The following is a 56614-nucleotide window of genomic DNA, read 5'->3' as shown; positions in this document are numbered from 1 at the left end:
GACTACGACAACGGGGCGTCCGAGATGACGCTCCAGGAGCGCGCCGCCGCCCGCAAGGCCGCCCGCGAGGCGGACCCGGAGCAGCCGGACCTCGGCTGACCGTTCAGCGATGTGAAGTGATGTGAAGCGATGTGAAGGGGGTGGTGCGGGCTTCGGCCCGTACCACCCCCTTCGTCGTGCGCGCCGCCCCGGTGTGGGACGATGCTGGCTCACCCGCACCACTGGACACCACTGGAGGGGACGCCTGGTGGAGACCGCGGTCAAGGCGCAGGCCGGACAGCAGACACCGCGGGGCCGTACGGGCCCCGGGCACCCGCGAACTTCCGCCTGGCACTGGGCCCTTGCCCTCGCCGGCTGCGGCGCGGTGGTCGCCACCGCCCTCGCCGCCTCCCCGGCGACCGGCACCCCGGTGCCGCTGCGCTCCACCCCCTCGGCGCTGCCCCCGGCCGCCGCCCCCGACCCGAGCGGGGCACAACTGCCGCTCGACTGCGGCCCGTTCCCGGTGAAGGCCGCGCTCAGCGTGCCCGCCGTCCTCGCCGACGGCAAACCGGCCACCGTCGTCGCCGCGCACTGCGACGCCGAGAACGGCACCCCGCCGGACGCCGTCTACCTGCTGGGCTTCGGCGCCGACCGCACCCCCACCGTGCTCGCCACCCTGCTCTCCGAGCGGGAGAACCTCACCGTCGGCCGGCTCGCGCTGCGCTCGGACGGGGCCATCACCGGCCACGCGCAGGGGTATTCGAGCGACGACGTGCCGCGCTACGCCCCCGACCTCTCGCTCGACCTGACCTGGACGCGCAGGGGCGGCGGCTGGGAACGCTCCCAGACCGCCGCCCCGGTCAGCCGTACGTAGGGCCCGCAGGGCCCGCCGCTACTCGGCGTCAGGCCCGTACACCTCGACCCGGTCCGAGACCCGGCGCACGTGGATGCAGTCGCCGGGGCACTCCTTCGCCGAGTCCACCACGTCCTGAAGGATCGTCAGCGGCACCGGGGCGGTCTCCCCGGGTTGCTGGCGCAACTCCTCGTCAGGGCCCTTCACATAGGCCAGCCCGTCGATGTCCAGCTCGAAGACCTCGGGGGCGTACTGCGCGCAGATGCCGTCGCCGGTGCACAGATCCTGGTCGATCCACACCTCCAGTTGCTCGGCCTGCGTCGCCGTCTGCTCGGTCACCGACATGTCCCCTGCCGTTTCTGTCCCGGGTCGACCCCGTTTCCGGGGTAATCCCGCCATTCGTACAACGATCGGACCCTGAGTACCGGTCGCGATCGGATATCACTTCGCTCGACGATACATCTGGCCTGCTTTGGGCGGTGCGCGGTGGGTATCCCCTTAGCAGAGGGGAAGCACGCTGGGGCGAAGATCGGACACGCCCGTTCCATCTTTCTTGATCTAGGGGTTTACGGACCCCTGGTCCCAGGTAGGGTCTGGAAGCGTCCAGCTCCCCGGAGGAGGTGAGGACCGTGGCAGCCCACGATGACGACTACAACCGCAGCACCGGCAGGCCCGCTCGTGGTTCCGACGAGGCCGCTCAGGTCTCGTTCCTTGAGCAGGAAATCGCCGTGCTGCGCCGCAAGCTCGCCGACTCGCCGCGCAATTCGAGAATCCTCGAAGAGCGGATCGTCGAGCTCCAGACCAACCTGGCCGGCGTGACCGCCCAGAACGAACGGCTCGCCTCCACCCTGCGTGAGGCCCGCGACCAGATCGTGGCCCTCAAGGAGGAAGTGGACCGGCTGGCACAGCCCCCGGCGGGCTTCGGCACCTTCCTCGAAGCCAACGAGGACGGCACCGCGGACATCTTCACCGGGGGGCGCAAGCTCCGCGTCAACGTCAGCCCCACCGTCGCCCTCGACGAACTGCGGCGCGGCCAGGAGGTGATGCTCAACGAGGCCCTCAACATCGTGGACGCGATGGCCTTCGAGCGCATCGGCGAGATCGTCACCCTCAAGGAGATCCTCGAGGACGGCGAACGCGCCCTGGTCATCGGCCACACCGACGACGAGCGGGTGGTGCGCCTCGCGGAACCGCTGCGGGGGATCACCATCCGGGCGGGGGACGCACTGCTGCTGGAACCGCGTTCCGGCTACGTGTACGAGGTCGTGCCGAAGTCCGAGGTCGAGGAGCTGGTCCTCGAGGAGGTCCCGGACATCGACTACCGCCAGATCGGCGGCCTCGGCAACCAGATCGAGCAGATCCGCGACGCGGTCGAGCTGCCGTACCTGCACGCCGACCTCTTCAAGGAGTACGAGCTGCGCCCGCCCAAGGGCGTCCTGCTCTACGGCCCGCCCGGCTGCGGCAAGACGCTCATCGCCAAGGCGGTCGCCAACTCGCTGGCCAAGAAGGTCGCCGAGGTCACCGGCCGCCCGCAGGGGAAGAGCTACTTCCTCAACATCAAGGGCCCCGAGCTGCTCAACAAGTACGTGGGCGAGACCGAGCGGCAGATCCGCCTGGTCTTCCAGCGGGCCCGGGAGAAGGCGAGCGAGGGCACGCCCGTCATCGTCTTCTTCGACGAGATGGAGTCGCTCTTCCGCACCCGCGGCTCGGGTGTCAGCTCGGACGTGGAGAACACCATCGTCCCGCAGCTGCTCGCCGAGATCGACGGCGTGGAGGGCCTGGAGAACGTCATCGTCATCGGCGCCTCGAACCGCGAGGACATGATCGACCCGGCGATCCTGCGGCCCGGCCGCCTGGACGTCAAGATCAAGATCGAGCGCCCCGACGCCGAGGCCGCGAAGGACATCTTCTCCAAGTACCTCAAGGACTCGCTGCCGTTCCACCCGGACGACCTCAAGGAGCACGACGGCTCCCTCGGGGCCACGGTGGCCGCGATGATCCAGTCCGTGGTGGAGCGGATGTACTCCGAGACGGAGGAGAACCGCTTCCTGGAGGTCACCTACGCCAACGGTGACAAGGAGGTCCTGTACTTCAAGGACTTCAACTCCGGCGCGATGATCCAGAACATCGTCGACCGCGCGAAGAAGATGGCCATCAAGGACTTCCTCGACCACGGTCAGCGCGGCCTTCGCGTCTCCCACCTGCTCGCCGCCTGCGTGGACGAGTTCAAGGAGAACGAGGACCTGCCCAACACCACCAACCCGGACGACTGGGCCCGCATCTCCGGCAAGAAGGGCGAGCGGATCGTCTTCATCCGCACCCTCGTCACCGGGAAGCAGGGCGCCGAGTCCGGCCGCTCCATCGACACCGTCGCCAACACGGGGCAGTACCTGTAAGCACCTGCACACCGTCCGGCTGTGGCGCCTCGCGGCCCCGCAGCCGGACGGCGCGTCTCGGGGCCCGCCTCTCAGCGCCGGGTTCTAGGCTCGACCCACCGTCCGCGGGCACAACGCCGGCGTCGGTGTTGTTCAGCGGTACGTCAGTGTGTTCCGCCCGTCCGGGGCGGGCCACGGGGCAAGGAGGGCCGCATGACCGTACGGCGCGTGATGGGGATCGAGACCGAGTACGGGATCTCCGTACCCGGGCACCCCAACGCCAACGCCATGCTCACCTCGTCCCAGATCGTCAACGCGTACGCGGCGGCGATGCACCGGGCCCGGCGGGCCCGCTGGGACTTCGAGGAGGAGAACCCGCTGCGCGACGCGCGGGGCTTCGACCTCGCGCGCGAGGTGGCGGACGCCAGCCAGCTGACCGACGAGGACATCGGCCTCGCCAACGTGATCCTCACCAACGGGGCCCGGTTCTACGTGGACCACGCGCACCCGGAGTACAGCTCGCCCGAGGTGACCAACCCGCGCGACGCCGTGCTCTGGGACAAGGCCGGCGAGCGGATCATGGCCGCCGCCGCCCGGCGCGCGCTGGAGCTGCCCAACGGGCAGAACATCCTCCTGTACAAGAACAACACCGACAACAAGGGCGCCTCCTACGGCACCCACGAGAACTACCTGATGAAGCGGGCGACGCCGTTCGCCGACATCGTCCGCCACCTCACGCCGTTCTTCGTCTCCCGCCAGGTCGTGACCGGCGCCGGCCGGGTGGGCCTGGGCCAGGACGGCTCGGCGCACGGCTTCCAGATCAGCCAGCGCGCCGACTACTTCGAGGTCGAGGTCGGCCTGGAGACCACCCTCAAGCGGCCGATCATCAACACCCGCGACGAACCGCACGCCGACGCCGAGAAGTACCGCCGGCTGCACGTGATCATCGGGGACGCCAACCTCTCCGAGATCTCCACCTACCTCAAGCTGGGCACCACCTCGCTGGTCCTGTCGATGATCGAGGACTCCTTCATCGCCTCCGACCTCGCCGTCGACCAGCCGGTGCGCACCCTGCACCGGGTCTCCCACGACCCGAACCTCAAGCACCTCATCACCCTGCGCAACGGGCGCAAGCTCACCGCCGTCCAGCTCCAGCTGGAGTACTTCGAGCTGGCCCGCAAGTACGTCGAGGACCGCTTCGGCACGGACGCCGACGAGCAGACCGTGGACGTGCTGGCCCGCTGGGAGGACGTCCTGGCCCGCCTGGAGAACGACCCGATGTCGCTCTCCAAGCAACTGGACTGGATCGCCAAGCGGGAGATCCTGGAGGGCTACCGCAGCCGGGACGCGCTGGAGTGGGACAACTCCCGGCTCCACCTCGTGGACCTCCAGTACAGCGACGTGCGGCCCGAGAAGGGCCTCTACAACCGTCTGGTGGCCCGCGGCCGCTTCGAGCGGCTGGTGACCGAGGAGGAGGTCGAGCGGGCCGTCACCCAGCCCCCGGAGGACACCAGGGCCTACTTCCGCGGGCGCTGCCTCGACCAGTACGCCGAGCACGTCGCGGCGGCCTCCTGGGACTCGGTGATCTTCGACCTGCCGGGGCGGGACTCGTTGCAGAGGGTGCCCACCCTGGAGCCGCTGCGGGGCACCCGCAACCACGTCAAGGAACTGCTGGACCGCTGCCGCACGGCGGAGGACCTCCTCCGCGTCCTGGCCGGCGGGTAACTTTTCGATCACCACGGGTGAACGTCCGCCGAATGGGAATCATCCGGGGTGGCAGCGGGTGTTGGACAGGAAGCGCCACCGGCAAACCGGGAGCGGCAGTCGCACCTTGTGTATAGGGTCGGTGCAACCAGCACCGACCCACCGACCAAACCGTGCCAGACGAATCGAGCGGGGTGAGGGAAATGGCGAGCAAGGACACCGGCGGCGGCCAGCAGCGGGCGAACCGCTCTTCCGAGGAGGTCGAGGAGCAGGCGGCGGAAACCCAGAATTCCGACGACCTCAAGGAGCGCCAGGAAAAGCTGAGCGACGACGTCGACGCGGTTCTCGACGAAATCGACGAGGTACTCGAGTCGAACGCCGAGGATTTCGTGCGCGGATTCGTGCAGAAGGGCGGGCAATAGCCCCCGCCCCCGGTATTCGGGAATTCACGGTCGCGACCGTCGAAACGCGGCCGGGCGGCCCGGCCGTCCGGCACCGGCCCTCCACCCGCTGACGATGATCGTCGGGCGGGTAGGGTGCGGGCAGCGCGCGCTTCAAGCTACCTGGAAGGAATCGTGTGGAACCCAACACTCGTGGCACCGGGCGTCTACCGGCTGCCTTCCTGACTCCGGGGTCGTCCTCGTTCCTGGACTTCCTCGCCGAGCACAAGCCGGAGATGCTGCCCGGCCACCGCGGGCTCCCCGAGGGGGCCGTGGTCGAGGCGCCGCACGGCACGACGATCGTCGCCGCGATCTTCGCCGGCGGCGTGGTGATCGCCGGTGACCGGCGGGCGACGATGGGCAACGTGATCGCCCAGCGCGACATCGAGAAGGTCTTCCCGGCCGACGAGTACAGCGCGGTCGGCATCGCCGGTACCGCGGGCCTCGCGGTCGAGATGGTCCGGCTGTTCCAGCTGGAACTGGAGCACTACGAGAAGATCGAGGGCACCACGCTCTCCCTGGAGGGCAAGGCCAACCGGCTGACCACCATGATCCGGGGCAACCTGGGCATGGCGATGCAGGGCCTGGCCGTCGTCCCGCTGTTCGCCGGCTACGACTTCGACCTCGGGCGCGGCCGGATCTTCAACTACGACGTCACCGGCGGGCGTTCGGAGGAGCGCGGGTTCGCCGCTACCGGCTCCGGCTCGGTGTTCGCGCGGGGCTCGCTCAAGAAGCTCTACCGCGAGGACCTGACGGCCGAGCAGGCCGCCACCCTGGTCATCCAGGCGCTCTACGACGCGGCCGACGACGACTCCGCCACCGGTGGCCCGGACCTCGCCCGCAAGATCTACCCCATCGTCTCGCTGATCACGGAGGACGGCTTCCGCCGGCTCACCGAGTCGGAGGTCGCCGAGATCGCCGTCGCGATCACCGACGAGCGCCTGACCCGTCCCAACGGCCCGCAGGCCCCGCTGATCTAGCCGCCACCTCACAGGAAAGGGACGACCGCCGGTGTCGACACCGTTCTACGTCTCACCCCAGCAGGCCATGGCGGACCGCGCGGAGTACGCCCGCAAGGGCATCGCGCGCGGTCGCAGCGTGGTCGTGCTCACCTACGCCGACGGCATCGTCTTCGTCGCGGAGAACACCTCGCGGGCGCTGCACAAGGTCTCCGAGATCTACGACAAGATCGCCTTCGCGGCGGTCGGCCGCTACAACGAGTTCGAGAACCTGCGCATCGGCGGCGTCCGCTACGCCGACCTGCGCGGCTACTCCTACGACCGGGCCGACGTGACCGCCCGGGGCCTGGCCAACGTCTACGCCCAGACGCTGGGCACCATCTTCTCCTCCGTCGGCGACAAGCCGTACGAGGTCGAGCTGATCGTGGCCGAGGTCGGCCGCGACGTCGACCAGGACCAGATCTACCGGCTCACGCCGGACGGCTCGGTCGTCGACGAGAAGAACTACGTGGTGGTCGGCGGCAACGCCGACTCCATCGGCAACTACCTGGGCCAGCGCCACCGCGCCGGGCTGAGCCTGACCGAGGCCGTCAGGGTCGCGGTCGACTCGCTGGCCCGCGACCCCAACGGGGGCAGCCCGCGCACCCTGACCCCGGAGCAGCTGGAGGTGGCCGTCCTCGACCGCCAGCGGTTCCAGCAACGCAAGTTCAAGCGCATCCTCGGCAACCAGCTCGGCCGGCTGCTCGAGGGCGACCAGTCCGCCGAGTCGGACGACGAGGACAGGCCGGCGGCCACCCCGCCGTCGGACGAGTAGTGCCAGAGGAGTCCCGTGCGGCGGCCCGACCGCCGTACGGGGCTCCGGTGCCCCTGCGGCGGCCCAGCCGCCGTGGAGGCGGTTTCGGACAGCTCCGACAGACAAGGGAGTGCTCATGGACCGCCGGATTTTCGGGCTGGAGAACGAGTACGGCGTGACCTGTACGTTCCGCGGGCAGCGGCGGCTGTCGCCGGACGAAGTGGCGCGGTACCTGTTCCGCCGGGTCGTCTCCTGGGGCCGCAGCAGCAACGTGTTCCTGCGCAACGGCGCCCGCCTCTACCTCGACGTCGGCTCCCACCCCGAGTACGCCACCCCCGAGTGCGACAACGTCGTCGAGCTGGTGACGCACGACAAGGCGGGCGAGCGCATCCTCGAAGGGCTCCTGGTGGACGCCGAGCGGCGGCTGCACGAGGAGGGCATCGCGGGGGACGTCTACCTCTTCAAGAACAACACCGACTCGGCCGGCAACTCCTACGGCTGCCACGAGAACTACTGCGTGACCCGGCACGGGGAGTTCTCCCGCCTCGCGGACGTGCTCATCCCGTTCCTGGTCACCCGGCAGCTGATCTGCGGGGCCGGCAAGGTGCTGCAGACCCCGCGCGGCGCGGTCTACTGCGTCAGCCAGCGGGCCGAGCACATCTGGGAGGGCGTGAGCTCCGCGACCACCCGCTCCCGTCCGATCATCAACACCAGGGACGAGCCGCACGCGGACGCCGAGCGCTACCGCCGGCTGCACGTGATCGTCGGCGACTCCAACATGTCGGAGACCACGACGCTGCTCAAGGTCGGCTCCACCGACCTGGTGCTGCGGCTGATCGAGGCCGGCGTGGTGATGCGCGACCTCACGCTGGAGAACCCGATCCGGGCGATCCGCGAGGTCAGCCACGACCTCACCGGCACCCACCAGGTGCGCCTGGCCAACGGCCGGGAGGCCAGTGCGCTGGACATCCAGGAGGAGTACTACACCAAGGCCCTGGAGTTCGCCGACCGCAAGGGCATCAACACCGGCACCGTCGCCCAGGTCCTCGACCTGTGGGGCCGCACCCTGGAGGCCGTGCGCAGCGAGAACCTCGACGAGGTGGCCACCGAGATCGACTGGATCATGAAGTACAAGCTCATCGAGCGCTACCGCGAGAAGCACCAGATGAGCATGTCCAACCCCCGGGTGGCGCAGATCGACCTCGCGTACCACGACATCCACCGCCGGCGCGGGCTGTTCTACCTGCTCCAGGGCAAGGGGCAGGCGAAGCGGGTGACCACCGACCTGAAGACCTTCGAGGCCAAGTCGGTGCCGCCGCAGACCACCCGGGCCCGGCTGCGCGGGGACTTCATCCGGCGGGCGCAGGAGCAGCGGCGGGACTTCACGGTGGACTGGGTGCACCTGAAGCTGAACGACCAGGCGCAGCGCACCGTCCTGTGCAAGGACCCGTTCCGGTCGGTGGACGAGCGGGTGGAGAAGCTGATCGCGGGGATGTGACGTTCCCGCGGGTCAGGTGATTCGGGCGGTTCCGGCCCCGGTGGTGTCTACCGGGGCCGGAGGCGTGCCGGGCATACGCTGTGGGTCGAGTTGGGGATGGCCGACTTCGACCGACAGTTAGGACCACCGTGCGCCGCACCGCCGGTTTGCTTCTCACGCTGCCGCTGCTGCTCGCCGTCGGGTGCAGCAGCTCGCCCAAGGCGGCATCCCCGGCGACGCCGTCCACGGCCAGTGCGCCCCCGACCGTGCCCGCTCCGGTCAGCGAGGCGTCGCCGATGCCGGTCCTGTCCGGCGGCGGTTTCGGCAGCAAGGCGACCATCACCATCCCCGAGGGCGCCCGGCCCGGCGGGCAGTTCGTGGTGAACACGGTGAGCGAGGGCGAGCGGTCGGCCGTCAACAAGGGCGACTGGGTGACGGTCAACTACACGGCGAAGGACTGGACGACGGGCAAGGACCTGCCCAGTTCGTACGATCCGAACGGCAAGCCGCAGCTGTACCAGGCGGGCAGCGGGCAGCTGGTGCCGGCGCTGGACCAGAGCGTGATCGGCAAGAAGGTGGGCACCCGGCTGCTGGTGGTGGCCCCTCCGGCGGCGGCCTTCGGCGACCAGGGGTCGGACCAGCTGGGGGTGGCCAAGGGGGACACGGTGGTGTTCGTCCTGGACGTCGTGGAGGCGCTGCCGCCGGACTCCACGCTGACCGGGGCGATGACGCAGGCCGCCGCGACGCTGCCGCAGGTCAAGGACAACGGCAAGGCGCCGATGACCATCACGGTCCCGCAGGGGCAGGCGGCGCCGACGGACCTCCAGCAGGCGGTGCTGGTCAAGGGCGAGGGCAAGCCGGTCAGGAGCGGGCAGACGCTGGTGGTGCAGTACACCGGGGTGCTGTGGAGCAACGGCCAGCAGTTCGACGCCTCCTGGACGCACGGCGGCGCGCAGGCGGTGCAGATCGGCACCGGCAGCGTGATCGAGGGCTGGGACAAGGGCCTGGTCGGGCAGAACGTCGGCAGCCGGGTGCTGCTGGTGGTGCCGCCGGCGCTCGGCTACCAGGACAAGGCGCAGGGCGCCGTACCGGCGAACTCGACGCTGGTCTTCGTGATCGACATTCTCGAAGCGGTTTAGGGCCCGTCCTGTCGACCGGCCCCGGGAAGATCGGCAGGACGGGCCCTAGGAACTGGCCCCGGGGATTCCGTAGGCTTGGGCGGACGTTCGCAGACGCGCACGTCCGCCCTCATCCTGAGCTGTCATACTGCCCTCGCACTGTGGCAGGCGCCCCCGGCGCCCAGGTCCTGGGCGGGCGGTGCGGCGGGCGGCCCGGCTCTCACCACGCCGGGTGTGGACCTGAAGACCTCGTGGCGAGATGGATGGGGAGTCATGACTGAGAAGACGCCGAGCCCGGGCGGCGACGGCACCGCGGCGAACGGCCCTGCCGGTGACCCGGCCGCCTCGCGTCCCGGCGGGGCGGTTGCGGCGGATCGCGAGTCGATCGTCGTGCCCCCGTCGATCCTCGCGCAGCAGGCAGGCTGGGCGCAGCCGGGCGAGAGCCCGCGTCCGGCCGGTGCGGCGAAGGAGGAGGGCGACGACGCCCCGCAGATCTTCGCCAGCAACGTGCGCCGGGCCGACGTCTCCGAGGCCGGGTACGACGAGAACCCGCCCGGGGTGGGCCGTCTCGGTGTGATCCTCGGCACGGTCCTCGCCGTGCTGCTGGCCGGCAGCGCCGTGACGCTCTACCTGGTGAACAAGGACGGCGGTACCAAGGACGAGCCGTCGGCCGCCAAGCCGGACGCGGCCAAGACCGCGCCGCCCACGCCGACCACCGAGCCGGTGCCGCCGATCAAGGACAGCGCCAAGGTGCTGCCGACGATCACGGGCGACTTCGGCAAGAAGGCCGAGATCCAGGTGCCCGGCGAGAAGTCGGACGGCACCTTCGTGGTCAAGGTCCTCTCCGAGGGCAGCGGCCCCAAGGTGGAGAAGAACAACTGGACCTCGGTGGACTACACCGCCAAGGACTGGAACACGGGCAAGGACATCCCGAGCTCGTACGACAACAGCGGCAAGCCGCAGATCTTCCAGGCCGGCACGGACGCGCTGATCCCGGCGCTGGACCAGGCCGTGGTCGGGAAGAAGGCCGGTTCGCGCGTGCTGGTGGTGGCCCCGCCGGCCGCCGCGTTCGGCGACAAGGGCAAGGCCGACATGTCGATCGGCGCCAAGGACGACCTGATCTTCGTGATCGACATCCGCAACACCAACGCCCCGGACTCGGTGGTCAGCGGCACGGTCACCGCGCCGCCGGCGGACTTCCCGCAGGTCAAGGACAACGGCAAGAAGCCGGCGGAGATCACCCCGGTCGCCGGGGCGAAGGACCCGACCGAGCTCAGGACGCACGTCCTGATCAAGGGCACGGGCCCGGCGGTGGAGAAGGGCGAGAAGGTCGTCGTCCAGTACACCGGCGCGCTGTTCAAGGACGGCAAGGTCTTCGACTCCTCGCTCAGCAAGGGCCAGGCGTTCTCCTTCCCGGTGGGCGGCGGCCAGGTCATCCAGGGCTGGGACCAGGGGCTGGCGGGCCAGACCGTCGGCAGCCGGGTCGAGCTGGTGATCCCGGCGGCGCTGGCCTACGGCGACAAGGGCCAGGGCGACATCCCGCCGGGCTCGACGCTGGTCTTCGTGGTGGACATCCTCGACGCGGGTCAGGGCTGATCCACTTTCGGGTGACAATGGTGGGTGATTGACCTACGGGTCCGGCCGCGTGGCCGTTCCCGGACAGGCGGCGGGCACCCGTACGGTGGTCTGGCAACGGACCACGCGTGCGGATGCCCGCCGCTCGGTCGTGTACGGATTGCGAAAGCGAGAAGAGGGACTGTGAGCGTCAACCTCAACGAGAAGCCCGAGATCGACTTCCCGGGCGGCGAGGCCCCGACCGAGCTGAAGATCCGCGACATCGTCGTGGGCGACGGCGAGGAGGCCAAGCCGGGCCAGAACGTCAAGGTCCGCTACGTGGGCGTGACCTTCGAGACCGGCGAGGAGTTCGACGCGAGCTGGAACCGGAGCCCGAACGAGTTCCGCTTCCCGCTGGGCGGCGGCCGGGTCATCAAGGGCTGGGACCAGGGTGTCGTCGGCATGAAGGTCGGCGGTCGTCGTGAGCTGACCATCCCGTCGCACCTGGCGTACGGCGCGCAGTCGCCGACCTCGGCGATCCCGCCGCACTCGACCCTGATCTTCGTGGTCGACCTGCTGGGCGTCTGAGCCTGACGGGAGCGCGGGCCGGACCCCTTCGGGGGCCCGGCCCGCGGCTGTATCCGGAGGCGGCTTTTGCGGTGCGTACCGCTACCGGTACGGTCGGTCCCGCCGGGTACGGATCGCCCGGTTGGCGCACCCCGCGCGCGGCGCGGCACACCGGAAGGGTCAGCGATGGCGATCGCCAAGGCAGAGCGGCTGATGAATCTCGCCCTGTGCCTGATGAACACCAGACGTCCGCTCTCCAAGAAGGAGCTGCGGGAATCCATCGAGGCGTACCGCGAAGCCTGGCAGAACAGCAGCGAGGACGCCTTCAACCGGATGTTCGAGCGGGACAAGGACGACCTGCGCGAGCTCGGCCTGGTGATCGACGTCGACGAGAACGCGCTGGACGGGGAACTGGGCTACCTGGCCCGCCCCGACCGCAACCGGCTGCCGGAGATCGCGCTGGACGCCGAGGAGGCGGCCGCGCTGACCCTGGCCGCCCGGGTCTGGCAGCAGGCCAGGATGTCCGGCGCGGCCAGCGGAGCCCTGCAGAAGCTGCGGGCGGCCGGGGTGCCCTTCGCCGAGGCCGAGGGCCGTACCGCCCTGGAGCCGCGCATCCCCGGCCGGGAGGCCGCGTTCGAGCCGCTGCTCACCGCCGCCCGGGACCGCCGCCCGGTGACCTTCGAGTACCGCAAGGCCGGCGCGGCCGCCGCGGACCAGCGCACCGTGGAGCCGTGGGCGCTGGAGTGCTGGCGCGGGCACTGGTACCTGGCCGGGTACGACCGGGACCGGGGCGACGCCCGGGTGTTCCGGCTCAGCCGGATCGTCGGCAAGGTGCGCAGCAGGCCCGGCGCCTTCGCGGCGCCGGTGCCCGAGCACGTGGACGTGCGGGCCACCGTCGCCAAGTTCGCCGGGGAGGGCGCCACCGCCACCGCGACCGTACGGGTGCGGCGGGGCGCGGGCTTCCCGCTGCGCACCAAGGCGCTGAGCAGTGCCCGGGTGGACGAGGTCTGGGACGAGCTGGAGATCCCGTACGGCAACGGGCTGGGCGCCGACCTCGCCGAGTTCGGGCCGGACGTGCTGGTGCTCGGGCCGGAGGAGCTGCGGGCGGATGTGGTCGACCGGCTGCGGGCGGTCGCGGGTATCGAGGATGTGCGGGCATGAGCAATGCGATCGACCAGACGCGACGGATGCTGTCGCTGGTCACCTACCTGCGGGAGCGGCCCGGCGCCGAGGTGGCCGAGGTGGCGCGGGCGTTCGGGATCTCCGAGCGGGAGCTGATCGGGGACCTCAACGTGCTGCCGATGTGCGGCACCAGCTTCCGCGGCGGGGACCTGCTCGACATCGACACCGACGGCGAGCGGATCTGGTGGCACAACGTCGACGACGTGGCGCAGCCGCTGCGCCTGGCCGCCGACGAGGCGACCGCGCTGCTGGTGGCCGCCCGCGCGGTGGCCGGGCTGCCCGGGCTGCGGGCCGGGGACCGCGAGGCGCTCACCCGGGCCGTCGCCAAGATCGAGAACGCGGCCGGGGAGAGCGCCGAGGGCAGCGCCCGCGTCGGGGTGACCTTCGAGGCGGAGAGCCACGTCTTCGCGGACATCGACCGGGCGCTCAGCGAGGGCCGGCGGCTGTGGCTGCGGTACTACTCGCACGGGCGCGGCGGGATGACCGAGCGCGAGGTGGACCCGATCCGGCTGCTCACCGAGGGGCACACCTACCTGGAGGCGTGGTGCCGCACCTCGGAGGACCACCGGATGTTCCGGCTGGACCGGGTCGCGGAGATCCGGGTGCTGGACGTCCCGGCGGACCCGCCCCGGCGCGAGCCGCGCGACCTGAGCGGCGGGCTGGTCAACCCGGCGGCGGACGACCCGGAGGTGGTCGTCGAGGTGTCCTCCGGCGGGCGCTGGGTGGCCGAGTACTACACCCACGACACGGCCGAGGAACTGCCCGACGGCGGGCTGCGGATCACCCTGCGCAGCGCCGACCCCTCCCAGCTGCGCCCGCTGGCGCTGCGGCTGGGCCGGGACGGGCGCATCGTCTCCCCGCCGGAGCTGGCGGAGCAGGCGCGTTCGGCCGCGCGGGAGGCGCTGGCCGCCTACGGGGAGGGGCGGGCCTGAGGGGTGGAAGCCGGGACCAGGTTCAAGGTGTACTGCTCGCAGTGCCGGGAGAAGGTGGAGCTCCCGGCGGAGGACTTCCGGCTGACGCTGGGGCGCACCCCCGAGCAGGCGCACTACAGCTTCGGCTGTCCGCGCTGCGGGGCGGCGGTGCGCAAGGCCGCGGGGGCGAAGATCGTCGAGGCGCTCACGGCGGCGGGGGTGCGCACCATGCGGCTCGTGCCGGTGGACGGGTAGCGGCCGTTCGGGCGCGTTTCGGCGTGGGCGCGCGCGTATAGGGTGGGGCGCATGTCCTGGATGCTCGTCGCCGCCGTCCTGCTCGCCACCTCGGGCCTGCTGGTCCTCGGGGTCCTCGCGATCCGGCTCTGGGCGGACGTGCGGGTGCTGGCCAAGGGCGTGGACGCGGCCTCCCGGGCGCTCGCGGAGGCGGCGGAGGACCTCTCCGCCGCCGTCCCCCGACAGCACTGACCACGGGAGCGATAGCACAGGTCGCGGGTTCGGCGGTACCGGGGCTGATGCACGGGCGTGAGGGCGGGTTACGCTCTCAGATGGCTCCTGAAACTCCCGCACCGTCCGTCGGGGGCCGCTGTCCTGTTCGGGCGGTCGTCGTCGGGGCGTCATCCGCAGCGGTTACGATCCGCGCGGACGGCCCGGTGGGCCGCCATGAGTGAAGGTGGTCGCGCATGCGCATCTCGATGACCGCGATCGTGGTGGTCGTGATCTTCGCCATCGTGCTGTTCGGAGCCAAGAGGCTGCCCGGTGTGGCGCGGTCGCTGGGGCAGTCGCTGCGCATCCTCAAGAGCGAGGCCAAGGCGATGAGGACGGACGGGGAGCCGGCGGCGCCGCCCGCCGCTCCGGAGGCGGTGTCCGGCGGTCCGTCGGAGAAGACCGTCCAGTCCGCGCCGGGTGCCTCCTCCACGGCCCGTCCGGTGACCGAGGCCGAGGGCGAAGGGCGGCGCTGAGCCGCCCGTCGTCCAGGCGTGACCTGCGCGACCACTCAGGCCCGTCGACCGGCGGGCCTCTACGCACGATCTTCTGAGGACCGGGGTTGAGCAAGCTTTCCAAGGCGCCGAAGGCGTCCAAGAATCCTGAGGGGCGGATGGCTCTGGCCGACCACCTGCGGGAACTGCGCAACCGGGTGGTGAAGTCGGTCCTGGCGATCGTGGTGATCACGATCGTCGCCCTGATCTACCACAAGCAGATCGAGACCTTCCTGCTCAAGCCGCTGCCGCAGTGCACCACGGACACGGCGAAGGACTACCACGGGAAGTGCGCGCAGGTCTCCAACATCGGGCTGACCTCCGGTTTCACCTGGATGCTCCAGGTGGCGCTGACGGCCGGTGTGGTGGGTGCGGTGCCGGTCTGGCTCTGGCAGGTGTGGGCGTTCGTGGCGCCCGGTCTGCACAAGCACGAGAAGAAGTACAGCGTCATCTTCATGGTGTGCGGGGCGCCGCTGTTCCTGGCGGGCGTGGCCGTGGCCTTCCTGGTGCTGCCGACGACCGTCGAGGTGCTGATCCAGTTCACCCCGGACCAGACCACGCCGATCCTGCCGCCGAACGACTACTTCGACATCGCGACGCGGATGGTGCTGGTCTTCGGGCTGGCCTTCGAGTTCCCCCTGCTGCTCGTGATGATGAACATGATCGGCATGGTCACCGGCAAGCGGCTGCTGGGCTGGTGGCGCGGGATGGTCATGGCGATCACGGTGTTCGCGGCCTTCGCGATGCCGAGCGCGGACCCGGTGAGCATGCTGGCGCTGGCCGCGCCGATCTGGGCGCTGTACTTCATCGCGGTGGGCATCGCGCTGCTGAACGACCGGCGCAGGCGGCGCCGCAACCCGGACGCGGACCTGGACGACGAGGAAGCCTCGCACCTGGACCTGTCGGTGCAGCCGGTCGCGGGCGTCGAGGGCGTGCACGCCTCGGGCGCCCCGGTGGCGAGCGCGGCGCCGGTGCCGGCGGCGCGCCGCGAGCAGATGGACGACATCACCTGATCCTGATCCCGTGATCGTCGAGCGAGGAGCCCCGGCCCGCTGGCCGGGGCTTTTCGCCGTTCCGGAAGCCTTGGCAGGGTGGATGGCATGTGACATATTACTGGCGTGCTGATGACTCGGAGACCTCCCCTGGACGTCGTCGTGGTCGGCGCCGGAGTGGTCGGCGCCGCCTGCGCGTACTACGCCGCCCGCGCCGGGCTCGCCGTGGCCGTCGTCGACCGCGGGCCGGTGGCCGGCGGGACGACCGGCGCCGGCGAGGGCAATCTGCTGGTCTCCGACAAGGAGCCAGGGCCCGAACTCGACCTCGCGCTGCTGAGCACCCGGCTCTGGCGCGAACTCGCCGAGGTGCTCGGCCCGGTCACGGAGTACGAGCCAAAGGGCGGGGTGGTCGTCGCCTCCACCGCCGACGGACAGCGGGCGCTGCGGGAGTTCGCCGCCGAGCAGCGTTCGGTGGGCGTGGAGGCCGAGGAGGTCCCCGCCGAGCGGCTGCACGAGCTGGAGCCGCACCTCGCCCCCGGGCTCGCCGGAGGGTTCCTCTACCCGCAGGACGCCCAGGTCCAGCCCGCCCTCGCCGCCGCCCACCTGCTGCGCGAGGCCCGCCGGATGGGCGCCGAGCTGATCACCGGCGAGAGCGTCACCGCCGTCGACCTGGGCCCGGACGGTGCGGTGCGCGGCGTACGGACCGAGCGGCGCGAGCTGGCCGCGCCCGCCGTCGTCAACGCGGCCGGGACCTGGGGCGGCGAACTGGCGGCCCTGGCCGGGGTGAACCTGCCGGTGATGCCCCGGCGCGGCTTCGTGCTCGTCACCGAGCCGCTGCCCAGGATCGTGCGGCACAAGGTGTACGCCGCCGACTACGTGGCCGACGTGGCCAGCGGATCGGCGGACCTCCAGACCTCCGGCGTCGTCGAGGGCACCCCCGGCGGGCCGGTGCTGATCGGCGCCAGCCGGGAGCGCGTGGGCTTCGACCGCACGCTCTCCCAGGAGGTCCTGCGCCGGCTCGCCGGGCAGGCCGCCGCGCTGTTCCCGGTGCTCGCCGAGGTGACCGTGATGCGGGCCTACCGGGGCTTCCGCCCGTACCTGCCGGACCACCTGCCGGCCATCGGGGCGGACGCCCGGGTGCCCGGGCTGTACCACGCCTGCGGGCACGAGGGGGCCGGCATCGGGCTGGCCCCGGCCACCGGGCTGCTGATCAGCGAGCAGCTGACCGGAAAGCGGCCGGAGCTGGACCTCGCGCCGTTCCGTGCCGACCGGTTCCCCGCCTGATGTCCGAGATTTCTGGATCGTCGCTGGATTGGAGAGGCCGCCGATGAGCCGCCGCCGTACCCCCGCCGGGCTGGTCGGGGCAGAGCCCGGGCCCGCCCACCACATCGAGTTCGACGGCCGGGCCGTGCCCGCGCTGCCCGGGCAGTCGATCGCCGCCGCGCTCTGGGCGGACGGCGTGCTCGCCTGGCGCACCACCCGCGTCGGCGGGCGGCCGCGCGGGGTGTTCTGCGGGATCGGCGCCTGCTTCGACTGCCTGGCCGTCGTCGACGGCCGGCCCAACCAGCGCACCTGCCTGCTGCCCGCCGAGCCGGGCACCGTCGTCACCACCCAGGAGGGCCACGGCCGTGCCGACCTCGCCGTCTGACGCGTTCGACCTGGTGGTGATCGGCGCTGGCCCCGCAGGGCTGGCCGCCGCCGTGACCGCCGCCGACCTGGGGCTGCGCTGCGTCCTGCTGGACGGCTCCGGGGCCACCGGCGGGCAGTACTACCGCCACCCGGCGCCCGGGATGGGCGCCGCCCGGCCGGACCGGCTGCACCACGGGTGGTCCGTCTACACGGGCCTGGCCGGGCGGCTGGCCGCGCAGTCGCGCGCGCAGTTCCGCGGCGGGCACCAGGTGTGGGCGCTGGAGCGCACCGACCGGGGCTGGACCGTGCACGTCACGCGCGGGCCGGACGCCGGGGACCGTACGGCCCTGCGGGCGCGGCACGTGCTGCTCGCCACCGGCGCGTACGAGCGGCAGCTGCCGTTCCCCGGCTGGACGCTGCCCGGGGTCGTCACCGCCGGGGGCGCGCAGGCCATGCTGAAATCCGGCCTGGTGCTGCCCGGGCGGCGGATCGTGGTGGCCGGCAGCGGGCCGCTGCTGCTCGCGGCGGCCTCCTCGCTGGTCACCGCCGGGGCCTCGGTGCCCGCGGTGGTCGAGGCCACCGGATACCTCGGCTACGCCCGGCGGCCCGACGTGCTGGCGGCCGTCCCCGCCAAGCTCGTCGAGGGCGCCGGGCACGGCACGGCGCTGCTGCGCCACCGCGTCCGGCTGCGGCTGCGCAGCGCCGTCGTCGAGGCGCACGGGACGGACCGGGTCACCGGCGTCACCGTCGCCCGGCTGGACGGCGACTGGCGGCCGGTGCCCGGCAGCGAGCGGCGCATCGACTGCGACGCGCTGGCCGTCGGGCACGGGCTGCTGCCGCAGATCGACCTGGCCACCGAGCTGGGCGCCGCCACCCGGACCTGCCCGGACGGCGCGGTGGCCCTGGCCGTGGACGAGCGGATGGCGACCAGCGTGCCGGGCCTGTGGTCCGCGGGGGAGACCAACGGCGTCGGCGGCGCGGACCTCGCGATCGCCGAGGGCACGCTGGCCGCGTACGCCGTGGCCGGGGTGGCCCCGCGGGGCGCGCTGCTGCGCCGGCGGGGGCGGCTGCGGGCCTTCGCCGAGCTGATGGCGGGCGCGCACCGGCCCGGGCCGGGCTGGACGGGCTGGCTGCGGCCGGACACCGACGTCTGCCGGTGCGAGGAGGTGCCGGTCGCGAAGGTGCGCGAGGCGGTCGAGGAGCTGGGGGCGGGCGACGCCCGTACCGTCAAGCTGCTCACCCGGGCCGGGATGGGCTGGTGCCAGGGGCGGATGTGCGGCCCGGCGGTGGCCTGTCTGGCGGGTGCCTCGGACTCGGGCCCCGACCGGCGGCCGTTCGGGTGCCCGGTGCCGCTGGCGCAACTGGCGGCGGGGGAGCCCCCGGTCTCGTGAACCCGGTCTCGTGAACCCGGTCTCGTGAACCCGGTCTCGTGAATCCGGTCTCGTGAACCCGGCTTCGTGGACCCGATTTCCTGACCCGATTTCCTGAACCTTTGGTCGGAGACTCTTGTCTCCGGCCTGTCCCCACTAATAAAATGTCACACCTCACCAAGGAGAACACCGTGTCCCACACCGCGCACGACACCACCCGCCCCTGGCGCGGCATCATGGTCGCCACCGCGATCCCGCTGCGCCCGGACCTGTCCGTCGACTACGACGCGTACGCCGAGCACGTCCGCTGGCTGATCGAGTCCGGCTGCGACGGCGTCGTCCCCAACGGCTCGCTCGGCGAGTACCAGACGCTCACCGCCGAGGAGCGCACCCGCATCGTCGAGGTTGCCGTCGAGGCGGCCGGCGACGGCTCCCGCGTCATGCCCGGCGTGGCCGCCTACGGCAGCGCCGAGTCCCGCCGCTGGGCCGAGCAGGCCGCCGAGGCCGGCGCCGGCTCCGTCCTGCTGCTGCCGCCCAACGCCTACCGGGCCGACGCCGCCTCGGTGCGCGCCCACTACGCCGAGGTCGCCAAGGCCGGGGTGCCGGTGGTCGCGTACAACAACCCGATCGACACCAAGGTCGACCTGGTGCCCTCGCTGCTGGCCGAGCTGCACCAGGACGGCTCGATCGTCGCCGTCAAGGAGTTCAGCGGGGACGTGCGCCGGGCGTACGAGATCGCCGAACTGGCCCCCGGGCTGGACCTGCTGATCGGTGCGGACGACGTGCTGCTGGAGCTGGCGCTGGCCGGTGCGGTCGGCTGGATCGCCGGTTACCCGAACGCGCTGCCGGAGGCGTCCGTGGCGCTGTACCAGGCCGCCGTCGACGGGGACCTGGAGACGGCGCTGCCGCTCTACAAGTCGCTGCACTCGCTGCTGCGCTGGGACTCCAAGACGGAGTTCGTCCAGGCGATCAAGCTGTCCATGGACATCGCCGGTCGCCCCGGCGGCCCCGTGCGCCCGCCGCGCGTGCCGCTGACCCCGGAGATCGAGGCCGCCGTGCGGGCCGCGACCGAGAAGGCGCTGGCCGAGGGCCTCGCCTGATCGTCCGAACCACCCCGACCGGCTGCGGGGGCAGCCGGTTCGGACCCCCAACGTTCTCATCGCCCACTGGAGTTGTGCCTCATGCGCAGCCGTCATGTGTTCCACGCCGTCGACTCGCACACCGAGGGCATGCCGACCCGGGTCATCACCGGCGGGTTCGGCGTCATCCCCGGTGCGACCATGGCCGAGCGCCGGGTGCACTTCCAGGAGAACCTGGACCACTACCGCACGCTGCTGATGTACGAGCCGCGCGGCCACGCCTCGATGAGCGGGGCGATCCTGCAGCCGCCCACCCGGCCGGACGCCGACTACGGCGTGCTGTTCATCGAGGTCTCCGGGCTGCTGCCGATGTGCGGGCACGGGACCATCGGGGTGGCCACCGTGCTGGTCGAGACCGGGATGGTGCCCGTCGTCGAACCCGTCACCACCGTGCGCCTGGACACGCCCGCCGGGCTGGTCGTCGCCGAGGTGCGCGTCGAGGACGGCGCGGCCAAGGCCGTCACCATCCGCAACGTGGCCTCCTACGCCGTCGGCCTGGACCGCAAGATCGAGGTTCCGGGGTACGGCACGGTGACCTACGACCTCGCGTACGGCGGCAACTTCTACGCGATCCTGCCGCTCGCCGAGTTCGGGCTGCCCTTCGAGCGCGAGCGCAAGCAGGAGATCCTGGCCGCGGGCCTCGCCCTGATGGACGCGATCAACGAGGGCCCCGACCGGCCCGTCCACCCCGAGAACCCGTCCATCCACAGCTGCCACCACGTCTACCTCGCCGCGCCCGGCTCCACCGCCGAGCACTCCCGGCACGCGATGGCCATCCACCCCGGCTGGTTCGACCGCTCGCCCTGCGGCACCGGCACCTCGGCGCGGATGGCGCAGCTGCACGCGCGCGGCGAACTGCCGCTGGGACGGGACTTCCGCAACGACTCCTTCATCGGGACGACCTTCACCGGGCGGCTCGTCGAGGAGACCACGGTGGCCGGCCGGCCCGCCGTCGTGCCCACCGTCACCGGGCGCGCCTGGGTCACGGGGACGGCCCAGTACCTCCTCGACCCGACCGACCCGTTCCCGGCAGGCTTCCTGCTCTGAACCCCCTGCTCCGCAACCCTGCCGAAGGGCTGGTAGTCATGACCATCACCTCCTCCAACCCCGCCGACCCGGCCGACGTCGTCCTCGCCGTCGAGGAACCGGGCGCCGAGGCCGTGCGCTCCGCCGTGCTGCGGGCCAGGGCCGCTCAGCGCGGCTGGGTCGCGGCCGGAGCGGGCGCCCGCTCGGCGGCGCTCGGGCGGATCGCCGATGCGATCGACGCCCACGCCGGGGAACTCGCCGCGCTGATCGTGCGCGAGGTCGGCAAGCCGCTCGCCGAGGCGCGCGGCGAGGTCGCCCGGACCTCGGCGATCTGGCGCTACTACGCGCAGGCGCCGTACGCGGCCGCCGGGGAGGTGCACGAGACCGCCGGCGGGCCGGGACTGCTGCTCACCCGGCGGCGCCCGCACGGGGTGGCCGGGCTGATCGCCCCGTGGAACTTCCCGCTGGCGATCCCCAGTTGGAAGGCGGCGCCGGCCCTGGCGACCGGGAACACGGTGGTGCTCAAGCCGGCGCCGGAGGCGACCGCCTGCGCGCTGCGGCTGGCGGAGCTGGCCTCCTCGGCCGGGCTCCCCGAGGACGTGTTCACGGTGGTGCCGGGCGGGGCCGAGGAGGGCTCGGCGCTGGTCGGGACGGCGGACGTGGTCTCGTTCACCGGCTCCACCGGGGTCGGGCGGGCCGTGGTGCGCGCCGCCACCGAGCGCGGGGTGCCCGTGCAGGCCGAACTCGGCGGGCTGAACGCCGCGTTGGTGCTGCCCGACGCCGACATCGCGCTGGCCGCCGAGCACATCGCGGCCGCCGTCGCCGGGTACGCCGGGCAGAAGTGCACCGCCACCAGCCGGGTGATCGCGGTCGGCGCCGCGCACGGGCCGCTGCGCGAGGCGCTGGTCAAGGCGCTGGCGTCCGTGGACGACGCGGTGTGCGGGCCCGTCATCGGGGCCGCCGCGCGGGATCGGTTGGTGGACGCCGTCGGCTCGGCCGTCGAGGCCGGGGCCACCCTGCTCGTCGGCGGCGGCGTGCCCGAGCGGGCCGGCTGGTACGTCGAACCGACGCTGCTGGCGGACGTTCCGGCCGAACACCCGCTGGCGCGCGAGGAGTTCTTCGGCCCGGTCGCCGTGCTGCACGCGGTGGCCGACCTGGACGCAGCCATCGAACTCGCCAACGACACCCCGCACAGCCTCGCCACCTCCGTGCACACCCGCAGCCTGGACGTGGCGCTCGCCGCCGCCGACCGGCTGGACGCGGGCATGATCCGGGTCAACGCCCCCTCCAGCGGCGTCGACTTCCACCTGCCCTTCGGCGGCACCAAGGGCGCGAGCCACGGCGAGCGCGAACAGGGCCGGGCCGCACTGGACTTCTACACCGTCGGCCGGACGGTCAGCGTCCTGCCGGGCGGGAGCCTGTGATGGGGGAGCCTGTGGTGCGGGAGCCTGCGACAAGGGTGCGTACCGTCGACTACCACAGCGCCGGGGAGCCGTTCCGGATCGTCCTCGACGGGCTGCCGCCCGTGCCCGGCGACAGCGTCGCCGAGCGTCGGGCCATCGCGATCGGGGCGGGCGGCAGCGCGACGGCGCCCCGGGCTTCCGCCCTGGACGAGGTGCGGCAGCTGCTCAGCCGCGAGCCGCGCGGGCACGCCGGGATGTACGGCGGGTTCGTCGTGCCGGCGGACGACGCGGAGGCGCACCTCGGCGTGCTGTTCTGGCACAAGGACGGCTACTCGACGGCCTGCGGGCACGGCACCATCGCGCTCGGCGCCTGGGCCGTCGACTCCGGGCTCGTCGCCGCCCCCGACAACGGGGTGGCGCGGGTGCGCATCGACGTGCCCTCGGGTCGGGTCACCGCGCTGGTGCATCGGGCGGAAGGTCGCACCACGGGGGTGACCTTCCGCAACGTGCCCACCCGGGTGGCCGAGTTGAAGCTGGCGCTGGAGACCTCCCGGGGGCCGGTCGAGGTGGCGGTGGCGCACTCCGGCGCCTGCTACGCCTCGGTGCCGGCCGCCTCGCTCGGGCTGGCGGTCGAGGCCGGGCAGCTGCCCGAACTCACCGCCGCCGGGCGGGAGATCAGGGACCTGCTGGCCGGGTCGGCGGCGGTCTCGCACCCGGACGACCCCCGGCTGTCGGGGGTGTACGGGGTGATCCTGTACGACGAACTCGGTGTCGACGGCGGGGTGTTGAGCCAGCGCAACGTCACCGTCTTCGCGGACGGGCAGATCGACCGCTCGCCCTGCGGCTCCGGCACCTCCGCCCGGCTCGCGATCCTCGCCGCCGAGGGGCGGCTCGCACCGGGCGAGGAGCTGCGGCACGAGTCGATCATCGGGACGGTCTTCGGCGGGCGCGTCCTCGCCGGGGGCGACCCGCTGGGCGAGGGCGTCGTCACCGAGGTCACCGGCACGGCGCACCGCACCGGCGAGCACCTCTTCCAGCTCGAGGACGGCGACGACCTGGGAACGGGGTTCCTCCTGTGAGCTCGACCATACGGCCCGGTACGGCGGTTGTGCCGCTCCAGTACGCCGTACCGGGAGTCGGCGGGGTCGGGCCCGTCGACGCGGTGCGGGCGATCGAGCGGGTGCTGCAGGAGGGGTTCGACCCCGAGCAGGCACCCGCCCGGTCGGCCGTACCGGTGCCCGCCGGGGAACTGCTGCTGATGCCGGCGGCCGCCGGACCGTACGCCGGGGTGAAGATCGCGGGTGTGGCGCCCGCGAACCCGGAGCTCGGGCTGCCCCGGATCACCGGCAGCTACCTGCTGCTCGACGGGCCCACGCTGCAACCCCTCGCCCTGCTCGACGGCGCGGCGCTCACCGCGCTGCGCACCCCCGCCGTCACCGCCGCCGCGCTGTCCCGCCTCGCCGAGCCGCAGGCTTCGCACCTGGTGCTGTTCGGCGCCGGGCCGCAGGCGTACGGGCACCTGGACGCGCTGCTCGCCCTGCGGCCGCTCACCCGGCTCACCGTGGTGGCGCGCAACGCCGAACGGGCGGAGATGCTGGCGGCGTACGGGCGGCGGCTGGGGCTCGCCGCCTCGGTGGGCACGGCGGAGGCCGTCTCCGAAGCCGATCTGGTCGTGTGCTGCACCACCGCGCGCACCCCGCTGTTCGACGGCGCCGCCGTGCCCGACCACGCGGCGGTCGCGGCGGTCGGCTCGCACGAGGTGGACGCGCGGGAGGTGGACGAGACGCTGGTGCGGCGGGCCGAACTGTACGTGGAGGCACGGGCGGTGGCAGCGCGGGAGGCCGGGGACCTGATCATGGCGGGCGTCGCCGGGCGGCAGGTGTGGAACCTGGCCGAGCTGGTGCGCGGCGACGCGCTGGTGCTGAGGGGGCGGCCGCGCTTCTTCAAGAGCGTCGGCATGGCCTGGGAGGACCTGGCGGTGGCGGCGGAGGTGTACCGGCGGTCGTCGGGGTGAGGTCGGCGTGGGAGCGGCCCCAACTGTGTCTCTCCGGCGGGTGGTTGCAGGTCGTGTGCGGCTGGCCGTTGTCAGGCCGGTCCTGCGCTGGGACGATGTCTCGCGCAGGGGTCGGAGGCGTGGACGGTTGCATACGCAACGTAACGTGACATTGTACACTGGTGTCCTGCACCCACCCGGAGGAACACCATGGCCGACCTCAAACCCCGCACCCTGATCTCCGTCCAGGAGCGGCTCCGCGACCAGGTCGCCCACGCACTCCGGGCGGCCCTCATCTCCGGCGAGCTGCGCCCCGGCGTCGTCTACTCCGCGCCCGCCCTCGCCGCCGACTTCGGCGTCTCCGCCACCCCGGTGCGCGAGGCCATGCTCGACCTGGCCCGCGAGGGCCTCGTCGAGGCCGTCCGCAACAAGGGCTTCCGGGTCACCGAACTCACCGAGCGCGACCTCGACGACTTCACCGAGATCCGTGCCCTCATCGAGGTCCCGACCGTGGGCCGGGTGACCCGCACGGCGACGCGCGAGCAGCTGGAGCGCCTGCGGCCGCAGGCCGAGGCGATCGTCGCCGCCGCGCGCAAGCACGACCTCATCGGCTACCTGGAGGCGGACCGGCAGTTCCACCTCGACCTGCTGGGCCTGGCCGGCAACGCGCGCCTGGTCGAGGTCGTCGGCGACCTGCGCAAGCGCTCCCGCCTCTACGGCCTGACCCGCCTCGACGAGCAGGGCCAGCTGGTCTCCTCGGCGGAGGAGCACCTGGAACTCCTCGACCTGATGATCGCCGGCGACGCGGAGGCCGCCGAGGCGTGCATGACCCGCCACCTCAGCCACGTACGGTCCCTCTGGGCCGGCGAGGGCGAGCCCGAGCAGCCCCAGCCCGCCCTCCGCCTCCGGGCCCGGTAGGGCCAAACCACCCGTTCGGGTGGCTTTTGCCTGGGCATGTGGGAGTTTCGGCCTGCGGATCGCACGAGAATCCGATCGCACGAGAATCCGCTCGTGAGGAACCACGTGCTCGACATGGCCGAAGCCCTCTTCGAACGCTTCCCGAAGCATCGCGTGGAGGTGCTCGGCGGTGAGGTCTCCGTCGAACCGGTCCCTGATGGGCGCCACGGGGAGATCCTCACCGATGTGATGGGGGCGTGCTTCGAAGTCGGTCTGGAGAATGCGAAGGTCGTTCAGCGACTCGCAATTTGGCTGCCGACCGGTTCCGTTAGACCGCCGCTGCGGGCAGGGTCAGGCGGCCGTCCCTCACCTCGGCGACCTGGTCGATGGTGGTCAGGTGGGTGCGGTCGTGGGTCACCAGGACCGTCGCGGTGGCGCGGCGGTGGGTGAGGTCGGCGAGCAGGTCGAGGACGGCTGCGCCGCGTTCGTGGTCGAGGGCGCTGGTGGGTTCGTCGACCAGGAGCACCGTGGGGTCGTTCATCAGGGCGCGGGCGATGTTGACGCGTTGGCGTTGGCCGCCGGAGAGCTGGTGGGGGCGGCGGGTGGCCTGGTCGCGCAGGCCGACGGCGTCGAGGAGCTCGAGGGCCCGGGGGAGGGCGGAGCGGGGGGCGCGGCCGTCGAGGTGGGCCATGACCTGGAGCTGTTCGACGGCGGTGAGCGAGGGCAGCAGGTTGGGCTGCTGGAAGACGATGCCGATGCGGCTGCGGCGCAGGGCGGTGAGTTCGGCGCGGCCGAGGCCCGTGGTGTCGGTGCCGTCCACGACGACGCGGCCGGAGTCCGGGGTGATGAGCGTGGCGGCGACGGCCAGGAGGCTGGACTTGCCGGAGCCGGAGGGGCCGATCACGGCGGTGATGCTGCCCTTGGGGACGGTGAGGGAGACCTCGTCGAGGGCGGTGAGCCGCCCGTCGCCGTCCGGGTAGGTGAGGGTGATGCGGTCCAGTTCGAGGCTCATGCCCCCGCCTCGCTTCGCTCGGCGGGGGCATTCGCCCACGCGCACCTTTCGATGGTCACTTCGCTTCGCTCGTTCAACGGGCGCTCCCCAGGGCGGTCAGCGGGTCGACGGAGGTGATCCGGCGGATGGACAGGCCCGCGCCGACCGCGCCGAGGGCGATCATGACGAGGGCCGGGAACAGGACGGTCGGGGCGTCCAGGACGAAGGGGACGGCGGAGCCGATCAGCGCGCCGAAGCCGGAGGCGATGGCCGTGCCCAGCAGGGTGCCGAGGACCAGCAGCAGGACGGCCTGGCCGAGGGCGTCGCGCAGCAGGTAGCGGGTGGAGGCGCCGAGCGCCTTCAACACCGCGACGTCGCCGCTGCGTTGGATCGTCCAGACGGTGAAGAAGGCGCCGATGACCAGGGCCGAGATGGCGAACAGGAAGCCGCGCATCAGCTGCAGCGAGCCGTTCTCGGAGGTGTAGGAGCCGATCGCGGCCAGCGAGTCCTCGCGGCTGTGGGTGACGGTGGAGTGCCGGGCGTCGGCGCCGGCGAGGTCGGCGCCCTTGCCGGTGGTGAGGGCGATGACGGTGGCGTGGCCCTCGCCGCCGGGGGCGAGGCGCTGCCAGTCGCCGAGGCTGGTCCAGACGACCGGGGTGTGGCTGTACGCGGCGTCGCCGTCGACGGCGGCCACGGTGAGGCGGTGGCCTGCGAGGCTGAACTCCGCGCCGGGGGCGAGGTGGCCGAGGTTCTCGGCGGCGGTCCTGGACAGTACGGCCCGGCCGGGGGCGATCAGGGAGCCCTGCGGGGCGAGGCCGGAGCCGTCCGGGACGCCGAAGGCGGAGAGGGCGGCGGTGCGCTGCCCGGCGGAAGCCTTGGTGGTGGTGATGCCGAGCGGCTGCGCGGAGGTGACGCCCGGCTCGCGGGACCAGTCCTGCCACTGCCCGGGGGTGACCTGGGAGTCGGTGAAGGAGAGCTTCTGGCCGTCGGCGGGGCGGCCGAAGACCAGGTGGTCGGCGGGCAGGCCCGTGATCGCCGAGATGTTCTGGCGGCCGAGCCCGGCCGTCAGCCCGGACAGCAGGCCGACCAGGACGGTGATCAGGACGATGACGGTGCCCATCAGGGCGAACCGGCCCTTGGCGAACCTCAGGTCCCTCCAGGCGACGAACACGGTGTGGGCCTCTCTCTGCACAGCTGGATCTCCGACGGTTCCACCCTGCTGGAGGCGGGCCCCGGCGGGCATCGCACCCGGGATTGCATCCTCGGCATCGAAGGGCAGAGCCGGAGTTCAACCTTTTGATTGATGCCGGGCCGGGGCGTGGACCCTAGGCTGGAGGGATGGCGACCGAACGACCCCGCATCACCCCCGTCGCCCGCATCCTCCAGGTCTGCCTGCACCTGCTCGTGGCGGGCCTGCTTGCGCTCGTCGTCGTCCGGGCCGTGGTCGGCCGGGGCGGCGATCCGGTGGCCGTCGGGGCCGCCGCCTCCGCGATGGCCGTCTGCTACGCCGTGGGGCCCAGGCTCGCCTCCGTGCGCCGGTCGCGCCGGGCCGCCGCCCTGTGGCTGGCGCTGCTCGGGGTGACCTGGGCGGGCGTGCTGATCGCCACCCAGGACGGGGTGTGGCTGGCGTTCCCGCTGTACTTCCTGGAACTGCACCTGCTCGACCGGCGCGGTGGGCTCGCGGCCGTCGCCCTGACCGCGCTCGCGTCGATCGCGGCCTGGTCCTGGCACCTGCACGGGTTCAGCTTCGCCGCCTCCATCGGGCCCGCTCTCGGCGCGGCCGTCGCCACCGCGACCGTCCTCGGCTACCAGGCGCTGTACCGGGAGAGCGAGGAGCGGCGCCGGCTCATCGACGAGCTCACCGCCACCCGCGCCGACCTCGACGCCGCCCACCACACCGCGGGCGTCCTCGCCGAGCGCGAGCGGCTCGCCCGGGAGATCCACGACACCCTCGCGCAGAGCCTCAGCTCCATCCAGTTGCTGCTGCGCGCCGCCCAGCGGGCGCTGCCCGAGCGAACCGACGCCGCCTCCGGGTACGTCGAGCAGGCGCGGCGGGCCGCGCAGGACAACCTGGACGAGGCCCGGCGCTTCGTCCGGGCGCTCACCCCGCCCGCGCTGGACGGGGACCCGCTGCCCGTCGCGCTGGAGCGGCTGTGCGCCACCACGACGGCGCACAGCGGGCTGGCGGTCCGCCTGCACGTCTCCGGGGAGCCCGTACGGCTGGCGGTGCCGCAGGAGGTCGCGCTGCTGCGGATCGCGCAGTCGGCGCTCGGCAACACCGTTCGGCACGCGGGCGCCTCGCACGCCGAGGTGACGCTCAGCTACATGGAGGGCGAAGTGGCGCTGGACGTGTTCGACGACGGGGCCGGGTTCGATCCGGCGGCGGTCGCGGGCCGTACGGGCGGGGGCGACGGCGGGTTCGGGCTGCCCTCGATGCGGGCCCGGGCGCGGGCGCTCGGGGGCCGGTTCACCGTGGAGTCGGCGCCCGGGGAGGGGACGACGCTCGCGGTGCAGCTGCCCGTGGCGCCGACCGGAGAGGCGGGCGCGTGATCCGGCTGCTGATCGCCGACGACCACCCGGTGGTGCGGGCCGGGCTGCGGGCCGTCCTCGAGGGCGAGCCGGACTTCACCATCGTCGCGGAGGCGGCCACCGCGGAGCGGGCGGTCGAACTGGCCGCCGAGGGCGGGGTCGACGTGGTGCTCATGGACCTGCAGTTCGGGCCCGGCTCGGCGCTCAACGGGGCGCAGGCCACCGCCCGCATCACCGCCGAGCCGGGGGCGCCCCGGGTGCTCGTCGTCACCACCTACGACAGCGACGCCGACACCCTGCCCGCGCTGGAGGCGGGCGCCACCGGGTACCTGCTCAAGGACGCGCCCCCGGAGGAGCTGGCCGCAGCCGTCCGCTTCGCCGCGGCGGGACGCTCGGCGCTCGCGCCCAGCGTCGCCGACCGGCTGCTGGAGCGGATGCGCACCCCGGCGGCGGCGCTCAGCGCCCGGGAGACGGAGGTGCTGCGCCTGGTCGCGGACGGGCTCACCAACCAGCAGGTCAGCCAGCGGCTGCACCTGAGCCAGGCGACCGTGAAGTCCCACCTGGTGCACATCTACACCAAGCTTGCCGTGGACTCCCGCACGGCCGCCGTCCGCCAGGCCCGCATCAGCGGCCTCATCCGCTGAGCGCGCGGGGGTAGTGCGCCGGGCGCGCGCCGGGTGAGGAGTGTTGTCCCCCTGAGGGGTGGATTGGGCGGGAAAGCGCGCGGTAACGTATAAGAGGCACCTTAAGTTGGTGACCATGTGGGAGATCACGTTGCTGGCGGAAGTCTAAGAGTGGTACTTGCAGGTCTGCGAGGACGACCCCAAGACAGCGGACAGCATTCTTCAAGCCTTGGACCTGCTGGCTGATGAGGGCCCATCCCTGGGGCGGCCTCTGGTGGATCGAATCCATCGCAGTCGCCTGCACAACCTCAAGGAGCTGAGGCCGGGTTCCTCGGGTGCCAGCGAGGTGCGCATGCTGTTCGTCTTCGATCAGGAGAGGGAGGCCGTCATCCTGGTCGCAGGAGACAAGTCCGGTCGCTGGTCGGAGTGGTACGACGAGTCGATTCCTCTGGCGGAGAAACGCTACGAGATCTACGTCGAGGAGCAGGAGAACGGAGCACGCCGATGAAGGGGCGTAGTTGGACCGAGGTTCGGGCCGAGGCGATGAAGCGGTTTCCCGAGTTGGCGACGCCGGAGGCTGAGGCCAGGCGGGCGCAGATGAAGGAGGAGATGCTGGCGCAGATCCGAGGGTACGAGCTGGCGGAGTTGCGTCGGAAGGCCAGCCTTACCCAGAAGGAGGTGGCCGAACTCATGGGAGTTAGCCAGGCGCGGGTGTCGCAGATCGAGCACGGGCAGGTGGACAGTTTGGACAACCTGCGGGCGTACGCCGCTGCGATCGGCGGCGAGGTCGAGGTAGCCGTGCGGCACGGGGAGCGGACGATCAAGGTGGCTTGATCGTCCGGCTCTCGTTCGGCTCTCGTCAGCTGAGGAGGGTGGACATCCAGGACTCGATGTCCTTGGCGGCGCGGGGGAGGGCGCCGGACATGAGGTGGGCGCCGTCCTCGGTGATGACGAGGTCGTCCTCGATGCGGATGCCGAGGCCGCGCAGTTCGAGGGGGAGGGTTTCGTCGTCGGGCTGGAGGTAGAGGCCGGGTTCGACGGTGAGGACCATGCCTTCCTCCAGGGTGCCGTCGAGGTAGCGGTCGGCACGGGACTGGGCGCAGTCGTGGTAGTCGAGGCCGAGCATGTGGCCGCTGCCGCAGAGGGTGTAGCGGCGGTGGAGGCCGCTGTCGTCGGCGAGGGACTGTTCGGCGGGGATGCGCAGGACGCCCCAGTCGGCGAGGCCCTCGGCGATGACGCGCATGGCGGCGGCGTGGAAGTCGCGGTAGCGGGCGCCGGGGCGCAGGGCGGCGATGCCGGCGCTCTGGGCGGCGAGGACGAGGTCGTACGCCTGGCGCTGGATGGGAGTGAAGGTGCCGCTGAGGGGGAGGGTGCGGGTGATGTCGGCGGCGTAGAGGGTGTCGGTCTCGACGCCCGCGTCGAGCAGGAGCAGTGAGTCGGGGTCGAGGGCGCCGTCGTTGCGTATCCAGTGCAGGACGCAGGCGTGGGCGCCGGAGGCGACGATGGTGGTGTAGCTGGTGCCGTTGCCCTCGGCGCGGGCGCGCAGGTCGAAGACGCCCTCGATCCAGCGTTCGCCGCGGGGGTGGCGCAGGGCGGTGGGCAGGGCGCGGACGACGTCCTCGAAGCCGGTGACGGTGTGGTCGACGGCGAGTTGGAGCTGGCCGATCTCCCAGGTGTCCTTGACGAGGCGCAACTCGGCGAGGACGGCGGCGAGTTCGCGGTCCTGGACGGAGGCCGCGGCCCGTCCGGTGGCCGAGTCCACGTACGGGTCGACCCCGGCCAGGACGCGGGTGGGCGGCTGGGGGCCGGTGAGCAGCTTGTCCAGGTGGCCGAGGTGTTCGGTGCGAATGCCGGTGAGCTGCGCGGCCTCGGCGAGGTCGGGGCGGCGGCCGACCCAGAACTCCCCGTAGCGGCGGTCGCGGTAGAACTCGCCGCCGCCGCTGCCGGAGCGCGGGGAGCGGGGGTGGAGGTGGAGGACGGGCTCGTGGCCCTCGGGGCCGGCGGGTTCGAGGACGAGGACGTGGTCGGCCTGGTCCTCCCCGGTGAGGCCCGTGAGCCAGACGTAGGCGCTGTGGGGCCGGAAGCGGTAGTCCAGGTCGTTGTTGCGGACCTTGAGGCGTCCGGCGGGGATGACGAGCCGCTCGCCGGGGAAGGCGGCGGAGAGCCGGGCGCGGCGGCCGGGGAAGTGGTCGTGGCCGGGGACGCGGAGGTGGGCGGGGAGGGGGCTGGGGGCCCACTGGGTGGCCATGAAGGCGTCGAGGGCGGGGGAGACGGGAAGGTCGTGGCTGCCGGTGTTCAGGCCGGCCGGTGCGAGGGTCACGGTGAACTCCTAAACGGGGCTTGGGAGATGTGTCGTACGGACACAGGCACGGACACAGCTCGGTAACGGCGGCTGTCACCTCTTGTGCAGTGCAATTTCACATTACTATGTTACGGGTCACACAGCGCAGCGGCCAGATCCGGCCATCCACAGCGGAGTTGCAACATGACCAGGCGCACCCACGCCGCCCTCGCGGCGGCCCTCGCGGCGACCCTCACCCTCGGTCTCGGGGCCTGCAAGAACGACAAGAGCGACAGCGGCGGTGACGCGGCGCCCTCCAGCACCAAGGGGCCGGGCGCGGAGAGCGGCTCGATCATCGGCGGCACGCCCGCCAAGGGCGGCACCCTCAACATCCTGACCAACCAGGACTTCGCCCACCTCGACCCGGCGCGCAACTGGACCGTCCCGCACATGGACTTCGGAACCCGGCTGCTCTACCGCACCCTGACCACCTTCAAGTCCGAGCCGGGCGCCGCCGGGAGCGAGGTCGTCCCCGACCTCGCCACCGACCTGGGCAAGTCCGCGGAGGGTGGCAAGGTGTGGACCTTCACCCTGAAGGACGGCCTCAAGTTCGAGGACGGCAGCCCGATCAAGTCCGCCGACATCAAGTACAACGTCGAGCGCTCGTTCGCCCCCGACCTCACCGGCGGCCCCGACTACGCCGTCCAGTACCTGGCCGGCGGCGAGTCCTACAAGGGCCCGCTCACCGGCCAGCACCTGGCGAGCATCGAGACCCCGGACGACAGGACGATCGTCTTCCACCTGAAGCGCCCGGTCGCCGAGTTCTCCCAGACCGTCACCCTGCCGACCTTCGCCCCGGTGCCGCAGTCCCAGGAGAAGGGCACCCAGTACGACTCCCGCCCGTTCTCCTCCGGCCCGTACAAGATCGAGAGCTACGACCGCGGCAAGCAGCTGGTGCTGGTCCGCAACACCAGCTGGGACCAGGCCACCGACACCGTCCGCAAGGCGTACCCGGACAGGATCGTCGTCACCGAGGGCATCAAGGGCGGCCAGGCGGACGACCGGATCATCGCGAGCGACGGCGCCGACGCCAACGCCATCAACATGCCCTGGATGCAGCACGAGTCCATCGCCAAGGTGCTCCCCAAGGCGGACGTGCGCTCGCGCATGGCGGCCGAGCGGACCGGCTGTACGGACATGCTGTACATGAACACCGCCAAGGCGCCCTTCGACGACCCGAAGGTGCGCGAGGCGATGATGTGGGCCGTCGACCGCGAGGCCCAGGCGACGGCCTTCGGCGGGCCCGCCGTGACCGACGTGGCGACGTCCTTCCTCCCGCCGTCGCTGACCGGCGGCGACAAGGCCGACCCGCTGAAGATCCCGGCCGCCGGGGACCCGGAGAAGGCCAAGCAGCTGCTCAAGGACGCCGGCAAGACCGACCTCAAGGTCGGGCTGACCGTCTCGCTCGGCGACAAGACCCGCGCCGAGGCGATCCAGCAGTCGCTGAGCAAGGTCGGCGTGCAGGTCACCGTCAACACCGTGGACCCGTCCGCCTTCACCGACACCCTCGGCGACACCAAGAACGCCCCCGAGCTGACCATCAACGGCTGGTGCCCGGACTACCCCTCCGCTGCGACCTTCCTGCCGTTCCTGTTCGACGGACGGACCATCAAGGAGAAGGGCAACCAGGGCAACTACAGCCAGTTCCGCGACCAGGCCACGATGGACCGGATGGACCAGATCGCGGCCATGACGGACGTGAACGAGGCCAACAAGGCGTGGAAGCAGCTGGACGAGGACCTGATGAAGAAGGCCCCGGCCGTCCCGCTGATGTGGCAGCGGCGTCCGCTGATGGTCGGCACCAACGTGGCCGGCGCGTTCGGGAACTCCGGCTTCGCCGGGATGCTCGACCTTGCCACCGTCGGCCTCAAGGACCCCTCCAAGGGCAAGGGCTGAGGTCCGGAACCGATGAGTACCACCACTGAGCCCGTCGACGCGGCCACCGCCGCGCCGGCGGGCCCCGCGAAGGCCGCCGGGCGCGGGCCCTGGCGGCTGGTCTGGGACCAGCTCTGGGCCAAGGGTTCGGCCCGGTTCGGCCTGATCACGGTCGCCGTGCTGGTCCTGGCGGCCGCCCTGGCCGGCCCGTTGAGCGAGCTCGGGGGCTGGTCGCCCGAGGAGTTCGACAAGCGGTCCGTCGACTCGTACCTGGGCGGCACGCCCCGGGGCGACTTCGGCGGCATCGGCGCCCGGCACTGGCTGGGCGTCGAGCCGACCACCGGCCGCGACCTGTTCGCCCGGGTGCTGCACGGCGGCCAGGTCTCGCTGCTGATCGCCTTCACCGCCACCGCCGTGGTCGTGGTCGCCGGCACCCTGGCCGGCATCGCCGCCGGCTACTTCGGCGGCCGCACCGACGCCGTGCTGTCCCGGCTGATGGACCTCACGATGTCCTTCCCCTCGCTGATCTTCATGATCGCGATGATGTCGGTGGCCCAGGACGTCAACCGGATCCTGCTGATCACACTGGTCATCGGCCTGTTCACCTGGCCGGGCATCGCCCGCGTCGTGCGTGGTCAGACCCTCTCCCTCAAGCACCGCGAGTACGTCGAGGCCGCCAAGGTCGGCGGCGCCCGCTCCTGGCGCATCCTCACCCGGGAGATCCTGCCGAACGTCTCCGGACCGGTCATCGCGTACACCACGCTGCTGATCCCCGGCATGATCGCCACCGAGGCGGCCCTCAGCTACCTCGGCGTGGGCGTGCGGCCGCCGACCTCCTCCTGGGGGCAGATGATCGCCGAGAGCATCAAGTACTACGAGACCGACCCGACGTACTTCCTCATCCCGACGGTCTTCCTCTTCCTCGCCGTCCTCGCCTTCACCCTGCTCGGCGACGCGCTGCGCGACATCCTCGACCCCCGGGGAGGCCGGTCGTGATCCTCTACCTCGGCCGCCGCCTGCTCGGCGTGGCGGGCATCCTGCTCGCCATCTGCGCCATCACCTTCACCATCTTCTACCTGCTGCCCAACGACCCCGCCGCCGCGGCCTGCGGCAAGACCTGCAGCCCCGAACGGCTCGCCGACGTCAAGGCCGCGATGGGCCTGGACAAGTCGGTCTGGCAGCAGTTCGCCGACTACCTGACGGGCATCTTCGCCGGCCGCGACTACGGCACCGGCCCCAGCGCCGTGCACTGCGACTTCCCCTGCCTCGGCTACTCCTACGAGTACTCGCTGCCGGTCTGGGACCTGCTCACCGACCGCCTGCCGGTCTCGATCTCGCTGGCCATCGGCTCGGCCGTGCTCTGGCTGGCCCTCGGCCTCGGCGCGGGCGTCACCTCGGCGCTGCGCAAGGGCGGCTTCGCGGACCGGAGCCTGATGGTGCTCTCGGTCGGCGCCGCCTCGCTGCCGGTCTACTTCACCTCGATCATGCTGATCTGGGGCGTCGTCAGGACGGCAGGGCTGCTGCCGTACCCGGCGTACCACGAGTTCACCGACGATCCCGTCGACTGGGCCACCAACCTGCTGCTGCCCTGGATCGCGCTGGCCCTGCTGTACGCGGCCATGTACGCGCGCCAGAGCCGCAACTCGATGATCGAGGCGATGGCCGAGCCGTACATCCGCACCGCGCGGGCCAAGGGCCTGCCGCTGCGCACCGTCACGGTCAAGCACGGGCTGCGCTCCGCGATGACGCCGATCCTCACCATCTTCGGCATGGACCTCGGCGGGCTGCTGGCCGGGGCCGTCATCACCGAGTCGATCTTCGGCCTGCCCGGCGTCGGCCGGCTGTTCTACGACGGGCTGGCCCGCTCGGACCAGCCGGTCATCCTCGGCGTCACCCTGCTCGCGGCCTTCTTCATCGTCGTCGCGAACCTGCTGGTCGACCTGCTCTACGCGTTCGTCGACCCGAGAGTGAGGTACTGATGACCGCACTGTTGGAGGTCGAGGGGCTCAAGGTCGCCTTCTCCACGCCGCGCGGCACCGTCCGGGCGGTGGACGGCATCTCCTTCTCCGTCGAGGCCGGCCGCACCCTCGGCCTGGTCGGCGAGTCCGGCAGCGGCAAGTCCGTCACCTCGCTCGCCGTCATGGGCCTGCACCTGGGCGCCGGGGTCGAGGGCTCGATCCGGCTCAACGGGCAGGAGCTCAACGGGCTCGGCGAAGGGGAATTGAGGACGGTGAGGGGCCGGCGGATCGCGATGATCTTCCAGGACCCGCTCTCCAGCCTGCACCCCTTCTACACCGTCGGCGAGCAGATCGCCGAGCACTACCGGGTGCACTTCAAGGCGGGCCGCAAGGCCGGCCGGGCCAGGGCGATCGAGATGCTGGCCGAGGTCGGCATCCCCGAACCGGCCCGGCGCGTCGACGAGTACCCGCACCAGTTCTCCGGCGGCATGCGCCAGCGCGTCATGATCGCCATGGCGCTGGCCTGCGAACCCGACCTGCTCATCGCCGACGAGCCCACCACCGCCCTCGACGTCACCGTCCAGGCGCAGATCCTCGACCTGATCGCCCGCATCCAGCAGGAGCGCGGCCTCGGCGTCGTGATGATCACCCACGACCTCGGCGTCGTCGCCAGGGTCGCCCACGAGGTGCTCGTCATGTACGGCGGCCGCGCGGCCGAACAGGCCCCGGTGGACCGGCTGTTCGCGCAGCCCGCCCACCCGTACACCCGCGGGCTGCTCGACTCGCTGCCCCGCCTCGACGACGGCGACGACGCCCCGCTGCGGGCCATCCCGGGCACCCCGCCCTCGCTGCTCGCCCCCGCCCCCGGCTGTGCCTTCGCCCCGCGCTGCGCCCGCACCACCGCCGCGCCGGCCGAGGACCACGCCCGCTGCCTGGCCGAACGGCCCCTGCTCGACCCGCTCGGGCCCGGGCACATGGCGGCCTGCCACCTGCCGTTGGTGCCGTCGTCGGAAGTGGTGTCGTGATGCCCTTGCTCTCCGTGAAGGACCTGGTCAAGACCTTCCCCGGCCGGCGCAGCCGCACCGGCCGCGCCGGAGCGCCGATCCGGGCCGTGGACGGGGTCAGCTTCGACCTCGAGGCGGGGGAGACCCTGGGGCTGGTCGGCGAGTCCGGCTGCGGCAAGTCCACCACCGGGCGGATGATCGTACGGCTGCTGGACCCGACCTCGGGCACCGTCACCTTCGACGGCACCGAGATCGGCAGCCTCCCGCAGGGCCGGCTGCGCCCGCACCGGCGGCACCTGCAGATGGTGTTCCAGGACCCGTACTCCTCGCTCAACCCCCGCCAGACGGTGGCCCGGATCATCTCCGAGCCGCTGCTGGTGCAGGGCTCCAGCGCGGCCGACGCGCGCAAGCGGGCCGTCGAGCTGATGGAACTGGTCGGGCTGATCCCCGAGCACGTGGACCGCTACCCGCACGAGTTCTCCGGCGGCCAGGCGCAGCGCATCGGCATCGCCCGGTCGCTGGCCACCTCGCCGAGGCTGGTGATCGCGGACGAGCCGGTCTCCGCGCTGGACGTCTCCATCCAGGCCCAGGTGGTCAACCTGATGGAGCGCCTGCAGAAGGAACTGGGCCTGGCGTACGTGTTCATCGCGCACGACCTGTCGGTGGTCAAGCGGGTCTGCGACCGCGTCGCGGTGATGTACCTGGGGCGGATCGTCGAGATCGGCGACAAGGCCGACGTGTACGGCGAGCCCGCGCACCCGTACACCCGGGCGCTGCTGTCCGCCGTGCCGCTGCCCGACCCGGCGGCGGAGCGGGCGCGGGAGCGGATCGTGCTGCTCGGCGACCCGCCGAGCCCGGCCAATCCGCCCGCGGGGTGCAGCTTCCACCCGCGCTGCCCGAAGGCGCAGGAGGTGTGCCGCACCGAGCGGCCGCTGCTGCGGATCGTCGGTACGGGCGAGCGGCAGGCCGCGTGCCACTTCCCGGAGGGTTCATGACGGGCCATCAGGCGGCGTCCCACTTCCCGGAGGGCTCCTGACGGACCCCCGGCAACAGACGCCCGGTCGGGCGGGGCGGGGAACCTTCAGAGGGCCGCGTCCGACCGGGTTCCAGATGTGACGAGGCCCCGGCCTGCCCCTCCTTGTCGAGAGGGCGGGCCGGGGCCGCTGTGCGTCAGCGGGCGGGGCCGCCGCGCGTCAGCGGGTCGTGTACTCGATCGCCACGCTGATCACCACGAGCCCGCCGTACACCCAGGCCAGGGTGGTGCGGCCGGTGGCGTGCAGGGCGAGGGCGGCGGTGCCGAGGACGAGCAGCTTGAGCACGATCTCCACGGCCAGCGGCTGGCGGAACTTCGGGCCGCCCGCCGCCAGGAACAGGCCCCAGACGGTGGCGGCCGCGGCGGGGGCACCGAGGCCGAGCAGCAGCCGGGTGGCCAGGGTGGAGCCGGTTTTGAAGCCCCAGTAGCCCAGGGCGACCAGCAGGGCGAGTTCCAGCCCGAAGGCGAGACCCGCGTTGCCGGCCGTCAGTGGGGTCCACTGGCGGCCGGCGACCGGGCCCGGTCTTTCGATCCTCATCCGTTCGTGCTCCCCGTTCTCGTCCGTGCCGTCTCGCCAGGTGCGCGGCGGTCGAGCGGAGAGTCTGTCAGCCCCGGGCGGGCGGGTTCAACGGTCCAGCGCCCCGCGCAGGAAGGCGAGTTCGGCGAGCGCCAGCTGCTCGTTCACGCCGCCGGGGGTCATGTGGGTGACGCCCGGCAGCGGCAGGACGCTGTGCGGGCGGCCGGCGCGGGTGAGGGCCTGGGAGAGCAGCAGGGTGTGGGAGGGGTGGACGTTGTCGTCGGCGAGCCCGTGGATCAGCAGCAGCGGGCGCTCCAGGGCGGGCGCGTCGGTGAGCAGGCAGTCGTCCGCGTAGCCCTCGGGGTTGTCCTGCGGCAGGCCGAGGTAGCGCTCGGTGTACGCGGTGTCGTAGAGGCGGAAGTCGGTGGGCGGGGCGCCCGCGCAGGCGGCGTGGAAGACGTCCGGGCGGCGCAGCACCGCGAGGGCGGCGAAGTACCCGCCGTACGACCAGCCGCGCACGCCGACGCGGCCGAGGTCGAGGTCGGGGTGGTCGGCGGCGAGGGCGTGCAGGGCGTCGACCTGGTCGTCCAGGGCCGCCTGGGAGAAGCGGCGGAAGATGGCACGGGTGAACTCGGGGGAGACGAACGGCGTGCCGCGGTTGTCGGTGGTGACCACGGCGAAGCCCTGGTCGGCCCACCACTGGCGCAGCTGCCAGCGGCGCGGTTCGGTGGCGACGGCCTGGAAGCCGGGGCCGCCGTAGACATCCAGGAGGACGGGCAGGCGGCGGCCGGGCACGTGGTCGCGCGGGTACACGACGGCGGTGGGCAGGGCGCGTTCGGTGACGCGGGCGAGGTGCGGGCGGACGGTGTACGGCAGGGGGGCGGACAGGTCGGTGAGGGGCAGCTCGCGGCCGTTGTGGTGCAGGGTGCGGCGGGTGCCCTCGGGGGTGGCGGTGGTGAGCAGCACGGTCCCGCCGGCGGTGAGGGCGCTGTGGTGGGCGCCCGGGCGGCTGTGGAGGGGGGTGGCCGCGGCGCCGTCCGGGTCGATCAGGTGGAGGTGCTGGTCGGCCGGGTCGCCCTGGCCGGTCTCGCAGAGGAGGGCTCCGTCGAGGGAGCCGAGGACGCGGCGGATCTGCAGCCCGGCGGTGTCCAGGGGCTTGCCGTCCAGGGCGAGGCCCCGGGCGAGCGGGGTGTCGTGGACGGTGAGCAGGCGCCCGTCGGGCAGCCGGGCGGGGGTGCCGGGCAGGTCGTCGACCCAGAACTCGTCGGTCGTGCGGGAGAGTTCGCGGGTCTCGCCGGTGGCCGGGTCGGCGGTGAGCAGCAGCACGTTCTGCTGGAGGCGGTCGGCGACGGTGAGCAGAACCTCGCCGTCCGAGGCCCACTCGGCGGCGCAGACGTACGGGAACTGCTCGGCGTCCCAGTGGAGTTGGACGCGGGTTCCGTCGAGGCCGAGCACCCAGAGCTGGACGTCGGCGTTGGGGCCGCCGGCCTGCGGGTAGGCGAAGTCCTCGCCGGGCTCGCCGGGGGCGGCCGGGTCGGCGAAGTAGCGGCGGGGGAGGGCGGATTCGTCGACGCGGGTGGCGAGCAGGGCACCGCCGTCCGGGCGCCACCAGTGGCCGCGGGAGCGGCCCAGCTCCTCGGCGGCGGCGAACTCGGCGACGCCCCAGCGGGCGCTGTCGCAGGGGTCGTAGGGGGAGAGCCGCTCGTGGCCGGGGCCGAGGTGGAGGGCGTCGTCGGCGACGTAGGCGATCCGCTCGCCGCGGGCGTCCGGCCGGGGGTCGAACGCCGGTGCGGGGGCGGGGAGTTCGCTGGTGACGCCGGTGGCGGTGTCGGTGCGGAAGAGCCGGCCGTCGAGGGCGAAGACGGCGACGGAGAGGTCGGGGGTGGCCGCGTAGGTGCCGATACCGGCGGCCGTCAGCCGGGTGCGTTCGCGCAACCGCCGTTCGAGGGTGGGGAGTTCGGCGCGCGCGCCGCTGCGGCCGGGGATCAGGGTGGAGGGGTCGGCGACCAGGCGTTCCTCGCCGGTGGCGGCGTCCAGCAGGTACAGGCGGTCGACGGGATCGTCGGAACCGGTCGAGCGGAGCAGGAGGAGCCGGGTACCGTCCTCGGCGAGGGTGAAGGCGCGCGGCGCTCCGTTGGTGAACCGGTTGGTGCGGGCGCTGAGGGCCAGGAAGGGGTCGGCGATCGTCATGGCCCGATCGTGGTCGTCCGAGGCGTTGACCTGCCAGCATTATGTCATGTGAAATGTCACACACCATTGACGGGGAGGGAACCGTGACCGAGGTGACCAAGGAGACCGATGTGGCTGAGGTGCCCGACGAGACCGAGGGGGCTGGGGCGCCTGAGGACCTGTGGACCGCCGAGCCCCCGGCGCCGCTGCCCGCCGCCGAGGGCCTGTTCGCCCTCGCCGAGGGCACGGCCCACCTCAACCACGGCTCGTACGGCGCGCCGCCGCTGCCCGTCCTGCGCCTGCGCGAGCAGCTGCGGGAACAGGAGGAGCTCGACCCGGACGGCTTCTTCGCCACCCTGCCCGCCCGCATCGCCCAGGCCCGTACGGCGATCGCCGCCGAGCTGGTCACGGACCGGGACGGGCTCGCGCTCGTCACCAACGTCACCGAGGCGGTGTCCATCGCCCTGGACAGCCTGCCGCTCGCCCCCGGCGACCACGTCCTCGTCACCGACCACGGCTACGGCGCCGTCACCCGGGCCGTCGCCCGCAAGGCCGCCGAGCGCGGCGCCCACCTGCGCACCGCCGAGATCCCGCTGGACGCGCCCGACGAGGCGGCCGTACGGGAGGCGGTGCTCGCCGCCGTCGACGGGCGCACCACCGTCGCCGTCCTCGACCAGCTCACCTCGCCCACCGCCCGGCTGGTCGCCGGCCCCGAACTGCTCGCCGAACTGCGCCGGCGCGGCGTGACCACCGTCGTGGACGGCGCCCACGCCCCCGGCATGCTGCACGCCCCCGTCGGCCCGGACGCGGACTTCTGGTTCGGCAACCTGCACAAGTGGGCCTTCGCCCCGCGCCCCACCGGAGTCCTCGCCGTCCGCCCCGAGTGGCGCGACCGGGTCCGCCCGCTCGCCGTCTCCTGGGAGGACCACCGGGGATACCCGGCGAGCGTCGAGTGGCGCGGCACCGGCGACTACACGCCCTGGCTGGCCGCCCCGGCGGGCCTCGCGCTGCTGCGGACGCTGGGCGCCGCGGCGGTGAGCGGGCACAACACCGCGCTCGCCCGGTACGGCCAGCGGATGCTCGCCGAACGGGCCGGGCTGCGGCCGCTGCCCGCCACGCCCGGGGTGTGGATGCGGGCGGTGCGGCTGCCCGCCGGGGTCGCCGAGACGGAGGAGGGCGCGCGGGAGGTGATGGCCGAGGTGTGGCGCCGGCTCGGCGCCCGCGTCGCCGTCCGCCCGTGGGACGGCGGCGGGGTGCTGCGGGTCAGCGCCCAGCTGTACAACCGGGCCGGGGAGTACGAGCGGCTGGCGGACGGGGTGGCGGGGCTGCTCAAGGGCTAGCGTTCATTGGCTGAGGGGCTGGCTCCTGTTGTCCGCCCGCAGTTCGGCGAGCAGCACGGTGCGGTCGGCGAGCAGCCCGGTGAGGATGCGCCGGGCCGAGCGCAGCAGGTCGGCGACGTCCCCGCCGGCCAGCGCGTACACCACCGTGCTGCCCTCCCGGGTGGCGGTGACGATGCCGGAGCGGCGCAGCACCGCGAGCTGCTGGGAGAGGCTGGACGGCTCCACGTCCAGCTCGGCGAGCAGGCCGCGCACGGGCGTGGGCCCGGCCTGCAGCAGTTCCAGCACCCGGATGCGGACGGGATGGCCGAGCATTCGGAAGAACTCGGCCTTGGCCTGGTACAGCGCCACCGTCACGACGCCCCCTTCCTCGTCGTCCTCCCCGTGCCTGCGCGTCGTACGGCGCGGGTCAGATCTCCAGGGAGGACTCGATCAGCTTGAGCTGGTGGCGGGCCATCGCGAGGTTGGAGCGGCTGCGGTTGAGCGCCAGGAAGAGGAACAGGCCGCGCCCGCTGGGCGTCGTGATCGGCCGGACCATGTGGTACTGGCTGGTGAGGCTGATCAGGATGTCCTCGATCTCGTTGTCGTGCAGGTTGAGCATCTCCATCGCCCGCATCTTGGCCCGCACGACGTCGGTGTTGCCGGCCGCGGCGACGTTGAGGTCGAGCTCGTTCCCGTCGCCGAGGCTGCCGAGGGCCATGCCGCTGCCGTAGTCGACCAGGGCGACGCCGATCGCGCCGTCGATCGTCATGGCCTGCTTGAGGGACGTCTCCAGATCCGCCATGGTGGCTGTCCTCCCGTGAGTCTGTTGAGTCGGTGGCCCGGTGGCCGTGGACCCGGAAGGGGCCGTGGACCCGGAAAGGCCGTGGACCCAGAAGGTAGGCAGGGACCGGGGCGGTCCACGGGGAAAGACCGGAGACGTTCGGTCCTGGACCGATCTTGGCGCTCCCTGACCACTTGAAGACATTTGCAACTATGGATTTGAGTCAAGAGTGATCTCCGGGCGAAGTGCCCCCGTGCCAGGGCCTGGAAAAACAGTGCTATCGATGTCACTCCTCCCGGGTAACCTCTCGCTGAGATGCGAGATCACACCAACCACACCCGGACGGCGATGAACACCCCCGATCCAGAGCCCCAGGACGACCGGGAGCTCAGCCCCGCCGAGGCGTACGCGGCCAGCCGTCGCCGGGCCGCGGAGCAGGCCACCGCCCTGCACGGCTTCCAGCAGCTGTACGACTTCCCGCTGGACGCCTTCCAGGTGGAGGCGTGCGAGGCCCTCGAAGCCGGATCCGGCGTCCTCGTCGCCGCGCCCACCGGCTCCGGGAAGACCATCGTCGGCGAGTTCGCCGTGCACCTGGCCCTCCAGGCCGGCCGCAAGTGCTTCTACACCACGCCGATCAAGGCGCTCTCCAACCAGAAGTACGGCGACCTGGTCAAGCGCTACGGCGCCGCCAAGGTCGGCCTGCTCACCGGCGACAACACCGTCAACGGCGACGCCCCCGTGGTGGTCATGACCACCGAGGTGCTCCGCAACATGCTCTACGCGGGCTCCAGCACCCTCGACGGCCTCGGCTACGTCGTCATGGACGAGGTCCACTACCTCGCCGACCGCTTCCGCGGCGCCGTCTGGGAGGAGGTCATCATCCACCTCCCCGAGTCGGTCACCCTCGCCTCGCTCTCCGCGACCGTCTCCAACGCCGAGGAGTTCGGCGACTGGCTGGACACCGTCCGCGGCGGCACCAAGGTGATCGTCTCCGAGACCCGCCCCGTGCCGCTGTGGCAGCACGTCATGGCCGGCAACCGGATGTACGACCTGTTCGCCGACCCCGACCGCGACGGCCGGCCCAAGCACAACCTCAAGAACCCCGGCAAGGCCGTCAACCCCGAACTCGTCCGTCTCGCCCGCTCCGAGCTGGACCGCAACCCCCGCGACCGCTTCGGCCGCGGCCGGGGCCGCTCCATGCCCAACGGCCGTCCCGGCAAGGTCTGGACGCCCGGCCGCGTCGACGTCATCGACCGGCTCGACGCCGAGGGCCTGCTGCCCGCGATCACCTTCATCTTCAGCCGCGCCGGCTGCGAGGCCGCCGTCCAGCAGTGCCTCAGCTCCGGCCTGCGGCTCAACAAGGAGGGCGACCGCGCCCGGGTGCGCGCCATCGTCGAGGAGCGCTGCGCCGACATCCCCGACGAGGACCTCCACGTCCTCGGCTACTTCGAGTGGCTGGACGGGCTGGAGCGCGGCATCGCCGCCCACCACGCCGGGATGCTGCCCCGGTTCAAGGAGGTCGTCGAGGAGCTCTTCGTGAAGGGCCTCGTCAAGGCCGTCTTCGCGACCGAGACGCTGGCGCTGGGCATCAACATGCCCGCCCGCTCGGTGGTCATGGAGAAGCTCGTCAAGTGGAACGGCGAGACCCACGCCGACATCACCCCCGGCGAGTACACCCAGCTCACCGGCCGCGCCGGGCGCCGCGGCATCGACATCGAGGGCCACGCCGTCGTGCTCTGGCAGCGCGGCCTCGACCCGGAGGCCCTGGCCGGCCTCGCGGGCACCCGCACGTACCCGCTCAAGTCCTCCTTCCGGCCGTCCTACAACATGGCCGTCAACCTCGTCTCCCAGTTCGGCCGGCACCGCTCGCGCGAACTGCTCGAGACCTCCTTCGCGCAGTTCCAGGCCGACCGCTCCGTCGTCGGCATCGCCCGCCAGGTGCAGCGCAACGAGGAGGGCCTGGACGGCTACCGCGAGTCCATGACCTGCCACCTCGGCGACTTCGACGAGTACATGGACCTGCGGCGCCGGCTCAAGGACCGCGAGAACGAACTCGCGCGCGAAGGCACCAGCCAGCGCCGCGCCGCCGCCGTCGAGTCCATCGAACAGCTCAAGCCCGGTGACGTCATCCACGTCCCCACCGGCAAGTTCGCGGGCCTCGCCCTCGTCCTCGACCCGGGCCTGCCGCCCGTCAGCCGCTCCGGCCGGGGCGGCCCGCGCCACCCCGACTTCCAGGACGGGCCGCGCCCCGTCGTGCTCACCGCCGAGCGGCAGGTCAAGCGGCTCGCGATGATCGACTTCCCGCAGCCGGTCGCGGTGATCGAACGGCTGCGCATCCCCAAGTCCTTCAACCCGCGCAGCCCCCAGTCCCGCCGCGACCTCGCCTCCGCCCTGCGCACCAAGGCCGGCCACCTCGAACCCGAGCGCTTCCGCCGCGGGCGCGCCGCCGCCGCCGACGACCCCGAGATCACCCGGCTCCGCACCGAGATCCGCCAACACCCCTGCCACGGCTGCTCCGACCGCGAGGACCACGCCCGCTGGGCCGAGCGCTACCACCGGCTCCACCGCGACACCGAACTCCTCGAACGCCGGATGCGCTCGCGCACCCACACCATCGCCCGCACCTTCGACCGCGTCTGCGGCCTGCTCACCGACCTCGGCTACCTGCACGGCGACACCGTCACCGACGACGGCAAGCGCCTCGGCCGGCTCTACGGCGAACTCGACCTGCTCGCCTCCGAATGCATCCGCGAGGGCGTGTGGAGCGGCCTCGCCGCCGCCGAACTCGCCGCCTGCGCCTCGGCGCTGGTGTACGAGGCCCGCCAGTCCGACGACGCCGGCGCCCCCCGCGTCCCCGAAGGCGGCGCGAAGGAGGCCCTCGGCCAGATGGTCCGCATCTGGGGCCACCTCGACGCCCTCGAGGAACAGCACCGCATCAACACCGCCGAAGGCGTCGGCCAGCGCGAACCCGACCTCGGCTTCGCCTGGGCCGCCTACCGCTGGGCCCTCGGCCACAGCCTCGACCAGGTCCTACGCGACGCCGACATGCCCGCCGGCGACTTCGTCCGCTGGACCAAGCAGCTCATCGACGTCCTCGGCCAGATCCAGGACGCCGCCGGCGAGGACGCCGACCTCCGCAAAACCGCCCGCAAGGCCGTCGACAGCCTCCGCCGCGGCATCATCGCCTACTCCTCGGTGGGCTGACGCCCTCACCACCATGAACGAGGCCGCCCAGGCTCCCCGCCTGGGCGGCCTCGTTCATTTCGTGGGGGTGGGGAAGCGCCGAGCCTGCGAGCTCGGCGCTTCCCCTGCGCAGCCAAAGGCGTTGAACCGCTGCTGCCCCTGCCATCGACAGGGGCAGCAGCAAGGTGTTCCCAGATGGATGCTCAGTGAGCAGGATCCTCCGGAGCGAAGTAGTCGCGGAGCATCTCCGTCGTCCACGAGGGCTGCCGCACCTCCCCGCGCGGGCCGAACTCCTCGAACCAGGGCCTCACTTCGAGCACCGGAGTGCCGTCGACAGCATCCAGGTCCTCCACATGCAGGTCCAGCCCGTCGACCTTGACGAGCCGACACCGCGAGGACCCTAGCCAGTTAGGCGAGTTCGGATGCTGCGGAGAACATGTCCCGCCGAAACGCCGGAGCAGGTGGTCGGCGCGATCGCCGATATCGTGCGCTCGCGTATCCCGGAACCCCGCTCGGAAGGGGCAACCTCCCATGACCGCAACTGAGTTCGAAGCGACGATCCTCAACGTCGAGCCGGACAGGATGCGCACGCTACTGGCCGAGGCCGGGGCCGAGCACGTGGTCGACCGCCTCCAGCGCCGCTACGTCTACGACATCCCGGGCCGGCCCGGGGCTTGGGTTCGGCTCCGTGACACCGGCACCGACGTCACGTTGGGCGTCAAGGAGATTCACTCCGATGCGACCGACGGTGTGACCGAGACGGAGACGACGGTCGGCGATTTCGACGTCACGAACGCACTCCTCGGCAAGATCGGCTACCAGCCGAAGGCGTACCAGGAGAACCGCCGGTCCTCCTGGGCGCTGGGCGGTGCGGCCGTCGAGATCGACGAGTGGCCGTAGATTCCCCCGTACCTGGAGATCGAGGGGGACAGCGCCGATCACGTGCATGCGACGGCGACCAGGCTCGGGCTCCCCCTGGACCAGCTGACGAGCGAGAACACTGTCCACCGTCCGGCGGTTCGGAGCCTCGAAGATGGCCGCGGACATGTAATTCCGGCGTGCGGTGCGGGCCGTGACGAGGACGTTCGGCGCTGCCGCCTGACGGCTTCCAGCTGAGGGCGAGGCCGCGCGCAGGAAGTCGGCCCTGTCGACTTCCTACGCAGCCGGTGGCTTCTGGGATCGTCGGGCGTTTCTATTCTTGGTAGCAGCATCCGCCGTACTCGTCGCAGTCGTATTCGATCCCGTCGTCGGGGTTGTGGCTGCGGCTGAGCTTCTGGTTGTCGACGGGGCAGATCGGGGTGAAGGATGGGTTGACCTGGAGGAACGTCGAATCCTTCAGGGAGAACACGGAGTTGACGACGTCGATTCCGTGTTCACGAATGCCCTGCTGGATGAAGTCGAACGCGTCATAGGTGTGTCCGCAGCTGCACTTGATCGGGGTGATTCTGAAGTTCGTTACTTTGACGCCGAGTTCCGCCCTGATCCTTTCGGTTTCCTCTTCCGAGATGGGGCGGAGTCCGGAGCGGCGAATTCGCTCCGGGGTCCAGAATCGGTCTTTGACGATTGTGGCCTGGGCGCGGGTCAGGTAGAACGAGGCGGTGACGCCGTTGGCGATCGTTGTGATGACGATATCTGCGACTGCCTCGTCGCTCGCCGAGGCGACCATCTTTCCGGTGGCGACCAGCTTGTCGATTTCCGCTAGCAGCTTCATGATGACAACTTCTTGAGTGTGCGGAATGTCTCTTATCAGTGTGCGGTGTCCGGCAAGAGCTCGGCAACCGCGCGAACTGTGAGTCACCTTCGGCCTTGACTGTCAGTGATGGGGGCCTGCTCGATTTAATGAGTGACAGGGGCGAGGCCGGTTCGTGGATGATGACGCCATGAACCGTACCGACCAGCGATTCCACGTCATCGTGCTCTCGAACTTCGCGAGGGGCTTCGACAAGTACGCCCTTGCTTACGGTAAGGCCGGGATTCCGGAGAGTACGTTTCCGGACCGGTTCCATCTGCTGACGCGGGCAGAACTGGGCGTCGGCGTGGGTAAGGCGCGGCGGCTGCTGGAGCGGTTGGCGATTCCGGGGGACCGGTTGCTGGTGCTGGAGACCGCGGTGGACCCGGACGAGTTGGTGCCCACTGTGGGGACCGGGCTCGGGATGGAGTTGCGCGAGGCGAGCATTCGGCTGGAGGCGGTCCATGAAGTCGAGGAGGTGGGCGGGGAGTTCGGGCTGAGTCCGACGACGGTCGAGGAGGCGATGGCGGATTCCCTGCGCCTGCACGAGGCGGCGCACCGTCCGTACGCCGAACTGCGGCCGAGGTCGGTTTCGGTGTTGCCGGTTGCCTCGGCGTGCCAGGCGCGGTGTTCGTTCTGCTTCTCTGCGGCTTCGATCTCGAGTGACCAGGCGCCGGCGCGGGTGCCGTGGGAGGCGGTCGGTGGCTGGTTGGAGCGGGCCCGGGAGGCCGGCGCTGAGCGGGCCGTGATCACCGGGGGTGGGGAGCCGACGCTCATACCGTTCGAGCAGCAGGTGCGGCTGGTGTCGGCGTGTGCGGCGGAGTTTCCGAAGGTCGTGCTGATTACGAATGGGCACACGCTGGCGAAGGGCGGGCATGACGAGCGTGCCGGTCGCCTCCAGGCACTGAGTGACGCGGGACTGAGCGTGCTGGCGGTGTCGCGGCATCACCAGGACGACGAGGTGAACGAGCGGCTGATGATGCTGCGGACGCCGGTGGGCGAGGTGGTCGACACCTGGCGTACGGAGCGCGACCGGTGGCCGGGGCTGCGGTTGAGGCTGATCTGCGTGCTGCAGCGCGGTGGGGTGGCCGATGCGGCCGGGGTCGGGGAGTACCTGTCGTGGGCGGCGGCGCTGGGCGTGGAGGAGGTCTGCTTCAAGGAGTTGTACGTCTCCACCAGCACCGAGTCGCTGTACTTCGAGCGGGCTGCCAACGTGTGGAGCCGCGAGCACCAGGTGTCGCTGTCGGTCGTCACCCGGTTCGCCGAGCAGCACGGCTTCGAAGCGTCGAGCCGCCTGCCCTGGGGTGCGCCGGTCTACGACGGTACCTGGGACGGTCGGCCGATGAGGGTCGCCGCGTACACCGAGCCCAGCCTGTACTGGGAGCGGAGCAACGGGATGGTCAGGAGCTGGAACGTGCTGGCCGACGGGCGTTGCTACGCCTCGCTGGAGGACCGGGCGAGCGAGGTGACGGCATGAGGTTCGACGAGTTCCAGGAGTTCAGGGAGCGGCAACTCGAAGTCGAGCCCTCGTTGTTGGACGCCGCTGAGACGAATCTGTACCGGGCGCTGGCCCCGCTGCGCCCCCAGGCGCCGACCGACGCGGGCACGGTGTACCGGTGCGATCTCGCCCGTACGTGGCTGCGGCGGTTCGGGCTGCCGGAGGAGTGGTCGCGCCGGGCCATGGTCGGTCGAGGGGTTCGGCACGGGCTCGGGGTGGTGTTCGCCCGGCTGCGTACGGTGGATGCGCGGGTGTGGCTGCCCGCCGACGTGTACCCGGTGTACTTCGAGCTGGCCCGGGAGGCGGGCCTGGCGCCCGAGTCGTACCCGACGCTGCCCGCTCCGGTCCTGCCGAGTTCGCCAGTGGACGGTCGGCCCGAGTACCTGCTGCTCGCGAACCCCAGCAAGCCGCTCGGGCGGTACCTGGCCGACGGCGAGTGCGACGCGCTGGTCTCGTGGCTGGGGGAGTCCCCGAGCCGACGCCTGCTGATCGACAGCGTCTACGACCTGGGAGCCCCGTTCGCCGCCGGAACGCAGCGGCTGCTGGACACCGGTCGTGCGGTCCTGCTGCATTCGGTCACCAAGGGGTGGCTGTGGCCGCGTACGTTCGGTGTGGTTCTGGTGGGCCCGGAGGACACCGCACTGGTCGAGGCGTTCCGGGCGGACCCGCCGACCCGGGAACAACTGGGCCTCGCCGAGGCCCTCTTGGGCGAGCACGGTGATCTGCCGCAGCAGGTCGCCGACGAACTCGCCGTACGGGCGCAGCGGTTGTTCGACCGCCTGCCGGCCGAGGTGTTCGCGGCGATCCCCACGGAGAGCCGGACCTGTCCCGGCAACTACTTCTTCCCGGTCGACATCCCGGCGGAGAGGCTCCAGGACGAGTACGGAGTACTGGCGATCCCGATCGGCGTGTTCGGGGAGAACAATTGGCCCGGTTCCGTCCTGACCAGCCTGGCCGACGCCTTCGGCCCGACGGCCTGACGGAATCGGGGGCGACGTTGAGCGCCTCCGGGGGGCGGGGGGGGGGGGGGGGGGGGGGGATCCGGGAGCGGGTCGTCTCGGGGGTTGCTCAGGGTTCGGATTCGGGGTGGCCCCTGAGGTGCGGGGGGTTCGTGATCCATTAGCCTCGGGCGCTGGTTGTTCGGAGTTCTATGGAAGGTCAGAGCGTGTTGCACAGCGGGGGTTCGGCCGGGAGTGACGTGGTCCGGCTGGAGGGGGTGCGGAAGGCGTACCGGCGGGGGGAGAGCCGGGTGGTGGCTCTGGACGGGGTGGACGTCGGGTTCGAGGCGGGGACGTTCACGGCGATCATGGGGCCGTCCGGGTCGGGGAAGTCGACGTTGCTGCAGTGCGCGGCGGGGCTGGACCGGGTGGATGAGGGGCGGGTGTTGCTGGACGGGGCGCCGGTTCACGAGTTGTCGGAACGGGCGTTGACCGTGCTGCGGCGGGAGCAGATGGGGTTCATCTTCCAGTCGTTCAATCTGATTCCGGCGCTCACGGCCCGGCAGAACGTGGAGCTGCCGCTCAGGTTGGCCGGGAGGGCGCTCGAGCCGCAGGAGATCGGGAGGGTCCTGGCGGAGGTCGGGCTGGCGGAGCGAGGGGACCACCGGCCCGCCGAGCTCTCGGGTGGCCAGCAGCAGCGGGTGGCCATCGCCCGGGCGTTGGTGACCAGGCCCAAGGTGCTCTTCGCCGACGAGCCCACCGGCGCGCTCGACTCCCGTACGGCCCGCGACGTCCTCGCCCTGCTGCGCGGGGTGGTGGAGGAGCACGGGCAGACGGTCATCATGGTGACCCACGACCCCGTCGCCGCGAGCTACGCGCAGCGCGTCCTGTTCCTCGCGGACGGCGCGGTGACGGGTGAACTCGCAGCCCCGACGGCCGAGACGGTGGCCCTGCGGATGGCCGCGCTGGAGACGCCGTGCTGAGGCTGGCCGTTGATACTCTGCGCCACCGGCTGACGAGCTTCGTCGGCGCGTTCCTCGCCCTCGCGCTCGGCACCACCATGATCGGGCTGATGACGCTGGCCCTGGCGGCCACCTTCGGCAGCCCGCACTCGGGGCCGCAGCGCTTCCGGGACGCTCGGACGGTCATCGCCCCGCTCGGCTTCGACGGGCAGCCGATGAAGGCCCCGGCCGTCCTGCCCGAGGACGTGATCGCGCAGCTGCCCGGGGCGACCGCCGACCGCAGCTTCCCCGTACGGCTCGGCGCCACGCAGGCGACCGGCCACCCGTGGTCCTCGGCCGCCTTCGCCGGCTACCGCCTGACGGCCGGGCGCGCCCCCGGGAGCGCGGACGAGATCGTGGTCGGGGGTGGAAAGGCGGAGCAGATCGGGCGTCACGTGGACGCCTACCGCGTCGTCGGCGTCACCGACGCCCGCTGGTTCGAGGACGCCGTCTTCTTCACCGGCGCCGAGGCCCAGCACCTCTCCCCGGGCGTCAACGCGCTGATCACCGACCATGCCCCGCCGAGCGGCCTCAAGGCCGTCGTCCTCACCGGCGACGACCGCACCCAGCTCGACCCCGACCCCACCGGCGGTACCCAGGCCCTCGCCAACGCCCAGGCGATGGCGGGCAGCACGACGGGGCTCGCCGTCTGCGTGGCGGTGTTCGTCGTCATCGCGACCTTCGCCTTCGCCACCGAGCAGCGCCGCCGCGAGCTGGCGCTGCTGCGCCTGGTCGGCGCGGCGCCCCGGCAGGTGCGGCGGATGGTGCTGGGGGAGGCGCTGCTGATCGGCGTCGCGGCGGCGGTGGCCGGGTGCGCGCTCGCGCCGTTCGCGACGGGTGCGCTGCGCGCCTGGATGGTGGACCACCACGTGGCGCCGGGCTGGTTCACCATCCCCTTGAACCCGCTCCCGCTCCTCGTCACCTTCGCGATCGGCGTCACCGCCGCGCTGGTCGGCGCGGCGGCCACCCTCGTACGGGTCTCGCTGATCCGCCCGATCGAGGTGCTGCGCGAGAGCGCGGTGGAGCGGCGCGGCATGACGCCGGTGCGCTGGCTGCTGGGAGCGGCGATGCTGGTGGGCGCGGTCACGGCCGGGGTGGTGATCGCCCGTACGGAGCCGTACCTGGCGGCCAGCGCTCGCAAGTACGAGGCCGTCCCCGTCCTGTACGTCGGCGCGGTGGCGCTACTGGCGCCCGTTCTGCTGCGCCCGGTGACCGCCCTGCTGACGGCTCCGCTGCGCCGGTCGGCGAAGGCCGGACCGATGCTGGTGCGGGAGAACATCCTCACCTCCCGGCGGCGTACGGCGGCGACCGTGGCGCCGATCGTCGTGGCGGTCGGGCTGGTCGGCACGCTGCTGACCATGCAGAAGTCCGGGGACGCCGCGAGCCTCGCCCGGCAGCGGCAGGAGGTCCACGCGGCGGCCGTCGTGACCGGGGCCGACGCGGCGACGGTGGAGCGGCTGGAAGCCGTGCCCGGCCTGCGCGTCACGCCGGCCACCCCGATGAACATCCGCCTGGGCACCGCCCAGGACGAGCAGATCGACTCGCTCGGCGCCACCGCCGTCCCCGCCGCGGCCCTGGGCACCACCGTGACCCCGCCCGTGGTCTCCGGTTCGCTCGCCTCGCCGCCGCCGAACTTCCTCGTCATCGACGAGAAGGCGGCCGCCGAGGACGGTCTCAAGGTCGGCGACGAGGTGGTCACCCTCCTGCCGACCGGCGCCCGCGTACGGACGGTCGTCACGGCGGTCATCGCGCGCGGGCTGAACGGCGACGACGCGTACGTCTCCGCCTCCCTCGCCGGGGGCCTGAGTCCGAGCCTCGTCTACCTCGACTCGGCGGTGGAGCGGAAGGAGACCGCCCAGGCCCTGGCCGGATCGGGCGCGCAGCTGTCCACGTACGACGCCTACCTGGATGCCCGCCGGGCCCACGCCGCGGAGCAGACGGACACGGCCGCCGTGGTCATCCTCGGCATCGCCCTCGCGTACGCGCTGATCGCCGTCGCCAACACCCTGGTCATGGCCCTGGCCGGCCGCCGCCGGGAGTTCGCCCTGCTGGGGCTGGCGGGCGCGGTGCGCGGTCAGATCATCAGGATGGCCGCGGCGGAGTCGGCGGTGGCCGTGGTCGTCGGCACCGTACTCGCCGTCGTGGCGACCGGGCTCGCTGCGGCGACCCAGCACGCCTCGCTGAGCAGGCTGGTGACGGACGCGCCGACGGTCGTGCCGTGGGCGCAGCTCACCGCGACGGTCGCGCTCTGCGCCCTGGTCACCCTGGTCACCGCCTCGGGAGCGGCCGGCCGGGCGGCGCGTCAGGGAGCAGCGGTCCCGCAGGACTAGCGCGCCCCGCGAAGGGGCGTCACTACGCCAGTGCCACTACGGAAGTAGTGGCACTACTGGCGTAGTGCGGGCCCGTGAGAGCCGCGGAGATACGGCCTACCGCGCTGCGAGCGTCTCCACGACCCGCTCCAGGGAGGTGCCCAGTCCCCACCGCGAGGCCAGGTGTTCGAGGGCCATCGGGTCCAGCGGCTCCTGCGGCAGGGTCGGGTCGAAGTCGGGCAGCGGCGCGTCCGTGGCGACGCGGACGACGGTGGGGGCGACGTCGAGGTAGCCGGCGCCCTCGACGATGTTGCGGCGGCGGGCGGGGGTGAGCTTGGAGCCCACCTCCAGGGCCGCCGCGCGGATGGCCGCCAGGTCGCCGTACTCGTTGATGAGCTGGGCGGCCGTCTTCTCGCCGATGCCCTTGACGCCGGGCAGGCCGTCGGACGGGTCCCCGCGCAGGGCGGCCATGTCGGCGTACTGCGCGCCGCGTACGCCGTACTTCTCCAGCAGGAGCGCGTCATCGGTGACCTGGAGGTTGCCCATGCCCTTGACGGGGTAGAGGACGGTGATCTCCCGGGCGTCGTCGACGAGCTGGAAGAGGTCGCGGTCGCCGGTGACGATCTGCACCGGGCCCTTCGCGCGGGTGGTGAGGGTGCCGATGACGTCGTCGGCCTCGTAGCCGGGAGAGCCGACGCGGGCGATGCCGATCGCGTCGAGGACCTGCTCGATCACCGGGACCTGCGGGGCGAGGGTGTCGGGCACCTCCTCCTCGCCGTCGACGGCCGCCTCGGCGACGCGGTGGGTCTTGTAGGAGGGGATGAGGTCGACGCGCCACTGGGGGCGCCAGTCGGCGTCCATGCAGGCGACCAGCTGGTCGGGCCGGTGGTCGTGGACGAGCCGGGCGATGAAGTCCAGCAGGCCCCGGACGGCGTTGACCGGTTCGCCCTGTGGGGAGCGCAGGGTGTCCGGCACGCCGTAGTAGGCCCGGAAGTACAGGCTGGCGGAGTCGAGGAGCATCAGTCGCGGCGCGGTCAGCGGTGCGGTCAGCGGTGCGGTCACGAGTCAGATCATGCCGCACCGCGCTGACGTCCACCGGATTCTCAGTGCTCGTGCGGGCCCGCGCGGTGGACGGGCCCGTGGGCGTCGGCGCAGTGCTCGGCGGCGGTGTCGCGGTGCGGGGCGATCTGGAGGAGCGCACCGGCCTCGTCCTCGCCGACGTGGTCGACCTGGAGCGTGGCGTGGGTGATGCCGTACTCCTCGGAGAGCCGGCTCTGGAGCCGGCGCCGGACGGCGTGGCAGTCCCCGCCGGGGGTGACGAGGATGTGGGCGGAGAGGGCGGGCTGGTTGGAGGTGATCTCCCAGATGTGCAGGTCGTGGATCTCCTCGACGAGCGGTTCGGCGACGAGCCGGTCGGCCACCGCGTCGGGGTCGATGCCGGCGGGGGCGGCCTCCAGGAAGATCCGCCCGGAGTCGCGGACGAGCCCGACGCCCGCCTTGAGCATCAGCGCGACGACGATGAGGGAGGCGATGGCGTCGGCGCGGGCGAAGCCGGTGGTCACCATGACGAGGCCCGCGACGGCGGTCGCGATGAACGCGTACAGGTCGGTGATGACGTGCTGGAAGGCGCCCTCGACGTTCAGCGAGCTGCGGTTGGCCTTGGACATGCACCAGGCGGCGGCGATGTTGACGACGACCCCGATCAGCGCGGTGACCAGCACCAGCGAGCCGGTGACCTCCGGCGGCTCGAACAGCCGGGTGATCGCCTCGTAGCCGAGCCAGGCGGAGAGCACCAGGAGCGTCACGCCGTTGGCCTGCGCCGAGAGGATCTCGGCGCGCTTGAGCCCGTACGTGTAGCCGCCGCGGGCGGGCCGGGCGGCCAGGCGCATGGCGACCAGGGCGAGGACGATCGAGGCGGCGTCGGTGAGCATGTGCGCCGCGTCGGAGATGAGGGCGAGGGACTCGGCGGCGAAGCCGACCACGACCTCGCCGGCCATGAAGACGACGATCAGGGTGAGCGCGCTGATCAGCCAGCGGCGGTCGGCGTCGGCGGACACGCCGTGCGAGTGGCCGCCGTGACCGTGGCCGCCATGACCGCCGCTCCCGTGTCCGTGGGAGTGCTTGTGGTCATGCGCATGATCATCGTGGGAATGCTCGTGGCCGGCCATCGAAGCCCTCTCTGGATGCACGGGCGGAATACACGCCTGGAAACGGACGGAGGCGATCGCCTCCGCACTCGAAGTGAACCGCAGAATCGACAAAGATCCAAAGGTTGTACTGGTGACCGTTGTCGTTGCCGTTCGAGGGCCGGATTGCCGGGGGCATAAGCCCTGGCCAAGGCCCCTAAACCCGCCTCACTCGGATGGGTGAGGCGGGTTTGCGCGCCGGTGGGCGGGTCCGCGACGATCATGGCCCGTGAAGATCGTTACCGCGGACTCCGTTCGCTGGCTCGTCGAACTGGAGGCGACCGCCGAGGAGCTGATGAACCGTCACCTCGAGGCGGCGCGCGAGTGGTTCCCGCACCAGTACGTCCCCTGGAGCCTCGGCCGGGACTTCGACGGACCCCTCGGCGGCGAGCCCTGGCACCCCGAGCAGTCCGCGCTGGCCCCCGCCGTGCGCTCCGCCCTGATCGTCAACCTGCTGACCGAGGACAACCTGCCCGGCTACCACTGGACGATCGGCGCGCAGACCTCCCGCGACGGCGCCTGGGGCGCCTGGCTGAACCGGTGGACCGCCGAGGAGGACCGGCACGCCTCCGCCCTGCGCGCCTACCTGCACACCACCCGCGCCGTCGACCCCGTCGCCCTGGAACGCGCCCGGACGGCGCACCTGGCCGCCGGAGCCGCCCCCGAGCCGCAGGGCGTCCTCGGCGTCGTCGCCTACGCCGCCGTCCAGGAGCTGGCCACCCGCGTCAGCCACCGCAACACCGGCCGCCTCAGCGGCGACCCGGTCTGCGACCGGCTGCTCGCCAGGATCGCCCAGGACGAGAACCTCCACATGGTCTTCTACCGGGAACTCCTGCGCGCCGCCCTGGAGTTGGACGCCGACCAGGTGCTCGTCACCCTCGACCGCACGATCCGCGAGTTCGCCATGCCCGGCCAGGCCATGCCCGGATTCGGCCGGATGGCCGCCGAGATCGCCGTCGCGGGCGTCTACGACCCCCGGGTGCACCACGACGAGGTGCTCGTCCCGCTGCTGCGCTCCCTCAGGGTGGACGGCCTGACGGGCCTCGGCCCCGTCGGCGAGCAGGCCCGCGAACGCATCGCCGCGCACCTCGCGCAGACCGACGCCCGGGCCGCCCGCTTCGTCGAGCGCCGCGCCCAGGCCCTCGCCGTCCGCGCCCGCCGGGGCGAGAACACCTGAGCAGCCCACCGACCAGCACCCAGGAACAGGACCCGGATGACCACGACTCCCGCCACCGCCACCCCAGCCACCACCGCCGCCATCACCCCCGCCC

The 56614-nt window shown here is 72.2% G+C and carries 55 protein-coding genes (1 of these 55 cut by a window edge); 43 read left to right on the top strand and 12 right to left on the bottom strand.

The genetic code is table 11. The features are described 5' to 3' along the window. Positions 1 to 99 carry the final stretch of a tRNA (adenine-N1)-methyltransferase gene (locus IH61_RS0113370; protein ID WP_031069177.1) on the top strand. Its footprint begins 861 nt before the window's first position, so only the last 99 of its 960 coding nucleotides appear in the window; the start codon falls outside the window, past its left edge; the stop codon is at positions 97 to 99. 148 nt (positions 100 to 247) lie between these two features. Then, positions 248 to 853, top strand: coding sequence for a hypothetical protein (locus IH61_RS0113365; RefSeq protein ID WP_051836971.1), 606 nt, complete (start codon positions 248 to 250; stop codon positions 851 to 853). An 18-nt stretch (positions 854 to 871) separates the two neighbouring features. Here IH61_RS0113365 and IH61_RS0113360 read toward each other — a convergent pair whose 3' ends face one another. Continuing rightward, positions 872 to 1177: a ferredoxin gene (locus IH61_RS0113360; protein WP_031069173.1), complete on the bottom strand. Its 306-nt coding sequence runs from the start codon at positions 1175 to 1177 to the stop codon at positions 872 to 874. A gap of 284 nt (positions 1178 to 1461) precedes the next feature. On the opposite strand from IH61_RS0113360, the gene arc reads away from it, so the two are divergent. The 24 genes from arc to IH61_RS0113240 all read left to right on the top strand — a co-directional run bounded on the left by arc (position 1462) and on the right by IH61_RS0113240 (position 25380). Then, positions 1462 to 3228, top strand: a complete 1767-nt coding sequence (gene arc / locus IH61_RS0113355; protein WP_031069171.1) for a proteasome ATPase — start codon at positions 1462 to 1464, stop codon at positions 3226 to 3228. A gap of 192 nt (positions 3229 to 3420) precedes the next feature. Beyond that, a complete protein-coding gene (gene dop / locus IH61_RS0113350; RefSeq protein WP_031069169.1) occupies positions 3421 to 4932 on the top strand; it encodes a depupylase/deamidase Dop in 1512 nt (503 codons plus the stop codon). A 182-nt stretch (positions 4933 to 5114) separates the two neighbouring features. Next, positions 5115 to 5333, top strand: coding sequence for a ubiquitin-like protein Pup (locus tag IH61_RS0113345; RefSeq protein WP_031069167.1), 219 nt, complete (start codon positions 5115 to 5117; stop codon positions 5331 to 5333). 155 nt (positions 5334 to 5488) lie between these two features. Further along, entirely contained in the window at positions 5489 to 6331 is an 843-nt protein-coding gene (gene prcB, locus IH61_RS0113340) for a proteasome subunit beta (RefSeq protein WP_031069166.1), read from the top strand. A 31-nt stretch (positions 6332 to 6362) separates the two neighbouring features. Further along, a complete protein-coding gene (prcA, locus tag IH61_RS0113335) occupies positions 6363 to 7124 on the top strand; it encodes a proteasome subunit alpha (protein ID WP_031069165.1) in 762 nt (253 codons plus the stop codon). A 115-nt stretch (positions 7125 to 7239) separates the two neighbouring features. After that, positions 7240 to 8601 (top strand): Pup--protein ligase, encoded by a 1362-nt coding sequence (gene pafA / locus IH61_RS0113330; RefSeq protein WP_031069164.1) that lies wholly within the window; start codon positions 7240 to 7242, stop codon positions 8599 to 8601. 128 nt (positions 8602 to 8729) lie between these two features. After that, complete coding sequence (locus IH61_RS0113325; protein WP_031069163.1) at positions 8730 to 9719, top strand: FKBP-type peptidyl-prolyl cis-trans isomerase; 990 nt, start codon at positions 8730 to 8732, stop codon at positions 9717 to 9719. A 252-nt stretch (positions 9720 to 9971) separates the two neighbouring features. After that, positions 9972 to 11294 (top strand): FKBP-type peptidyl-prolyl cis-trans isomerase, encoded by a 1323-nt coding sequence (locus tag IH61_RS0113320; RefSeq protein ID WP_051836969.1) that lies wholly within the window; start codon positions 9972 to 9974, stop codon positions 11292 to 11294. Positions 11295 to 11456: 162 nt separating this feature from the next. Then, positions 11457 to 11840, top strand: a complete 384-nt coding sequence (locus IH61_RS0113315; RefSeq protein ID WP_031069159.1) for an FKBP-type peptidyl-prolyl cis-trans isomerase — start codon at positions 11457 to 11459, stop codon at positions 11838 to 11840. 165 nt (positions 11841 to 12005) lie between these two features. Continuing rightward, complete coding sequence (locus IH61_RS0113310) at positions 12006 to 12980, top strand: helix-turn-helix transcriptional regulator (protein ID WP_031069157.1); 975 nt, start codon at positions 12006 to 12008, stop codon at positions 12978 to 12980. Continuing rightward, positions 12977 to 13933 (top strand): helix-turn-helix transcriptional regulator, encoded by a 957-nt coding sequence (locus tag IH61_RS0113305; RefSeq protein WP_031069156.1) that lies wholly within the window; start codon positions 12977 to 12979, stop codon positions 13931 to 13933. The genes IH61_RS0113310 and IH61_RS0113305 overlap by 4 nt, the downstream gene beginning before the upstream one ends. Positions 13934 to 13936: 3 nt before the next feature. Then, complete coding sequence (locus IH61_RS0113300) at positions 13937 to 14167, top strand: hypothetical protein (protein WP_031069154.1); 231 nt, start codon at positions 13937 to 13939, stop codon at positions 14165 to 14167. A gap of 51 nt (positions 14168 to 14218) precedes the next feature. Further along, positions 14219 to 14398, top strand: coding sequence for a hypothetical protein (locus IH61_RS0113295; protein ID WP_031069152.1), 180 nt, complete (start codon positions 14219 to 14221; stop codon positions 14396 to 14398). Positions 14399 to 14613: 215 nt separating this feature from the next. After that, positions 14614 to 14892: a Sec-independent protein translocase subunit TatA gene (gene tatA / locus IH61_RS0113290; protein ID WP_031069150.1), complete on the top strand. Its 279-nt coding sequence runs from the start codon at positions 14614 to 14616 to the stop codon at positions 14890 to 14892. A gap of 137 nt (positions 14893 to 15029) precedes the next feature. Beyond that, positions 15030 to 15923, top strand: coding sequence for a twin-arginine translocase subunit TatC (gene tatC, locus IH61_RS0113285; RefSeq protein WP_051836967.1), 894 nt, complete (start codon positions 15030 to 15032; stop codon positions 15921 to 15923). Positions 15924 to 16034: 111 nt separating this feature from the next. Beyond that, positions 16035 to 17186, top strand: a complete 1152-nt coding sequence (locus IH61_RS0113280; RefSeq protein ID WP_031069147.1) for an NAD(P)/FAD-dependent oxidoreductase — start codon at positions 16035 to 16037, stop codon at positions 17184 to 17186. A gap of 43 nt (positions 17187 to 17229) precedes the next feature. Continuing rightward, positions 17230 to 17550, top strand: a complete 321-nt coding sequence (locus IH61_RS0113275) for a (2Fe-2S)-binding protein (protein WP_031069145.1) — start codon at positions 17230 to 17232, stop codon at positions 17548 to 17550. Next, positions 17531 to 18922, top strand: coding sequence for an NAD(P)/FAD-dependent oxidoreductase (locus IH61_RS0113270; protein WP_031069143.1), 1392 nt, complete (start codon positions 17531 to 17533; stop codon positions 18920 to 18922). The genes IH61_RS0113275 and IH61_RS0113270 overlap by 20 nt, the downstream gene beginning before the upstream one ends. Positions 18923 to 19065: 143 nt before the next feature. Then, entirely contained in the window at positions 19066 to 20001 is a 936-nt protein-coding gene (locus IH61_RS0113265; protein ID WP_107057123.1) for a dihydrodipicolinate synthase family protein, read from the top strand. Positions 20002 to 20082: 81 nt separating this feature from the next. After that, positions 20083 to 21087: a proline racemase family protein gene (locus tag IH61_RS0113260; protein ID WP_031069139.1), complete on the top strand. Its 1005-nt coding sequence runs from the start codon at positions 20083 to 20085 to the stop codon at positions 21085 to 21087. 38 nt (positions 21088 to 21125) lie between these two features. Beyond that, a complete protein-coding gene (locus IH61_RS0113255; RefSeq protein WP_031069136.1) occupies positions 21126 to 22490 on the top strand; it encodes an aldehyde dehydrogenase family protein in 1365 nt (454 codons plus the stop codon). Next, entirely contained in the window at positions 22490 to 23548 is a 1059-nt protein-coding gene (locus tag IH61_RS0113250) for a proline racemase family protein (protein WP_031069134.1), read from the top strand. Before IH61_RS0113255 ends, IH61_RS0113250 begins: the two co-directional genes overlap by 1 nt. Beyond that, a complete protein-coding gene (locus IH61_RS0113245) occupies positions 23545 to 24483 on the top strand; it encodes an ornithine cyclodeaminase family protein (protein ID WP_324607599.1) in 939 nt (312 codons plus the stop codon). Before IH61_RS0113250 ends, IH61_RS0113245 begins: the two co-directional genes overlap by 4 nt. A 189-nt stretch (positions 24484 to 24672) precedes the next feature. After that, positions 24673 to 25380 carry a GntR family transcriptional regulator gene (locus tag IH61_RS0113240; RefSeq protein ID WP_031069129.1) on the top strand — a complete coding sequence of 236 codons (708 nt, stop codon included), beginning with the start codon at positions 24673 to 24675 and terminating at the stop codon, positions 25378 to 25380. Between the two features lie 307 nt (positions 25381 to 25687). On the opposite strand, the gene IH61_RS0113235 is transcribed toward IH61_RS0113240, so the two are convergent. Both IH61_RS0113235 and IH61_RS0113230 read right to left on the bottom strand, forming a co-directional pair. Beyond that, positions 25688 to 26371 (bottom strand): ABC transporter ATP-binding protein, encoded by a 684-nt coding sequence (locus tag IH61_RS0113235; protein ID WP_031069128.1) that lies wholly within the window; start codon positions 26369 to 26371, stop codon positions 25688 to 25690. Positions 26372 to 26444: 73 nt separating this feature from the next. Continuing rightward, entirely contained in the window at positions 26445 to 27521 is a 1077-nt protein-coding gene (locus IH61_RS0113230; protein WP_031069126.1) for an ABC transporter permease, read from the bottom strand. Positions 27522 to 27688: 167 nt separating this feature from the next. On the opposite strand from IH61_RS0113230, the gene IH61_RS0113225 reads away from it, so the two are divergent. The 4 genes from IH61_RS0113225 (at position 27689) to IH61_RS0113210 (ending at position 30336) form a co-directional block, all read left to right on the top strand. Next, the gene (locus IH61_RS0113225; RefSeq protein ID WP_031069124.1) at positions 27689 to 28900 is read left to right on the top strand and encodes a sensor histidine kinase; all 1212 of its coding nucleotides are present in this window, start codon (positions 27689 to 27691) and stop codon (positions 28898 to 28900) included. Continuing rightward, positions 28897 to 29523, top strand: a complete 627-nt coding sequence (locus tag IH61_RS0113220; protein WP_031069122.1) for a response regulator — start codon at positions 28897 to 28899, stop codon at positions 29521 to 29523. Before IH61_RS0113225 ends, IH61_RS0113220 begins: the two co-directional genes overlap by 4 nt. A 157-nt stretch (positions 29524 to 29680) precedes the next feature. Then, entirely contained in the window at positions 29681 to 30010 is a 330-nt protein-coding gene (locus IH61_RS40840; protein WP_234327166.1) for a type II toxin-antitoxin system RelE/ParE family toxin, read from the top strand. Beyond that, positions 30007 to 30336 carry an XRE family transcriptional regulator gene (locus IH61_RS0113210; protein ID WP_031069120.1) on the top strand — a complete coding sequence of 110 codons (330 nt, stop codon included), beginning with the start codon at positions 30007 to 30009 and terminating at the stop codon, positions 30334 to 30336. The genes IH61_RS40840 and IH61_RS0113210 overlap by 4 nt, the downstream gene beginning before the upstream one ends. Positions 30337 to 30361: 25 nt before the next feature. Here the strand turns inward: IH61_RS0113210 and IH61_RS0113205 are convergent, their stop codons facing one another. Continuing rightward, a complete protein-coding gene (locus IH61_RS0113205; RefSeq protein ID WP_031069118.1) occupies positions 30362 to 31822 on the bottom strand; it encodes an aminopeptidase P family protein in 1461 nt (486 codons plus the stop codon). A gap of 165 nt (positions 31823 to 31987) precedes the next feature. Here IH61_RS0113205 and IH61_RS0113200 point away from each other — a divergent pair, with 165 nt between their 5' ends. Genes IH61_RS0113200 through IH61_RS0113180 form a run of 5 tightly spaced genes read left to right on the top strand, consistent with a single transcriptional unit; the run spans position 31988 to position 37675 of the window. Beyond that, positions 31988 to 33739, top strand: coding sequence for an ABC transporter substrate-binding protein (locus tag IH61_RS0113200; RefSeq protein WP_031069116.1), 1752 nt, complete (start codon positions 31988 to 31990; stop codon positions 33737 to 33739). 12 nt (positions 33740 to 33751) lie between these two features. Next, positions 33752 to 34714, top strand: coding sequence for an ABC transporter permease (locus tag IH61_RS0113195; protein WP_031069114.1), 963 nt, complete (start codon positions 33752 to 33754; stop codon positions 34712 to 34714). Beyond that, positions 34711 to 35697, top strand: coding sequence for an ABC transporter permease (locus IH61_RS0113190; RefSeq protein ID WP_031069113.1), 987 nt, complete (start codon positions 34711 to 34713; stop codon positions 35695 to 35697). Before IH61_RS0113195 ends, IH61_RS0113190 begins: the two co-directional genes overlap by 4 nt. Then, entirely contained in the window at positions 35697 to 36701 is a 1005-nt protein-coding gene (locus tag IH61_RS0113185; protein ID WP_031069112.1) for an ABC transporter ATP-binding protein, read from the top strand. Before IH61_RS0113190 ends, IH61_RS0113185 begins: the two co-directional genes overlap by 1 nt. Continuing rightward, on the top strand, positions 36701 to 37675 hold the full coding sequence (locus IH61_RS0113180) for an ABC transporter ATP-binding protein (RefSeq protein WP_078911068.1): 975 nt from the start codon (positions 36701 to 36703) through the stop codon (positions 37673 to 37675). Before IH61_RS0113185 ends, IH61_RS0113180 begins: the two co-directional genes overlap by 1 nt. A 198-nt stretch (positions 37676 to 37873) precedes the next feature. Here the strand turns inward: IH61_RS0113180 and IH61_RS0113175 are convergent, their stop codons facing one another. Then, complete coding sequence (locus IH61_RS0113175; protein WP_031069109.1) at positions 37874 to 38251, bottom strand: YrdB family protein; 378 nt, start codon at positions 38249 to 38251, stop codon at positions 37874 to 37876. Positions 38252 to 38338: 87 nt separating this feature from the next. Next, positions 38339 to 40420 (bottom strand): S9 family peptidase, encoded by a 2082-nt coding sequence (locus IH61_RS0113170; protein ID WP_031069107.1) that lies wholly within the window; start codon positions 40418 to 40420, stop codon positions 38339 to 38341. Positions 40421 to 40503: 83 nt separating this feature from the next. On the opposite strand from IH61_RS0113170, the gene IH61_RS0113165 reads away from it, so the two are divergent. Further along, positions 40504 to 41739 (top strand): aminotransferase class V-fold PLP-dependent enzyme, encoded by a 1236-nt coding sequence (locus IH61_RS0113165; RefSeq protein WP_234327165.1) that lies wholly within the window; start codon positions 40504 to 40506, stop codon positions 41737 to 41739. A gap of 3 nt (positions 41740 to 41742) precedes the next feature. Here IH61_RS0113165 and IH61_RS0113160 read toward each other — a convergent pair whose 3' ends face one another. Continuing rightward, positions 41743 to 42093 (bottom strand): ArsR/SmtB family transcription factor, encoded by a 351-nt coding sequence (locus tag IH61_RS0113160; RefSeq protein WP_031069103.1) that lies wholly within the window; start codon positions 42091 to 42093, stop codon positions 41743 to 41745. Positions 42094 to 42145: 52 nt separating this feature from the next. Further along, positions 42146 to 42520: a hypothetical protein gene (locus IH61_RS0113155; RefSeq protein ID WP_031069100.1), complete on the bottom strand. Its 375-nt coding sequence runs from the start codon at positions 42518 to 42520 to the stop codon at positions 42146 to 42148. A gap of 327 nt (positions 42521 to 42847) precedes the next feature. Between IH61_RS0113155 and IH61_RS0113150 the strand changes: the two genes are divergently transcribed. Further along, complete coding sequence (locus IH61_RS0113150; protein ID WP_031069098.1) at positions 42848 to 45703, top strand: DEAD/DEAH box helicase; 2856 nt, start codon at positions 42848 to 42850, stop codon at positions 45701 to 45703. 182 nt (positions 45704 to 45885) lie between these two features. On the opposite strand, the gene IH61_RS48470 is transcribed toward IH61_RS0113150, so the two are convergent. Continuing rightward, on the bottom strand, positions 45886 to 46215 hold the full coding sequence (locus IH61_RS48470) for a TrmO family methyltransferase domain-containing protein (protein WP_078911066.1): 330 nt from the start codon (positions 46213 to 46215) through the stop codon (positions 45886 to 45888). On the opposite strand from IH61_RS48470, the gene IH61_RS48465 reads away from it, so the two are divergent. After that, positions 46214 to 46582, top strand: coding sequence for a CYTH domain-containing protein (locus IH61_RS48465; protein WP_051836965.1), 369 nt, complete (start codon positions 46214 to 46216; stop codon positions 46580 to 46582). The two genes, IH61_RS48470 and IH61_RS48465, sit on opposite strands and share 2 nt — an antisense overlap. 292 nt (positions 46583 to 46874) lie before the next feature. Here the strand turns inward: IH61_RS48465 and IH61_RS0113135 are convergent, their stop codons facing one another. Continuing rightward, complete coding sequence (locus IH61_RS0113135) at positions 46875 to 47393, bottom strand: hypothetical protein (protein ID WP_051836963.1); 519 nt, start codon at positions 47391 to 47393, stop codon at positions 46875 to 46877. A gap of 169 nt (positions 47394 to 47562) precedes the next feature. Between IH61_RS0113135 and IH61_RS0113130 the strand changes: the two genes are divergently transcribed. The 4 genes from IH61_RS0113130 to IH61_RS0113115 all read left to right on the top strand — a co-directional run bounded on the left by IH61_RS0113130 (position 47563) and on the right by IH61_RS0113115 (position 53178). After that, positions 47563 to 48888 carry a radical SAM protein gene (locus tag IH61_RS0113130; RefSeq protein WP_031069092.1) on the top strand — a complete coding sequence of 442 codons (1326 nt, stop codon included), beginning with the start codon at positions 47563 to 47565 and terminating at the stop codon, positions 48886 to 48888. Continuing rightward, a complete protein-coding gene (locus IH61_RS0113125; protein WP_031069089.1) occupies positions 48885 to 49889 on the top strand; it encodes an aminotransferase class I/II-fold pyridoxal phosphate-dependent enzyme in 1005 nt (334 codons plus the stop codon). Before IH61_RS0113130 ends, IH61_RS0113125 begins: the two co-directional genes overlap by 4 nt. A gap of 170 nt (positions 49890 to 50059) precedes the next feature. Further along, positions 50060 to 50830: an ABC transporter ATP-binding protein gene (locus IH61_RS0113120; protein ID WP_051836961.1), complete on the top strand. Its 771-nt coding sequence runs from the start codon at positions 50060 to 50062 to the stop codon at positions 50828 to 50830. Next, the gene (locus IH61_RS0113115; protein WP_051836959.1) at positions 50824 to 53178 is read left to right on the top strand and encodes an FtsX-like permease family protein; all 2355 of its coding nucleotides are present in this window, start codon (positions 50824 to 50826) and stop codon (positions 53176 to 53178) included. Before IH61_RS0113120 ends, IH61_RS0113115 begins: the two co-directional genes overlap by 7 nt. A gap of 96 nt (positions 53179 to 53274) precedes the next feature. On the opposite strand, the gene IH61_RS0113110 is transcribed toward IH61_RS0113115, so the two are convergent. Both IH61_RS0113110 and IH61_RS0113105 read right to left on the bottom strand, forming a co-directional pair. Beyond that, positions 53275 to 54177 (bottom strand): 5'-3' exonuclease, encoded by a 903-nt coding sequence (locus IH61_RS0113110; protein ID WP_031069083.1) that lies wholly within the window; start codon positions 54175 to 54177, stop codon positions 53275 to 53277. Between the two features lie 83 nt (positions 54178 to 54260). Further along, entirely contained in the window at positions 54261 to 55325 is a 1065-nt protein-coding gene (locus IH61_RS0113105; RefSeq protein WP_031069081.1) for a cation diffusion facilitator family transporter, read from the bottom strand. A gap of 247 nt (positions 55326 to 55572) precedes the next feature. Between IH61_RS0113105 and IH61_RS0113100 the strand changes: the two genes are divergently transcribed. Beyond that, positions 55573 to 56520: an acyl-ACP desaturase gene (locus tag IH61_RS0113100; protein ID WP_031069080.1), complete on the top strand. Its 948-nt coding sequence runs from the start codon at positions 55573 to 55575 to the stop codon at positions 56518 to 56520. Positions 56521 to 56614: the final 94 nt, after the last annotated feature.

The organism is Streptomyces sp. NRRL WC-3742 (genome assembly GCF_000720635.1).
In the GTDB taxonomy this organism is placed as follows: domain Bacteria; phylum Actinomycetota; class Actinomycetes; order Streptomycetales; family Streptomycetaceae; genus Kitasatospora.
This window is presented reverse-complemented; position numbering and strand designations above follow the sequence as displayed.

Coding starts and splice junctions, on each gene's coding strand:
- IH61_RS0113240 (WP_031069129.1), top strand. CDS start 24,673: ATGGCCGACCTCAAACCCCGCACCCTGATCTCCGTCCAGGAGCGGCTC.
- IH61_RS0113260 (WP_031069139.1), top strand. CDS start 20,083: ATGCGCAGCCGTCATGTGTTCCACGCCGTCGACTCGCACACCGAGGGC.
- IH61_RS0113305 (WP_031069156.1), top strand. CDS start 12,977: ATGAGCAATGCGATCGACCAGACGCGACGGATGCTGTCGCTGGTCACC.
- IH61_RS0113105 (WP_031069081.1), bottom strand. CDS start 55,325: ATGGCCGGCCACGAGCATTCCCACGATGATCATGCGCATGACCACAAG.
- IH61_RS48465 (WP_051836965.1), top strand. CDS start 46,214: ATGACCGCAACTGAGTTCGAAGCGACGATCCTCAACGTCGAGCCGGAC.
- IH61_RS0113135 (WP_051836963.1), bottom strand. CDS start 47,393: ATGAAGCTGCTAGCGGAAATCGACAAGCTGGTCGCCACCGGAAAGATG.
- IH61_RS0113235 (WP_031069128.1), bottom strand. CDS start 26,371: ATGAGCCTCGAACTGGACCGCATCACCCTCACCTACCCGGACGGCGAC.
- IH61_RS0113175 (WP_031069109.1), bottom strand. CDS start 38,251: ATGAGGATCGAAAGACCGGGCCCGGTCGCCGGCCGCCAGTGGACCCCA.
- IH61_RS0113265 (WP_107057123.1), top strand. CDS start 19,066: ATGTCACACCTCACCAAGGAGAACACCGTGTCCCACACCGCGCACGAC.
- IH61_RS0113150 (WP_031069098.1), top strand. CDS start 42,848: ATGAACACCCCCGATCCAGAGCCCCAGGACGACCGGGAGCTCAGCCCC.
- IH61_RS0113280 (WP_031069147.1), top strand. CDS start 16,035: ATGACTCGGAGACCTCCCCTGGACGTCGTCGTGGTCGGCGCCGGAGTG.
- IH61_RS0113185 (WP_031069112.1), top strand. CDS start 35,697: ATGACCGCACTGTTGGAGGTCGAGGGGCTCAAGGTCGCCTTCTCCACG.
- IH61_RS0113255 (WP_031069136.1), top strand. CDS start 21,126: ATGACCATCACCTCCTCCAACCCCGCCGACCCGGCCGACGTCGTCCTC.
- pafA (WP_031069164.1), top strand. CDS start 7,240: ATGGACCGCCGGATTTTCGGGCTGGAGAACGAGTACGGCGTGACCTGT.
- IH61_RS0113110 (WP_031069083.1), bottom strand. CDS start 54,177: ATGCTCCTCGACTCCGCCAGCCTGTACTTCCGGGCCTACTACGGCGTG.
- IH61_RS48470 (WP_078911066.1), bottom strand. CDS start 46,215: ATGGGAGGTTGCCCCTTCCGAGCGGGGTTCCGGGATACGCGAGCGCAC.
- IH61_RS0113200 (WP_031069116.1), top strand. CDS start 31,988: ATGACCAGGCGCACCCACGCCGCCCTCGCGGCGGCCCTCGCGGCGACC.
- IH61_RS0113310 (WP_031069157.1), top strand. CDS start 12,006: ATGGCGATCGCCAAGGCAGAGCGGCTGATGAATCTCGCCCTGTGCCTG.
- IH61_RS0113250 (WP_031069134.1), top strand. CDS start 22,490: ATGGGGGAGCCTGTGGTGCGGGAGCCTGCGACAAGGGTGCGTACCGTC.
- IH61_RS0113120 (WP_051836961.1), top strand. CDS start 50,060: ATGGAAGGTCAGAGCGTGTTGCACAGCGGGGGTTCGGCCGGGAGTGAC.
- IH61_RS0113295 (WP_031069152.1), top strand. CDS start 14,219: ATGTCCTGGATGCTCGTCGCCGCCGTCCTGCTCGCCACCTCGGGCCTG.
- tatA (WP_031069150.1), top strand. CDS start 14,614: ATGCGCATCTCGATGACCGCGATCGTGGTGGTCGTGATCTTCGCCATC.
- IH61_RS0113360 (WP_031069173.1), bottom strand. CDS start 1,177: ATGTCGGTGACCGAGCAGACGGCGACGCAGGCCGAGCAACTGGAGGTG.
- IH61_RS0113125 (WP_031069089.1), top strand. CDS start 48,885: ATGAGGTTCGACGAGTTCCAGGAGTTCAGGGAGCGGCAACTCGAAGTC.
- IH61_RS0113130 (WP_031069092.1), top strand. CDS start 47,563: ATGAACCGTACCGACCAGCGATTCCACGTCATCGTGCTCTCGAACTTC.
- IH61_RS0113170 (WP_031069107.1), bottom strand. CDS start 40,420: ATGACGATCGCCGACCCCTTCCTGGCCCTCAGCGCCCGCACCAACCGG.
- IH61_RS0113345 (WP_031069167.1), top strand. CDS start 5,115: ATGGCGAGCAAGGACACCGGCGGCGGCCAGCAGCGGGCGAACCGCTCT.
- IH61_RS0113225 (WP_031069124.1), top strand. CDS start 27,689: ATGGCGACCGAACGACCCCGCATCACCCCCGTCGCCCGCATCCTCCAG.
- IH61_RS0113155 (WP_031069100.1), bottom strand. CDS start 42,520: ATGGCGGATCTGGAGACGTCCCTCAAGCAGGCCATGACGATCGACGGC.
- IH61_RS0113275 (WP_031069145.1), top strand. CDS start 17,230: ATGAGCCGCCGCCGTACCCCCGCCGGGCTGGTCGGGGCAGAGCCCGGG.
- tatC (WP_051836967.1), top strand. CDS start 15,030: ATGGCTCTGGCCGACCACCTGCGGGAACTGCGCAACCGGGTGGTGAAG.
- IH61_RS0113210 (WP_031069120.1), top strand. CDS start 30,007: ATGAAGGGGCGTAGTTGGACCGAGGTTCGGGCCGAGGCGATGAAGCGG.
- IH61_RS0113195 (WP_031069114.1), top strand. CDS start 33,752: ATGAGTACCACCACTGAGCCCGTCGACGCGGCCACCGCCGCGCCGGCG.
- dop (WP_031069169.1), top strand. CDS start 3,421: ATGACCGTACGGCGCGTGATGGGGATCGAGACCGAGTACGGGATCTCC.
- IH61_RS0113320 (WP_051836969.1), top strand. CDS start 9,972: ATGACTGAGAAGACGCCGAGCCCGGGCGGCGACGGCACCGCGGCGAAC.
- IH61_RS0113180 (WP_078911068.1), top strand. CDS start 36,701: ATGCCCTTGCTCTCCGTGAAGGACCTGGTCAAGACCTTCCCCGGCCGG.